We start from the raw sequence: 55,213 nt of genomic DNA, 5'->3' as shown, positions 1-55,213 counted from the left end.
GCACGGCGCGTCCACGAAGACGAGGTCGGCCTGACCGTTCAGGTCCTCCATGCCGCCGCCGTTCTGACCCAGCAGGCGCAGCTCAGCCTCGACGCCCGCGCGCTCCAGACGGGGACGGATGTTGTCCAGCCGCTTCTGCACCACATCGCCGGCGATCAGCGTCCCCTGCCCGGCCATGGCCTGAGCCAGACCCAGGGTCTTGCCACCACCCCCCGCGCAATAGTCCACTACGGTCATGCCGGGCTCAGCCCCGGCCAGGGCGCAGACGAGCTGACTGCCCTCGTCCTGGATCTCGATGCGGCCGGCCTTGAAGGCCTCGGTGGCCTGGATGTTGGGCGGCGGTTCGGACGGCAGGCGCAAGCCCACGGGCGAGAGCGGCGTCGGCTCGGCCTGGAGCCCCGCCTCGGCCAGTTCCGCGCGCACCGCCTCGCGGTCGGCCTTCCGCGTGTTGACGCGCAGGTCGATGGGCGCGCGCGGCGCCATCAGGCCTTCGGCCTCCTCGGCCCAGCGGTCGCCGAAGGTGGTCTTGAAGTCCTCGACCACGAAGTCCGGCAGACCCGCCGCCACCCAGGCGGGCGGCGCGCCGGTCTCGGCCATCAGCCGGGCCCGTTCGCGGTTAGACAGCGGACCGGGTCCGTAACCCTCGCCCGAATGCAGCGCCTCGATCTCGGCCAGCGGCATACCGTCGATCAGGCTGAGCGACCCGATCACCAGGGCGCGGCCGTCCTGGCGTCCGCCCATGGCCCAGCTCAGCCGGGCGCGGGCCCGCAGCACCTTGTAGACGCGGTCGGCGATGGCGCGCCGGTCCTTGGAACCGGCGTAGCGGTTCTGCTGACCCCAGGCCTTGAGCACGGCCTCCGCCGGTTGGCGTCCCTGGGCGATGGAATCCAGGATCTGGGCGGCGGCGGAGAGACGGGCCTGGGGGGTCACGGGGTCCTTGCGTTTCCTAGATAAGCGCCAGCAGGACCATCATCAGGCCCGCAAAGCCGACGGCCCAGACCAGGGTGCGGATGACCGGCACGCCCAGCGCGTAAAGCGGCACATAGATCAGCCGGGCCCAGAAGTAGAGCTGGACGCCCAGCGCCGTGCGCTCATCGGCGGCGCCCATCATCTGAACCACCAGCACGCCGCCGATGAAGATGGGCAGGGTCTCGAACAGGTTGGCCTGGGCCCGTTCCAGGCGCGAGGTCAGCCTGGTGGGCTCGCGCGGCTCGTCGCGGGCCGACATGTTCCACTTGAGCCCGAAGACGCTGGTCTTGACCGCCGCCGTCAGGAAGATCTGGACCACCGCCAGAAGCAGCGTCCAGACCAGATAGGTGATCTCGATCGACATTACGCCCGCCCTCCCCTTTTAGCCCTGCCGGTAGTTGGGCGCCTCGCGCGTGATCATCACGTCGTGGACGTGGCTTTCGCGCAGGCCCGCATTGGTGATGCGCACGAAGCGCGCGCGCTGCTGGAAGGTCTCGATGTCGGCGGCGCCCACATAGCCCATGGCGGCGCGAAGCCCTCCGACAAGCTGGTGGATGACCGGCCCGATCGGACCCTTGTAGGGCGTCTGGCCCTCGATCCCCTCGGGCACCAGCTTCATGGCGTCCGATACCTCCTTCTGGAAGTAGCGGTCGGCCGAGCCGCGCGCCATGGCGCCCACCGAGCCCATGCCCCGGTACGATTTGTAGCTGCGGCCCTGATAGAGGAAGACCTCGCCGGGGCTCTCATCCGTGCCGGCGAACATGGAGCCCATCATGGCCGCCGAGGCGCCCGCCGCGATGGCCTTGGCCAGGTCGCCGGAATACTTGATGCCGCCGTCGGCGATGACCGGCGCGCCAGAGTCTCCCGCAGCCCGGACCGCGTCCATGATGGCCGTCAGCTGGGGCACGCCCACACCCGCCACGATGCGCGTGGTGCAGATGCTGCCCGGCCCGATACCCACCTTCACCGCGTCGGCGCCGGCGTCGATCAGGGCGCGCGCCCCGTCATAGGTGGCCACGTTGCCGGCGATGATCTGGGTGCGGTTGCTCTCGCGCTTCATGCGCCGAACAGCTTCGGCCACCTGGCTGGAGTGGCCGTGGGCGGTGTCGATCACCACCACGTCCGCGCCCGCTTCCGCGAGAGCCATCGAGCGCTCATAGCCCGCATCGCCCACGGTCGAGGCCGCGCCCACCAGCAGGCGGCCCTGCTCGTCCTTGGCCGCGTTCGGGAAGGCCTGGGCCTTCTCGATGTCCTTCATGGTGATCAGGCCGACGGCACGGTTGTCGCCGTCCACCACGATGACCCGCTCGATCTTGTGCGAGCGCAGCAGACCCATGGCCTCGTCGCGGCCCGCGCCCTCACGCACCGTGATCAGACCCTCGCTGGTCATCAGTTCGGCTGCCTTGCGCGAGCCGTCGGTCTCGAAACGCATGTCGCGATTGGTCAGCATGCCGACCAGGCGGCCCGTCTTCGGGTCCACCACCGGGAAGCCCGAGATGCGGCGGCGCTCGACGATCTGGCGGACCTCGCCCAAGGTCGTCTCGGGATTGATGGTCACCGGGTTGATGACCATGCCGCTTTCGTAACGCTTCACCTCGCGGACCTGATCGGCCTGCTCCTCCACCGACAGGTTGCGGTGGATGACGCCAAGACCCCCGTTCTGGGCCATGGCGATGGCCAGCCGGCTTTCGGTCACGGTGTCCATGGCCGAGGACAACAGCGGAATGTTGAGGCGAATGTCGCGCGTCAGCCGCGTGGCCGTGCCCACCTGGGTCGGCATGACCTCGGACGGGCCCGGCTCCAGCAAAACATCGTCGAAGGTAAGCCCTTCGCGAATCTCCATGAGACTCTCCGTTTTGCGGGCGCGCTATGCCCTAGCGGGCGGCGAAGGGCAAGGCTCAGACGGCCCACGCGATGAAAGTTCCGTGCGGGTGGCCGCGCGCCAACAGGCGGCGCCCGGCTCCCGGCCAAGTGGTGAGGGTGAGTTCGGCCCAGCGCTTGCCCTCCGCGTCGGGCGCCGCGGCGGCCTCATAGGCCAGCCAGGCCAGGGGCGCGGCCTCGGTCGCCTGCGCGCCGACCTGTTCAAGATGAGCGGCGACGCGAGCCCGGCCCTCGGGCGGGAAGTACTGTAGGGCGATGGTGTGCATGACCACGCGGCAGAGGCCGGGTTCGGGCTCGACCTTCAGGACCCTCTCCAGCCAGTCGGCCCCGTCGGCGCGCTCGACCTCTGGGGGATGAGCGCGGGCGACGCCAAGCGCCGCCTCCAGCCGCTCGACACGCTCTCTCTGATCGGCCCAGACATAGGCCAGCAGGCGCTCGGCCGTGGCGGGATCGGTGGGGTCAAGCGGCGACAGATCTACGCCGCGCCGGGCGACCACCCTCACCTCCGCCTCCGCCAGCGGCGGGCCTGACCAGTCAGGGCTCAGACGCACGGATGAGGCCGGGTCGCCCGCCCGCACACCGCCCAGATCGAAGGCGTAGCGGTCGAGGTTCAGGTTTAGCCCGGCGCTCGAGCCCAGCTCATAGAGGCTGAACGGCAAGCCGAACCGCTCGGCCAGGACCAACAGTCCGGCCATCAGCGGGCCGGACCGGCCGACCTCATTGGTCTGGGGCGGGCCGTCCAGCCAGCGCGCGACGGCCTCGCCCTGCTCTTCCAGCGCCGCCGTGATCGCCGCCCACAGCATCTCGTCGTCAGGCGTCGGCGCGGGCGGCCAGGCCGCCCGCACGGCGTCCACGATCCCTGCCCGGGCCAGGGCGTGCAGCGCCCCACAAAACCGCAGCGGCAAGGCGTCAGCATGCGCGTCCGGAACGCCCGGCCAGTCCAGCATCCGCCGACCCACCGCCGTCGAACGGCCCAGCCGCTCGGCGACCAGCGCGCAGACCTGGGCCGTGAAGGGCGATCCCAGCGATCCGCACACCCGCGCCTGATCAGCGAAGGCCGAGCGGACCTGAGCCTCGCTCACTTGCGGCGCACCGCCGCGAGGAAGACCTCGGCGGAATCCTTGCGGCTGGCCTTCGGTTTGATGAAGCGCACCTCTTCAAAGCCCGCCTTCAGCCGGTCCATGATCGGACCCAGGTCGGCGCCCTGAAAGGCCTTGGTGACGAAGGATCCGCCGGGCTTCAACGTGCGCAGGGCGAAATCCGCCGCGATCTCGATCAGGGCGATGATCTTCAGGTGGTCGGTCTGGCGATGGCCGACCGTGTTGTGGGCCATGTCCGACAGCACGAGGTCCGGCTGACCGCCCAGCAGGTCGATCAGCTGCTGGTCGACGCCCGGATCGGTGAAGTCCGCCTGGATCAGCTCCGCGCCCGGGATCGGCTCGATCATCAGCAGGTCCACGCCCGCCACCCTGGCCGCGCCGCGGGCCAAGGCCACCTGCACCCAGCCGCCGGGCGCCGCGCCCAGGTCGATAACGCGCGAGCCGGGCTTGATGAGGCCCAGCCGGTCGTCGATCTCGGTCAGCTTGAAGGCCGCGCGGCTCCTCCAACCCTCGGCCCGGGCGCGCTCGGAAAAGGGATCGGCCAGCTGGCGCTTGATCCACTGCTGGCTGGACATGGACTTGTCGTCGGCCGTCTTCATCTTCTGGCCCATACCGCGCCCGGCGGCGTCGCCGCGCGTGGGCGGGCGCACCATGCGGCGGCGGGGCGGCGTTTCCGGTTCGTCGGCCATGGCCGTTCTTTAGCCGCCCTGAAGCCAAAGGCGAAGATCGCAAAACCCTGCCTGGACGATCTTCAGCTCGGGCTCGCCCCGTCAGATGCGCGGGTTGCGCCGGTCGGCGGCGCGGCTGTTCGGGAATGGGTGAATGGCGGAGACGGAGGGATTCGAACCCTCGGTACCCCTTACAGGGTACGACGATTTAGCAAACCGTTGCCTTCAGCCACTCGGCCACGTCTCCGGGAGGGCTCCAGCTATCGAAAAGGCGGGGACTGCGCAAGCGGGGCGCGCCAAAGCCGCCCGTTAACGTGAAATGCACGGCGCGCGGAGCAGTCTGCAGGGGTCATGACCGCCTTGGCCCCGGCCGATCCCAAGCCTGACGCCCGCCCGCGATCCGCGGCCGGGTTGGAGACGTTGGCGCGCCATGCTGAAGCGCTGGCGGCCCAGAGGGCGGGCGAGCGGCGGGGCCCGTTCCGTCCGGCCCGCCTGACCTCGGCGCGCGACCGGCAGACCCTGCGCCTGTCCTCCCACTATTTCCGTCTCTACGACTGGATGGGCTTAGCGGCCGTGACGCTGATCGGAGCGCACCTGGCGCTGAACCGCGACCTGATGGGCGCGGCGGTGGCCGAGTTGCTGCCGTTTCTGCTGGCGGCGGGCCTTGCGCTGGCCCTGCTGAGGACGCTGGGCCTCTACGCCTTTCGGGCCCACGAGGGCCTGCCCGAACACCTGATGAAGACGACCGGGGCCATGGCGCTGGCGGGCCTCGCCGGCATCGCCCTGGCCGCGCCATTCGGCTTTGCCGGATCATTGGGAGGATGGACGGCGGCGGCGCTGCTGGTCACGGCCGGGCTGCATGCCCTGTGGTGGAGCCAGGTGCGAAGCTGGCGCCGCTCCGGCGCGCTGACCCCCAACATCGTCATCGTCGGCGCGACCCGCCGGGCGCAGACTCTGATCGAAGCCGCCCTGGCCCGGCGCGACCTGAACGTGCTGGGCGTTTTCGATGACCGCCTCTCTCGGGCGCCGCGCGATGTGGCCGGCGTGCCGGTGCTGGGGAATGTCGAAGACCTGCTGGGCCATCGTATGATGCCGGCCGTCGATCATATCGTCCTGGCCGTCGATCCCGGCGCGCGATCCCGCACGCGGCAGATCTATGAGCGTCTGTCGTCGGCGCCCCAGGCCGTATCGATGGTCGTTGACGATCCAGCGCGCGGCGGCGCCGGCCAGGCCGAAGCCCTGCGCCGCCTGGCCGAGGCCCCCCTGGCGCGCCTTGAGCAGATGAACGAGGAGCGCCGCGCCTTCGCCAAGCGCCTGCAGGATCTTCTGCTGGGCGCGCTGATCCTGATCGCCGCCCTGCCCGTCATGGCCGTGACCGCCGTGCTGGTGAAGCTGGACAGCCCCGGCCCCGCCTTCTTCCGCCAGCGCCGCCACGGCTTCAACAACGAGGAGATCGTGGTGTGGAAGTTCCGCACCATGCGCGTGGAGAGCGCCGACGCCCGCGCCGAGCGCCAGGTCACGGCCGATGACGACCGCGTCACGCGACTGGGCCGCTTCCTGCGCAAGACCAGCCTGGACGAGCTGCCTCAACTGTTGAACGTGATTTCGGGCGAGATGTCCCTGGTGGGCCCGCGACCTCACGCCATCGGGATGAAGACGGGGCATGAGGAGTCCGCGCGGCTGGTCGCCGACTACGCCCATCGCCACCGGATCAAGCCGGGCATGACCGGCTGGGCCGCCGTGAACGGCTCGCGCGGCCCTCTGCACACGGCGGCCGATGTGGCGCGGCGCGTCCGACTGGATATCGAATACGTCGAGCGTCAGTCCTTCTGGCTGGACCTGTGGATCATGGCGATCACCGCCCCTGTCCTCCTGGGCGACCGCCACGCGGTGCGCTGATGTTCTGGCGCGGAGTCTGGGGCTACCTGCCCGCCAATATCGTGCAGGGCGTGGTCGGCCTGCTGACGATTCTTATCTTCACCCGCCTGCTGTCCGCTGAGGACTTCGGCCGATACGCACTGGCTTTCTCGGTCATGTCGCTGGCTCACGTGGCGGCCTTCACCTGGCTGGAAGCGGCAATGGCGCGCTTCTGGGCCGCCCAGAAGCCGGACGAGATGTCCAGCCACTTCGCCTCGGTCTGGCGCACGCTGGCGATCATTATCTTGGCGTTCGCGCCCATCGCGGCTTTGGCGTTGTGGATGTGGCCGGTGGAAGCGCCGCTGAAGCTGGCGGTGGCGGCGGGTCTGGCCGGCGTGCCCGTCCGCTGCGCCGCCAAGATTGCCCAGGAACGTTTCCGCGCCGCCGGAGAGGTCGGACCTGCGGCCCGCCTGGATATCTGGACCACGGCGGGAGGTTTCGCCATCGGCGTCGCCTTCGCGCTGGCGGGGGCCGGCGGGGCCGCGCCCCTGCTGGGACTGGCCCTCGCCCCGCTGGCTGCCCTGCCCTTCATTCTGCCGGGCGAGATCAAACAGACGCGGGACGGCCAGGTGGAGCCGGGGCGCCTGCGCAGCTACGCCGCCTATGGCTTTCCGCTCTCGGCGTCGCTGGCCCTGGCCCTGGCCCTGGCTTCCACCGACCGCTTCCTGCTGGCCGCCTTCCTCGATGAGGCGACGGTCGGCGCCTACCACGCCGCCTATAGTCTGGCGAACCGGACGCTGGACGTGATCTTCATCTGGCTGGGCGCCGCCGGAGGTCCCGCCCTCATCATGGCGCTGGAACGCGGGGGCCAGGGCGCCCTCAGGGCCGCGGCGCGCGAGCAGGCCTCGGTCTTTGTGCTGATCGCCCTGCCCGCCGCGGTGGGCCTGGCGCTTGTGGCCCAGCCGATGGCCGAGGTGATGATCGGCGAAGACCTGCGGACAGCGGCCGCATCGGTGACGCCCTGGATCGCCGCGGGGGCCTTCCTGGCCGGCATGACGACCTATTATTTCCACCAGGCCTTTACGCTGGGGCGCCGCACCGGCTGGCTTCTCGCGGCCATGGCGATTCCGGCGCTGGCGAACCTGATCCTGTGCTTGATCCTGATCCCCATCATGGGACTGACAGGGGCGGCGGCGGCCACGGCGCTGAGTTTTGGTGTGGCGGTGTTCGCCTCCATCGCCCTGGGGGGGCGGGTGCAGCCCCTGCCCTTCCCGGCTGAGGCGTTGCTGCGCTGCGGAGCGGCCGCGCTGCTTATGGCCGCCGTGGTTTCGGTTCTGCCTGATCTGGGCGGGCTAGCCGAACTGATCCTCAAGGCCGGGGCAGGCGCAGCGACCTACGCCGTCGCCACCCTGATGCTGAATGCCGCCGGTGTGCGCGACCATGGCGCAAGGCTCCTGAGGCACCCTCGCCTGTCCTTCCTGAGGGCGGCGCCATGACGCTGCAGGTCCACGACAACGCCAGCTGGAGCGGCGCCCAGCCGCGGCTATCCGTGCTGATCCCCTTCTTCCGGGACGATCCGACGCGCCTGATCCATGCCCTGGACGCCCAAGGGGCCAGGGAAGTCGAGCTGGTCCTGCTGGACGACGGCGGGGAAGATGCGAGCCTCACCCAGCGCGTGCGGCAAGCGCTCGAGGCGGCCACGCTCCCCATCCGGCTGGTCGTGCTGCATGAAAACGCGGGGCGCGCGCGCGGCCGCAATCTGCTGGCCGAACAGGCGCGAGCCGAAGCCCTGCTGTTCCTGGACAGCGACATGCTGCCGGACCGGCCGGACTTTCTTCACCGTTGGCTGACCTTGGCCAAGGCGCCGTCCATCGGCGTGGCCTTCGGCGGCTTCTCACTGCTCCAGGCGCCGCGCGACCCCCGCTTCGCCGTGCACCGGGCGATGGCGCTGCGGTCGGACTGTCTGCCCGCCGCCGAACGGATGAAGACGCCGGAGAAGTACGTCTACACCTCGAACCTGCTGGTGCGCCGCGAGGTCTTCGACCGTATCTCCTTCGCAGCCGACTTCACGGGCTGGGGCTGGGAGGATGTGGAGTGGGCCATGCGCGCCGCCGACATCAGCCCCATCGTTCATGTCGACATTCCCGCAACCCACATGGGCCTCGATCCGGTCGAGGCCCTGATCGGCAAGTACGAACAGTCGGCCCCGAACTTCGCCAGGGTCGTCGAGCGGCATCCCGAGGTCATCGCGGCCTATCCGGTGCACCGCGCCGCCCGCCTGATCCGGCGCATTCCTGGCCGGAGCCTCGTGCGCGCCTTGTGCAAGGCCGTGGCGCGCCTACCCGTGGCGCCCGCCGGCGCGCGCGCCTTTTCCCTGCGCCTGTATCGCGCCGCCCTCTACGCCGAGGTGGTGTGATGCAGGCCTACGCCGCCGACCGTTCGCTGAAGGGCAAACTGCGCCGCCGCCTGGCCAGGCTTCAGGCGCGCCGCCCGCTCGACGCGGAAATCCCGGGGCCCATCGTCTCCTTCAGCTTTGACGACATTCCCGAGAGCGCGGCGTCAGTCGGGGCGCCGGTGCTCGAGAACCTAGGTGTGCGCGGCAGCTTCTATGTCTGCGCCGGCCTCGACGGCCGGGCCGGGCCGATGGGCCCCCACGCCACGCGTGCGCAGATTGCCGAACTGGCCGCGCGGGGCCATGAGATCGGCTGTCACACCTTTGAGCACCTTGACTGCGGCAAGGCCGGCCGTGAGGCCATCGACGCCTCCGTCGCCGCGAACAGCCAGGCCCTTAACGGAATGGATGTGCGAACCTTCGCCTACCCCTACGGCGAGGTCTCCGTCACCGCCAAGCTGGCGCTGGCCGACCATTTCCAGGCCGTGCGCGCCCTTCACCCCGGCCTGATCCGTCGAGGCGCCGACCTCAATCAGCTGCCCTGCGTGGGGATTGAGGGCGACGCCGGCGAGGCGCGCGCCGCGGCCTGGATTGACCGCGCCGCTAGCGGGCGCGCCTGGCTGATCCTTTACAGCCACGATGTCTCTGCTCGGCCCAGCCGGTGGGGCTGCACGCCCGAGGCTCTCGCCCGCCTAGTTCACCGGGCCAAGGACGCGGGGGCCGAGGTTCTGCCCGTCGCCGACGCGCTGGCCCGCATCCGGAGCGCCCGGTGAGCGTCGCCGTGATCATCCCCACCTTTCGCAGGCCTGACAGCCTCAGGCGGGCGCTTGCGTCCGTGTGGGCGCAGGAGGGGCTCGGCGACCAGCTGACCCAGATCATCATTGTCGACAACGATCCGGACGGCTCCGGCCGAGCCGTCATCGCCGAAAGGCAGGCCGACGCCAGGCTGACCTATATTCATGAACCGCGCCCCGGCGTCTCAAACGCCCGAAACGCCGGCGTAGCCGCCGTAAAGGCCGATCTCGTGGCCTTTCTGGATGATGACGAGGCCGCCTCAAGCGGCTGGTTGGCCGCCCTGCTTGACGCTCAAGCGAAACTTCAGGCCGACGTCCTGTTCGGCCCGATCCGCGGGCGGGCGGATGACGCCGAGCCGTGGCTGAGACCCTATCTCTCGCGCTTCTTCGGCCGCGAAGGTCCTACTGGCGATCAGCGCATTGAGCACGCCTACGGCTGCGGCAACAGCTTGCTGGTGCGGGCCACGGCGCTGAGCGAGACGGCTCCCTTCGACCCGCGCATGAACGAGACGGGCGGCGAGGACGACGCCCTGTTCTCGCGCCTTGCGGCGCGCGGCCTGGTCTTCGGTTGGGCCGCGCAGGCCTGGGTGGACGAGTTCGCGCCGCCGGAGCGCGCCACCCTCGCCTACGCCCTGAAGCGCGCCTTCGCCTATGGCCAAGGCCCATCGCAAACGGCAGCGCGGGACCGAAGGCCGATCGCGGTCCTGCGCTGGATGGCGATCGGCGCCGCTCAGGCAACGGTGTTTGGGGCACTGGCCGGCCTGGCCTGGCTCGTGCGCTCGCCCCGTCGGGCGGATCTTTCGGACAGGGCGGTCCGGGGCCTCGGCAAGCTTCTTTGGATGCCGCTGTTCGAGCCGCGCCTCTACGGCCAGATCGGCCGCGGCGGCCCAACGCGGCGCGGCAAGGCGGCCATCGCCACGGGCTGAGCCGCCTCGCCCAGCGCGAGCTTGGCGGCGAAGGCCACGAACAGCACCCAGCGCACATCATGCCAGCTGAGGGTGATGCTCTCTGTGAGCATGGTCAGGCTGTAGCCGAGCACAGAGGGCACGGCCAACCAGCCCGCATCACCCCGGTAAATTGAAATGATCGACCGCCCCCAGACCTCGGCCAGCCAGAGACCGAACAGGATGACGGCGCCCCAGCCCAGGTTCAGCCAGAGCTCCATCCATCCGTTGTGGGCGTGGCCGGCGCGGAAGCCCGCCACCTGGGTGATGCGGGCGAGCGGCGCGTAGGGATTGGTGTCGTCCCAGATGGCGCCATAACCGTAACCGGTCCAGGGGCGCTGCCGCGCCACCTCGGAGATGCCCGCCCAGATGTTGGTGCGGCCGGTCAGGGTGGCGTCCTTGCCCAGAGCCTCGAACACCAGGTCCGCCGCGTAAACGCCGACCGCCGCCGTCAGGGCCAGGCCGATGACGGCCGTCCAGGTCAGGGTGACGCCCCAGACGGGACCTCGCCGCACGACGGCGATGACGGCAAGCGCAGCCATGGTCAGGATAAGCACCACCAGCGAGGTCTTCGAGGTCGAGAGCAGCACCATGACCACGCAAAGCACCGCGAATGCGATCCACAGGCGACGACGCTGGGGGTTGAGAATGGCCGCCGCCGCGCACAGGCCGAAACCCACGACCATGTTGGAGCCGAGGTTGTTCTTCTCGAGCCAAAGGCCGCGCCAGGCCCCTGGGAAGAGCTGCTCCATCCGCCCCCATTGCGGCATGAGCAAAGCCGCCAGAAGCGACAGCACAGCCATGATGGCGAAGGCCGTTGCGCAGACCTCGGCAAGTCGCGGCCAGCGGAACCGCGCCGCAAGGCTGAGCGCGCCAAGGGTGGTGAAGGCTACGGCGACGAAGCGCCGGATTGTCGCCGATGGATCCACCGACCAGACCCAGGACATGGCCGCCAGCAGCAGCAGGGCCCCCAGCAACGGCGTCACCAGCACGGCGCGCCCGGTCTGCAGGGGGGCCGATGCGGCCAGGAAGAGGGCGCACAGGTAGGCCGGAGGATAGGCCGCGCGGATCAGGGCGCCATCGGCCGCGCCCGACCCATATCCAGACAGGATCGCCAGATGCGGCTGGGCATAGATGAAGACCATCAGCGTCCCGGCCCAGAAGGCCCAGAGCGAGCGGTCCTCAAGCTCGGGCGCGCGGCCCATGGCCGGATCAGGCCGCGCCCAGCCGCCGCAGCAGCCGGGGCGCCTCTGGCGCGCGATTGAAGACGAGGCCGGCCATCCGGGCGCCGGCCGCTTCCAGTTCCGCGCGCAGCAGGGCGTGATCGTTGGCTTCGGAGGCATCCGCCGAGACGATCTGCACCACCTGGTCGGCCGTGCCCGCCAGCGTCAGGGCCAGGTCGGAACGGTCGGCGGCTGGGCAGTCGACCACGACGGTGTCGGCGTGGCCCCGCATGAGATTCCAATAGCCCGGCGCGCTGACCGCCTCGAGCCGATGGGACGGGGAGAGCCGATCGGTGCGCACCCTCGCCACCCACAGGCGTCCCCCAAGGCAAGGGCGCGCCGTCAGCAGCCGGCCAGGCGGCAAGGGCTTGCCCTCGCGATCCTTCAGGCGCGGATGGATGGCGAAGAAGGCGCTGCCGTCGGGCGAGGCCGAAGCCTCCCTGCCCAAGGCCCCGAAACGGTCTGGCTCCGCGGCGACCTCGGCCTGCTGCCGCGGCTCGCGGACGTCGCCGTCGACCAGCCAGACAGGCTTGCGCGCCCGCACGGCGGCCAAACGCGCAAACTCCCGCGCCACGGTGGAGGTCCCCTCGCCGGATCGCGCGGCCACGAACAGCAGCACCCGGCCGCGCCCTGCCCGGGCCGGTCCCAGCGCGCCCCAAAGCGCCGCCATTTCCGTGGTGAGATCTACCATCCGAATCGCTGCGCGCACCGAACACTGAACTGTAACACGCCGCCGGCCCGGCGCTTGCGCCGCCTCATCGTTTGTCCGGGGCCACGGCCAGCACAGGCATGGCCAGCGTCCGACCCGCCGAGCCCGCCGTCTGGAAGTTGCGCCGCATCAGGACACGCCCAAGCCCCACGCAAAGGGCGGTGAAGGCGGCGAAGAGGAAGGCCAGGGCCAGGGCGGGCCTTTTCAGGCTGGTCCCGCGAGAGGGGGGCGCCGCGCGCTCGATGACCACCACATTGCTGTCGCCGGCCCGGGCCAGATCAGCCGAAGCGCGGGTCTGGGCCTCGCGGGCGGCGAACTCGCGGATGTTTGACTGAAGCACGTCTCGCTCAGCGGCCAGGGAAACGTTGCGGGATTCCAGGTCCGTAAGCTCGGCCAGGCGCGCATTCAGCTGAGCCAGCTGCGCGTCAAGCGCGGCGCGGCGGCGAACCAGAGCGTCACGCTCAGCCTCCTCGCGGATGCGCGCGCCCTCCAGATCCTGCCAGACGGGATTGGGGCCGAGCCGCATGTCGCGAGTCCCGACCGAGGTTCCGCCCTGGACGTACTGGTCCAGCTGGGCGATGCGGGCCTCAATGTCGCGCACGGGCTGGGACGTGGGAAGGTAGCGCGACAGCAGCTGCTCGCGCTCCGTGCGCAGCTGCAGCAGCTGGTCCGAGGCGCTGAGGTTCAAGTCCTGCTGCAAGGTGATCTGAGGCGGGACGCCGGCCAGCTGGGCCCGCAGGGTGTTGAGTCGCCCCTCGCTCTGCTCCAGGAGGCTCTGAACCGAGGCCCGCTCGCCGAAGACGGTCTGGTAGGTGCTGGTCGCCGCCGCCTTGGCCGCCGCGAAATCGCCGATGCCGTTGGTCTGCAGGAAGCGCGCGTAGGCGTCGTCGGCGTTGCGCAGACGGTCCTCGATGGCCGTGCGCTGAACACTGTAGCGCCGCCCGTCGTCAGCGAAGACCTCGAGCCGGTAGGCCAGGTAGGTCTCGATCAGCTTGTTCAGGATCAGGGCCGCCGAATCCGGCCGCTCGTGCTTGAAGGCCAGATGCATGGTGCCCGACTCCGGGGCCGTCGAGACCTCAAGCCCCTGGCGCATCATGCGCAGCGCCTGGTCCTCGGCGAGGGCGCGAGCAGCGTCGCCGCCCTGGGCGCGCGTCTCCAGCTCAGGATCAAAGGCGGCCAGGCCCAGGGTGCGGATCACGCGCAGATGCAGATCGCGGCTGTTCAGGATCGCGACCTCGGACTGGACCACGTCGTCGATCGCGGGGATGGCGCCCCGCGCGGCGTCGCCGGCGCGCGGCTCATAGACGTATTCCTGCCCAAGGCGGACAAACAGGCTGGCGCCCGCGGTGTAGGTCTTGGGCAGCATCAGGGCCGCGCCCGCGCCCAAAACGAACAGCGCCAGGAAGACCACAATCATCAGCGGCAGCTGGCGCAGCGTCAGGCCGATCAGGTCGCCGATTCCATAGCGGGGCCGGGACCACACCGGGCCCGCCCGCGAATAGCCGCCTTCGCCTGGATAAACGGCGCTGGACCGCATGGGATTCCTGACCCGAAGCAACTGACGACGCACCCTCGGATGGTTCGCGTTAACCTTGAGTTACCCATTCCGGCAGAAGGCTCGGCGTCATGCTTCTTGGACGGCGACAGCTTGTGCTCCTGCTCGCGGCGGCTCCCCTGGCCGCCTGCGCCAGCGGCGGCTCTCGCATGCCCCTGCCGGCGGGCCATCGCCGCCCAGGACTGCTGCCCGATTTCGGAGCCGAAGAGCGCGACCGCTCGCAGGGCTTCGTCGACATCCCGTTCGCGGACTGGAGCGAGGCTGAGCCGGAATATCGTCTCTACCCCGGCGACCAGATCGACGTGCGTCTGCCCACGGCCACCGAGCTGAACCAACAGCCGCGCGTGGGGCCGGACGGCCGCATCGCCATGCCCCTTATCGGCCAGGTCATGGCCGCTGACCGCACCCTGGCGGAGCTTCAGGCCGATCTGTCGGACGCCTACGCCACGCAGCTGGTGCGGCCCATCGTGGAGGTGTCCCTGCGCGAGGCCGGGCCGCTGAAGGTGTTCGTCGGCGGCGAGGTCGGCCAGCCGGGCGTCTACGACATGCCCGGCGACATCGACGCGCTGCAGGCTGTCATCATGGCGGGCGGCTTTCGCCCCTCGGCCAACCGCGGAGAGGTGGCCCTGATCCGGCGCGGCGTCGGCGACCGTCGCATGCTGAGGAAGGTGGACCTGTCGGGACGCACGCCCGAGAACGTGGCGCTGCGCCGCTTCGACATTCTTTATGTCAGCCGCTCGGGGCTGGGCGAGCTGGCGGCTTTCATGAGCCAGATCCGCGACGCCCTGCCCATCGGATTCAGCTATTCGCTGAACGATCCGTACAGATAATCAGGCGACCAGCCGGGCCGAGCCGGCGTCCAGCCAGCGGCGGGCGGCGCGCTGCGCCTCAGCCACGTCTTCACGCTCCATCTCGCGCGACAGCTCATGGCGATAGACCTTGGCTTCGACCGAGCCCTTCATGGCGGCCAGGTTGAAGATCATGTGAGCCGAGACCAGGTCCATGGGCGCGCCGCCCTGGCCGGTCGAATACATCATGCCCAGCTTGAACAGCTCGTCCCCGCTCATCTCGGGGGTCGGCAGGGGCAGGCCTTCAGCCTGGTCCTCGTGCGCTTGCATCGTCGGTCCTCCACGCCGCTTCTGCGGCCCTCTTGTGGAGGATGAAACGCCCCGCCAGTGAAGGCAGGGTTAATCGGCGCGTTTACAGCCAATGTTTTTCGTAAAGCAAAAGTGAAGCGAATTTATACTGTTAAGGGCCGCGAAAGAGTTCGGAAATCAACGGTTCACCTTTGCGCTCGCTGACCGAACAGCATCCGCCGCGCCGCCTCGGCCTCCGTCCCTGAAGCCGCAAGATCACGCCGCAGCTCCTTGCCCACCGCACGGCCCTTCTGCACGGCGGGGCGGGCGCCGACCCGTTCGTGCCAGGCCTTCATGTGAGGAAAGTCCTCCAGGCTTTGCCCTTGGGCCTTGGGCAGGATCCAAGGCCAGATCGCCATATCCGCGATGGAGTAGTCGCCCGCGATGAACTCGCGGCTCTCCAGCCGGCGGTCCAGAACGCCATAAAGACGGTTCACCTCGTTCGTATAGCGCCGCACGCCATAGGCCAGGTGCCGCTGGTCATCCGTCATGGCGCGGGCGTAGCTGCGGAAATGATGCGCCTGACCGGCCATCGGCCCAAGTCCGCCCATCTGCCAGAACAGCCACTGCTCGACCTCAGCGCGGGCGCGCGTCTCCTGCGGATAGAACCGGCCCGAGATCCGCCCCAGATGCTGCAGAATGGCTCCGCTCTCGAAAATCGACAGCGGCCCGCCCTCTGCGGTCGGGTCGACCAGGGCAGGCATGCGGCCGTTCGGGCTGACAGCCTGGAACGCCGCACTGAACTGGTCCCCGCGTCCGATGTTCACCGGCGCGACCTCGTACGGGAGCTCCATTTCCTCGAGAGCGATGGTGATCTTCCAGCCATTCGGCGTCGGCCAGTACCAGAGCTGCATCGGCTGGGTCATCGGCGCATCTCCTCATGTGCGCGCCTGATGTCGGAAGCCGGGCGCGGCTCCGCAACCTGAATTCGCCGTTCAGGCGAGGTTCAGGCTCTGAAGCCTGAGCTAGGGTTAATGGCCGCCCGCGGCCGTTGAGTGTTCTTAGGAGGCCAAGATGAAGAAGCTGACCAAGGCGGCCATAGTCGGTCTGGTTCTGGCGACGACGGCCGTGCCGATGATGGCGGAGGCCCAGTCACGGGACGATCGCCGCGACCGGCGCGAGGATCGCCGTGATCGCCGCGAGGACCGTTGGGACCGTCGTGAGGACCGCTGGGACCGCCGGGAAGACCGGCGCGACGCCCGGCACGACGGGGGCCGCTGGGACCGCCGTGAGGACCGCTGGGATCGCCGTGAAGATCGGTGGGACCGTCGGGAAGACCGCTGGGATCGTCGCGAAGACCGTTGGGACCGCAACAACCGCGAATGGTGGCGCGGCCGCTCGGAGTTCCGCCACTACAACGGCCGGCGCAGCGGCTACTGGTATGCGCCCGGCTACGGTTATCATCGGGTGGAGCCGCGCTATTACGGCTATCGGTGGCGCCGCGGAGCCGTTGTGCCCTACGCCTACCGCAGCTATTATGTGCGTGATCCCTACTTCTATGGTCTGCGGCCGGCGCCCCGCGGCTATCGCTGGGTGCATGTCGACAACGACATCGTGCTGATCGCCCTGGCGACCGGCGTCATCGCGGACATCCTGTTCGACGTGTACTGACGGCGCGATCAAACCAGGAGGGCCCGGCGGCTGCGGTCGCCGGGCCTTTTTCGTGGCCGTTCAGCCTGCCCGTTAACGTTCAGCTTCGGTTCATGGCGCGCGGCTCACCTTTCGTTTCAAGGTCGCCGCATTGAGGGGGACCGTTGGAGTAGACGAAATGAAGAAGGTTCTGCTTACGGCCGTGTCGCTCGCCGTCATGACCGCCCCCATGGTGGAGGCCGCCGCCCAGGATCGGGGCGAGCGTCGTGGCGAACGCCGCGAGGGCCGGCGCCAGGAAAATCCGAGCCCGCCCCCCTCAGCCGAGGCGGATCAGCCGCCCCCGCCCCCGCAGCCCCGCCAGGAACGGCGTGAAAACCGCCAAGAGCGTCGCGACGAGCGTCGTGGGGAGCGCCCCGACAGGCCCGCCAATCCAGGCCAGCCCGACCGTCCCGGCGACCGGCGCGATCGCGGGGAGCGCCCTGGCGACAGGGATCGTGACGGACGCGGCGACCGCGATGGCCGCGGAGATCGCCCCGGCGACAGGGATCGTGACGGACGCGGCGACCGCGATGGCCGCAGAGATCGCCCCGGCGGCTGGGATCGTGACGGACGCGGCGACCGCGATGGTGGCGGAGATCGCCCCGGCGGCTGGGATCGTGACGGACGCGGGGACCGCGATGGTCGCGACGGACGCCCCGGCGGCTGGGATCGTGACGGACGCGGCGACCGCGATGGTCGCGGAGATCGCCCCGGCGGCTGGGATCGTGACGGACGCGGCGACCGCGATGGTCGCTGGGATCGTGACCGCGACGGGCGCGGTGATCGCTGGGAGCAGCGGCGCCGTAATCGGGACGAGCTGCATCGGCGCTGGAACCGTGACCACTGGCGGCGCGACTGGGAGCGGCGACACAGCCGCGACTGGTGGCGGAGGCATTCGGCCTGGCGCGGCTTCACCGGTCTTCGGCTGAACTTCTATTTCGCGCCGGGGTACGGCTACTACAACGTGCCGCGCGCCTACTGGGGCATGCGGTTCCGCGAGGGCGACTACGTCCCCAGCTACTTCTGGCAGTACCAGGTACGGGATCTGGGCCTGTTCGGCCTGCCCTACCCGCCGCCGGGAACCATGTGGATCTTCGTCAACAATGACATTCTGCTCGTCGACCGCTTCGACGGCTATGTCATCGACGTGATCCCCCAGGTCTGGATCTGGTAGTCCGTTTTTCCTCCCCGGAATGACGAAGGCCCCGGCGGCGACGCCGGGGCCTTTTTCTGGAGCCTGATCGGTTGAGGTGGAATCGCTTCGCGATTCCGCCGATGCCGTGCATCAGGCTCTCACTAAGTTCTGGACCGAAATCTGAGCCTCGTTGGAGCAGGTCCAACTCAATCGATTTCGGTCCGTGGTGGGCGGAGAGGGGATCGAACCCCCGACCCTCTCGGTGTAAACGAGACGCTCTACCGCTGAGCTATCCGCCCAAAAGCGAAGGGCGCGGACGTAACCGTCCGCGCCCCGCCTGTCCAGAAGGACTGGTCTGACTTAGCGGCCGTTCAGCGCGCTCTTCAGGCCCTCGCCGACCCGGAAACGCGCCGTCTTGGAAGCCGGACGGTTCACGGTCTCGCCCGTGCGCGGGTTGCGCGCGGTGCCCGCCTTGCGGGTCACGGCGGCGAAGGTGCCGAAGCCGACCAGACGCACGTCCTGACCATTCTTCAGAGAGTCGACCACGCTGTCGGTGAAGGCGTCGACGGCCTTTTTGGCCTGATCGCGGCTGATGCCGGCCTTGTCCGCCACAGAGGCGATGAGTTCCGCTTTCGTCATCTTGTTCTCCCAGCCCTGATTATCGGCGCCCGGCCGTCCCCCGACGACTCGGCTACGCCTTCGCTGTGCAGGCATAAGAGACGGCTTTTTCCCTCGCGTCAAAAGGGAAAGAGGCCGCAAGCGGCCTCTTTCTTAGGAATTTCCACAAGCGATGCGCTGCTTAGTGGCTGATCGCGGCTTCCGGACCGCCCAGGGGCGGCGTCGCGGGCGGCAGGGGCTCGGCCGCTTCGTCCCATTCCACCGGCGCCAGGGTGCCGGTCAGAGCCCACTTCAACGCCTCGTCGGCGGTCGAGATCGGCACGATCTCAAGCGCGTCCTTCACGTTCTGTGGCACGTCGGCCAGATCCTTTTCGTTCTCTTCCGGGATCAGCACCGTCTTCACCCCGGCGCGGAGGGCCGCGAGAAGCTTTTCCTTCAGGCCGCCGATGGCGGTCACCCGTCCACGCAGGGTGATCTCGCCGGTCATGGCGATATCCTTGCGGATAGGCACCCCTGTCAGGACCGAGACCATGGCCACGGTCATGGCCACGCCGGCGGAGGGGCCGTCCTTGGGCGTCGCGCCGTCCGGCACGTGCACGTGAATGTCGGTCTTCTCGAACACCGGCGGCTTCACGCCGAAGCTGAGCGCGCGGGCGCGCACATAGGACGCGGCCGCAGAGATCGACTCCTTCATGACCTCCTTCAGGTTGCCGGTCACAGTCATTCGGCCGCGGCCCGGCATCTTGATGGCTTCGATGGTCAGAATGTCTCCACCGAACTCGGTCCAGGCCAGGCCCGTTACGATGCCCACCTGATCCTCGGCGTCCGTCTCGCCGTAGCGGTACTTCTTGACGCCCGCGTACTTGGCCAGACGCTCGTCGTCGATGGTGATCGAAGTGAGCTTTTCGCGCGCCAGATCACGGACCGCCTTGCGCGCCAGAGCGCCCAGCTCGCGCTCGAGCGAGCGTACGCCGGCCTCCCGCGTGTAGTAGCGGATCAGGTCGCGGATCGCCTTCTCCGGAACGATCCACTCCGCGTCGGTCAGGCCGTGATCCTTGGCCAGCTTGGGCAGGATGTGGCGCTTGGCGATCTCGACCTTCTCATCCTCGGTATAACCGGCGATGCGGATGATCTCCATGCGGTCCAGCAGGGGCTGGGGCATGTTCAGGCTGTTGGCGGTGGTGACGAACATCGTCTGGGACAGATCGTAGTCCACCTCCAGATAATGGTCGGCGAAGGTGGAGTTCTGGGCCGGGTCCAGCACCTCGAGCAGCGCCGAGGCCGGATCGCCACGATAGTCGGCGCCCATCTTGTCGATTTCGTCCAGCAGGAAGAACGGATCGACGGCCTTGGCCTTCTTCATTGACTGGATCACGCGGCCAGGCATCGAGCCGATATAGGTGCGGCGGTGACCGCGGATCTCGGCCTCGTCGCGCACCCCGCCCAGCGACAGGCGCACGAACTCGCGGCCCGTGGCCTTGGCGATCGAGCGGCCCAGCGAGGTCTTGCCGACGCCAGGCGGACCGACCAGGCACAGGATCGGGCCCTTCAGGCTGTTGGTGCGCGCCTGCACGGCCAGATACTCAAGGATGCGCTCCTTGACCTTCTCTAGCCCGTAATGGTCCTCGTCGAGGATCTCCTCGGCCTTGGCCAGGTCGATCTTCTTCGGCTTGGCCTTGCCCCACGGAATCGACAGCAGCCAGTCGAGATAGTTCCGCACGACCGTCGACTCCGCCGACATGGGGCTCATGTTGCGCAGCTTCTTGACCTCGGCCTCGGCCTTGGCGCGCGCCTCCTTGGACAGCTTGGTCTTGCGGATGCGCTTTTCCAGCTCGAGGATTTCGTCGCGCTGGTCGTCGGTCTCGCCCAGCTCGCGCTGGATCGCCTTCATCTGCTCGTTCAGATAGTATTCGCGCTGGGTGCGCTCCATCTGGCGCTTCACGCGGCTGCGAATCTTCTTCTCGACCTGAAGGACGCTGATCTCACCCTCGATGAGGCCATAAATGCGCTCAAGCCGGCGCGGAGCTGAGGGCTCCTCCAGCAGCGCCTGCTTGTCGGCGATCTTCACCGACAGGTGCGCCGCGATAGAATCGGCCAGCTTGGCCGGATCGGTGATCTGGGGCGTGGCCTGAAGGGCCTCAGGCGGGACCTTCTTGTTCAGCTTCACGTAGTTCTCGAACTGCTCGATCACAGCGCGAGACAGGGCTTCGGCCTCTTCCGGCGCGCCCGGGTCTTCCTCAAGGTCGCGGACCTCGGCTTCGAAGAACTCGTCCCGTTCGGTGAAGCCGACCACCTGAGCGCGGCGGCGGCCTTCGACCAGCACCTTGACCGTGCCGTCCGGCAGCTTCAGCAGCTGGAGCACCGTCGCCAGCACGCCTACGCCATAAATGGCCTTGGGATCAGGCTCATCGTCCGCGGAGTTCATCTGCGTGGCCAGCAGGATCTGCTTGTCGCCGCGCATTACGGCGTCCAGGGCGCGCACCGACTTCTCGCGGCCTACGAACAGCGGCACGACCATATGCGGGAAGACGACGATGTCCCGGAGCGGCAGGACCGGCAGGATTTGGGACTCAGACATAGGCTCTCATTCTCCGTCGGCAGGCTAACGCCCGCCCCGCAGCCTGGTTCTGACGCGACACGCTCCAGCCTGGGCTCAGGCGTCGCCAAACGGGCGACTCTCTTGAAGAGTATGTGGAGGCCATCGCCCCCGGTTCAAGCTCGACCGCCCGGCATGCCGCGATCCATCCACGGACTTCGCGCCCGGAACGACTACGGCCGGGCTGTTTAGCAGGCTTGTTAGCAAGATTGCGCGAGACCCCGGCCCCGGGTCGGACCGGACTCGCAGAGCGGCGCCTGCGTCCATGGGCCCCATCAATAGTGGCGCTCTGGCCGGAACCACCTTCGCCGAGTCGGGGTTACGCCCCTCGAACACACCCCTCAGGGAGCTTCGAGATGGCCGAAGGGCAAACGAATCAACGATCTGGAGTGTCGCGTCGAGGCTTCGCCTCGATGGATCCGGAACGGCAGCGCGAGATCGCCCGCAAGGGCGGCGCCAGCGTCCCCAGCGAGAAGCGCAGCTTCTCTCAGGATCGCAACCTGGCGGCCGCCGCCGGGCGCAAGGGCGGAGAGGCGTCGACCGGCACGCGACGCCGGGGCGCGCGCGAAGACGGGCGCAACGGCGGCCAGTAAGGCCGCTCCCTCTCAGGCGCGCAGCAGGGCGAGCGCGAACCAGTCCTTCGGGTCGGTCCAGACCCGCTCGACCGACCAGCCGCCCTGGTGCGCCAGCCGTTCGAGATCAACGCGCTCGAACTTGTGGGAGCTTTCGCTGTGAAGGCTCTCGCCTCTGGCGAAACGGAAGCTGCGCCCCGCGACGCTGACAGTCTGATCCGTCAGGCTGACCAGATGCATCTCGATGCGTTTGAGGTCGGCGTTCCACACGGCCCGATGCTTGAAGCGGGCGAGGTCGAAGTCGGCCCCCGTCTCCCGATTGGCCCGCTCCAGCAGGTTCATGTTGAAGGCCGCAGTGACGCCCCGGGCATCGTCGTAGGCGGCTTCCAGGACGCTCACGTCCTTGACCAGGTCGACCCCCAGCACCATCCACGCCCCCTCGCCGGCCGCCTTGCGGGCGCGCGTCAATAAGGCTGCGGCCTCGTCAGGCTGGAAGTTGCCGATCGTCGAGCCCGGGAAGAAAACCAACCGGTCACTCGCCGCATTTACGCGCGGCACGTCGCGCGTGAAGTCCGCCTCCACCGGCGCCACCTCCAGATCGGGATAGTCGCGGCGAAGGGCTTCGGCGGCCGCCTCCAGCGCCGAGGGGCTAATGTCGATGGGGATGTAGCGGCTGACCTGCGGCGCGGCGTCGAGCAGCAGACGCGTCTTCTCGCTGGCCCCGCTGCCCAGTTCGATGAGCGTCGCCCCCGACCCCAGCCGGGCGGCGATCTCGGGCGCGATACGCCGGAGCAGCGCCGTCTCGGTGCGCGTCGGATAATACTCGGCCAGATCCGTGATCTGCTCGAACAGCTCTGAGCCGCGGGCGTCGTACAGCCACTTGGGCGACAGGGTCTTTGGCGAGGCCGACAGGCCCTCGATCAGGGCCGCGGTGAAGTCGTCCGGCTGGGGCCGGCGGGCCGGTCGCTGCCGATCGGCGGCCAGCCGCAGTCCCAGGAACTGCCAGCGCTGATGCGGATAGAAGAAGGTTCGATAAGTGGCGCGCGTATGCCCGGGCGACGTGGCGAAGGAGCCGCCCCGCGCCACCATCTGATTGCACATGAACTTGCCGTTGTACTCGGCGACTACGCCGGGCTCGGGCTGGAACCCCGGATAGGGCGTATAAGCCGAGGCGGTCCACTGCCAGACGCCGTCGTAAACCTGGCACAGCCCGGCCTTCGACGCCGCCACTTCCCACTCGAACTCTGTCGGCAGGCGCTTGCCGGCCCACCGCGCGAAGGCGTCCGCCTCGTAGAAGCTGATGTGCGAAACCGGCAGCGACGGATCGATGGGCGCCCGACCCTGCAGAGTGAACTGGCTCCAGTCCCCGTCGTCCCGACGCCAGTAGCCCGGCGCGCGCCAGTTTTCCGACTGGACCGCCGCCCACCCGTCCGACAGCCAGAGCTCGGGCCGCCGATAGCCCCCGTCCTCCATGAAGGCCAGCCACTCGCCGTTGGTCACCAGCCGGTCGCTGATCTCGAAATCTCGGACCAGAGCGTCGTGTCTCGGCTGCTCGTTGTCGTAGGCGAAGCCGACGTGATCGGCTCCCACCGGGTACACGCCGCCCTCGATCGCGAGGAACCGCCCCTCGCCTGTCGCGGCTTGCAGCCTGGGCGCCGGCCCATAGGCCGGCTCAAGGGGAGAGCAGGAAAACAGGTGCAGCACGTCTGTCAGGATCAACTCCTGGTGCTGCTGCTCGTGTTGGAGGCCCAGCTGCACCAGCCCATCCAGCTCACCTGCAGGAGCCGGCCGGCTGAGCAAGTCGGCCATAGCCTCGTCGACTCGCGCCCGATACGCCATGACCTCGGCTCGGGAGGGGCGGGTCAGCAGGCCTCGAGAGGGGCGCGCCACGCGCTCGCCCACGGCCTCGTAGTACGAGTTGAAGAGGCGGTCATGGATGGGATCGACGGCGCGCCCGGTCTTGGCCAGGACCACCCGCTCGAAGAACCAGGTGGTGTGCGCCAGATGCCATTTGACCGGGCTCGCATCCGGCATCGATTGGGCGACGCAGTCCTCGTCGGACAGCGGCCTCGCCAAGGCTTCGGTACATGCACGCACGCGCCGATACTCATCAAGGCTGACGGTCCAGCCTGGACACAGGGAGGTGAGAGGCGCGTTCAAAATCCGCGCGCCCTGTTCAGTGCTCTCATTGCCTTCCCCTCTGCTCCACCGGCGCCTGAACGCGCAAGCTTAGCGATTGTTCCCGTTTTGATCTAGTCGCCTCGGCGGAACGGGGCCGACGCCATGGCGTTCGGAAAGAGGAGTGCAGCGTAAGGCGTCGAATGCCCCCTTCCCTTCAAACCATTGAAACCGAGCGTCGCTATTCCGCGCCCACTACGCGGCGTCGGCTCGATCGGGAGCAGTGGCGGCGCGACTTCGAGGCGCAACTGCCCTCGCTGCGCGCCTTTGCATGGACCCTGGCGCGCTCCGGGGCGGATGCGGACGATCTCGTTCAGGACACCATGGTCAAGGCGTGGAGCGCCCGCGACCGCTTCGAGCCAGGCACGAACCTTCGCGCCTGGCTTTTCACCATCCTGCGCAACACCTGGTACTCGACCGTGGCTAAGCGCCGGCGCGAAGTAGCCGATGAGGACGGCGAGCATGCGGCCGGGCTGACCACCGAGGCCAATCAGGACTGGGGCGTCTCCGTCACCGAGCTGCGCGTGGCGCTGCAGCGTCTGCCGCCCGAGCATCGCGAGGCGATCATTCTCGTGGGCGCCGCGGGCCTCTCGTACGAAGAGGCCGCCGAGATTTCAGGCTGCGCCGTGGGCACCATCAAGAGCCGTGTTCACAGGGCGCGCCGGCGGCTCGTGGATCTGATGGGCGATCCAACGGAAGACAGCCGCGTCGGCCAGCAGGCCGAGGCGTAAGGCTTGCTCAGCCCTTAAGCAGCGGCGCCAGCCGCTGGGCCAGCATCATGTCGCCCTGGATCTTCATCTTGCCCTGCATGAAGGCCATCATCGGGTCCAGCCGCCCCTCGGACAGGGCGATGAAATCGTCCCAGGCCATAGAGATGGTGGCGTCAGCCGGCTTGTCCTCGTTCGTCACCTGATTGGGCGTCGAGGCGCCGTCGATGTGGATGACGCCCTCGGGCCCGAAGTCCAGCTTCACGCTCTTGCCGAGGCCGGAATCCTCGCCCACGCGCTGGCGGATGTAATCGGTGGTCTGGGCCAGATCGGGCATTGGGCGCGTCTCCTTTGACGATGCACATCAGAGATAGCGGCTCGCCTTCGCGCCGCCAAGGGCGGTCTTGCCCGCCGCGCGCCGCGGGGCCATGACGGGTCCGAACCTGTTTCGCCCGAAGGAGCGGCCATGGCCGACGACGCCCCCCTGACCTTGCGACACCTGATCGGCGGCGAATGGATCGACGCCCCGGCCGAGCGCGAGGTGCGAAGCCCTTCGGATCTGAGCGAGTTGGTGGCGCTGCAACCCGACGGTGGCGTGGAGGAGGTGGAGGCCGCCGTGGCCGCCGCGCGGGCGGCGCAGCCGGCCTGGGCTGACGCCTCGCCGGAACTGCGCTCCGACGTGCTGGACCGGGCCGGGACGCTGCTGTTGGAACGGAAGGACAGGATCGGTCGCCTGCTGGCGCGGGAGGAAGGCAAAACCCTGGCCGAGGCCGTCGGCGAAACGGCGCGCGCGGGCCGGGTGCTGAAGTATTTCGCGGGCGAGGCCCTGCGCCGCCACGGTCAGAACCTGGAGTCCGTGCGGCCCGCCGTCGAAGTGCAGACCTATCGCCAGGCCGTGGGCGTCTTCGGCCTGATCACGCCCTGGAACTTCCCAATCGCCATTCCGGCCTGGAAGGCGGCGCCGGCCCTCGCCTTCGGCAACGCCGTGGTCATGAAGCCGGCCGGCACGACCCCGGCCACCGCCGCCGCCCTGGCGGAGGTGCTGGTCGAGGCGGGCCTGCCCAAGGGCGTATTCGGCCTGGTGATAGGCCCTGGCCGCGTCGGCGCCGCCATCGCCGCGCACAGGGACATCGACGGCGTCTCCTTCACCGGCTCCCAGGGCGTGGGCGCCCAGGTGGCCGCCGCCTGCATGGCGCGCCAGGCGCGGGTACAGCTGGAAATGGGCGGCAAGAACCCGCTGGTGGTGCTGGATGACGCTGATCTGGACCGCGCCGTGAGCGTGGCTCTGGACGGCGCCTTCTTCGCCACGGGTCAGCGCTGCACTGCCTCCAGCCGGCTGATCGTTCAGGAGGGCGTTCACGACCGCTTTGTCGAGGCGCTGGCCGAGCGGGCGCGGGCGCTGAAGGTCGGCCACGCCCTCGACCCCGAAACCCAGATGGGGCCGGTGGCCAACGCCAGCCAACTGGAGCAGAACCTGGACTATGTCCGCATCGCCCAGGCCGAGGGCGGCCGGCTGGTCTGTGGCGGTGAGCGCACCCAGGGACGCACCGACGGCCTCTACATGACGCCGGCCATCCTCAGCGAGACCACGCCGGACATGCGCATTAACCGCGAGGAGGTGTTCGGCCCCGTCGCCTCCATCATCCGGGTGAGGACCTACGAGGAGGCGCTGGAAGCGGCCAACGCATCCGTATTCGGCCTGTCCTCGGGCATCTGCACGACCTCGCTGAAGCACGCACGGCATTTTCAACGGTACAGCCGCGCGGGGATGGTGATGGTCAATCTGCCGACAGCGGGCGTCGACTATCACGTGCCCTTCGGCGGCACGAAGGGCTCCAGCTATGGTCCGCGCGAGCAGGGTTTCGCCGCCGTCGAGTTCTACACGCAGACCAAGACCGCCTACTCCTTCGCCGGATAAGCGGTTGCGGTCACGCGAAAATCCGTCCACGTTCAACAGCTTGAGCGTTTAGTTGTCGGAGTTCGTCATGCTTGCTCTCGCCGTCGCGATCGTTGCCTTGGGCGGATCAGCCGCTCCTACGACGGAAGCGCCTCGGTTCTCCTGCGCCGCGGATGCCGACATCGTCGCCTGCACGCGCGCCTGGCGCCAGCGGGTGGACCAGCGCGCGCTGGACTTCCAGCCCGAGTTGGCGGCGCTTGAGTCTGAGCTCGACGGCGTCGCCGAGGCCGCCCGGGGATCCGAGCGGCGGTGGGTCGAGCACGCGCGCGCCTGGCTGCGTTTCCGACAGGGCCGCTATGGCGATGCGGCGGAAATTCTGGAGGGGTTGACGGGTCCGGGCCACCACACGCTGGCGATCGATCCCATCTTCCATGCGGATCTGGGCGACGCCTATGCCGAGCTGGGACGGACGGCCGCCGCTCAGGGTCAATGGAGGCTGGCGCTTGCCGCCGCCGACGAGGCGCAGGCGTCTGGCTGGCGAGCCGAGGACACCGAGGCGGCGCTGCAGCGATCGATCTCCGCAAACGGCGCCGTGCGTCAGGTTCCGGACGCCGGGACCTGGACCGGCGTGAAGCTCGTGGACCTGTCCACCATCCGGCGCGAGGGCGATGAAGCCACCTACGCGTCTATCTTCTTTGAGCCGCGGGACCGGCAGGACGGTTCCGCCTACTGGACCATGCGGCATACGGTGAACTGCGCCGACGGACTTTCGCGTCTGGACGAGGCGCACTACTTCAACGCTGCGGGCGAGCCCACCACCAATGGAACGGGCACGCGATGGACGCCGCCGTCCAACGCCCTCGCCCGACACGTCCTGAAGATGGTTTGCACGACCCCCCTAGGCGGCGGCGCGTGGACCCCTCCCGTCGAGCCGCAGGCCTTCCTGGCCGCCTATCGCCAGCAGCGGGATCTGCCCATCGCCCGAAGCCCTGGCGAAGAAACGCTGCCCAAGGCCGTCTACTGCCTCGGCGCCATGGAGCTGATGATCGAGGAGTCGGCCGCGACGGGCCATGTCGCCGGGCCCAGCTGGTTCATTCGTGACTGGTGGAGCGAGCGGGCGCAGCTCAGCGACGATGGCGCTCAACGCGCCCTGACCGCCGTGCGCGCCGCCAAGGCGCGAGACGCCGGGGCCCATGACACGGCCCTGGGCGCCTGCGTCGATGAAGCCATTGCGGCCGGCGCGGTTCCGGGAATGTAGCCGCCTACCAGGCCCCGAGTTCGCGCAACTCGCGCACCAGATCATCAGGCAGGTCGGTGGCTTCGGCGCGAGACAAGTCCACCGGCGCGTCCTTGGCCTCCAGATAGCGCCAGCCCTGGAAGGGCCGCCGGCCCAGCGGCGCGGTGCGGATGACCACGGGCTCCAGCCGGATTTCGCAGCGCGAGGCCTTGCCCTCGCCCCTGGTGTCGATCGACGCGATGGGCTGGCGACAGGCCACCTGACCCTTGATCACCCAGTAGAGGGAGCCGCCTTCCTCGACCTCGGCGGCGCGCTTGGGCGTCATGCGCGTATGCACGATCAGCTCGCCGCCCCGCCGGGCTCGGCTCTCCAGCCAGGCGACGTCAGAGACGCCCACGCACAGCTTGATCAGATGGAGCGGCATGGCCGCGCCTTAACACGGAATCGGCTCACGTCACGGCGGACGAAACGCCGCTGAGGCGCTAGTCTGTGGGCATGCAGAGCAACCGCCGCGAAACGCTGGCCGCTGGGCTGGGCCTGGCCCTGTGCGGCCTTGCCCCCACGTCCCTCGGAGAGACGAGCATGTACGGACTCATCGGCAGGATGCGCGCACAGCCCGGGCGGCGCGACGAATTGGCCGCAATTCTTCTCGAGGGCACCGGCGGCATGCCGGGCTGCCTCAGCTATATCGTCGCGCGCGACCCGGCCGACGCGGACGCCCTCTGGGTCACTGAGGTATGGGACTCCGCCGACAGCCATCGCGCTTCGCTGGAGCTGCCCCAAGTGCGGGACGCGATCGCGCGGGGCCGGCCGTTGATCGCCGGCTTCGACACTCACATCGAGACCGAACCCTTGGGCGGCCAAGGCCTGAGTTAAGCGTCAGGCTCGCGTTCCACCACCGCCAGCACCGCGCCGTCGGTCACCTGATCGCCCACCGAGGCGGAGACCTCGGCCACCACCCCGGCGAAGGGGGCGGTCAGGGCGTGCTCCATCTTCATGGCTTCAAGCACGATCACCGGCGCGCCCTTGCCCACCTTATCGCCGGGCTTGGCCGGAACGGCGACGATCTTGCCCGGCATGGGCGCGCGGAGAGAGCCGTCCGAGGCGGCGGCGGCGGCCGCAGCCCTTGGACGGGCGTCGATGCGCCAGGCGCGGCCCTCGCGGAACAGGACAACGGCCTGCTCCTCAGGCATCCAGGCATAGCTGACGGGCGGCTGGTCGGGCGCGAGCGTCACTGAGGGCCGGAACCAGTCCTCCTGGGCGCTGTCGCCGGGGAAGAAGGACAGGGTCTGCGACTCCCCCTCGACATTCACCCGCCATCCGCCGTCGGCCGCCGCGTCCACTCGAACCGTATGCGTGAAACCTTCGGCCCGGACGGGGATGCTGAAGCCCGGCCGGGCGTTCAGACGGAATCCGCTCGCAGCCGAGGCGCCGTGCCATGGATCGTCCGGATCCGCGAACGCCTCTAGCCCCTGTCGCAGCAGGGCTCCAGCCGCTGCGGCGGCCCCCGCCTCGTCCAGAGTCCAAGGCGCCAGAAGCGTCTCGCCCTCAGCGCCGATGAAGGCCGTGTCCACATCGCCGGCCACAAAGCGCGGATGATCCAGGCACCGCGCCAGAAAAGCGGCGTTGGTGCGGATCGGCCAGACCTCCACCTCGCGGCAGGCGTCCGCCAGATGTGTGGCGGCGCCCTCGCGCGTCTCGGCGTGGACGATCAGCTTGGCGATCATGGGGTCATAGAACTGGCTGACCTCTCCGCCCTCCTCCACGCCGGCGTCGACGCGCAGCGTCGCCTTCTCGTCCCCCTCGAGATCGAGGGGATCATCAGCGGGCGGCAGAACGAAATGGTTCAGGGCGCCGATGGAGGGCAGGAAGCCGTTCTCAGGGTCCTCGGCGTAGAGGCGGGCCTCCATGGCCCAGCCGTTCAGGGTGATCTCGTCCTGCTTCAGCGGCAGAGGCTCGCCGGCGGCAACGCGAAACTGCCATTCGACCAGATCGACGCCGGTGACGGCTTCGGTGACCGGATGCTCCACCTGGAGCCGGGTGTTCATCTCCATGAACCAGACCCGGTCCGGCTTCAGGCCCTCCGACGCGTCGGCGATGAACTCCACCGTGCCGGCGCCCACATAGTTCACGGCCTTGGCGGCGCGGACGGCGGCGGAGGTGACGGCCTCGCGCGTCTTGGCGTCCATGCCCGGCGCCGGGGCCTCCTCGATGACCTTCTGGTGGCGGCGCTGCAGCGAGCAGTCGCGCTCGAACAGGTGGACCACATTGCCCTGCCCGTCCCCGAACACCTGCACCTCGATATGGCGCGGGCGGGTGATGTAGGTCTCCAGCAGCACCCGGTCGTCGCCGAAGGCCGCCTTGGCCTCACGCTGGGCGCTGGTGAGGCCGGCGAGGAAGTCCTCGGCCCGGTCCACGCGCTTCATGCCCTTGCCGCCGCCCCCGGCCACGGCCTTGATCAGCACCGGATAGCCGATGCGCGCGGCCTCGGCGGCCAGGGTCTTTTCCGACTGGTCGGCGCCCAGATAGCCCGGCGTCACGGGCACGCCAGCCTTGTCCATCAGGTCTTTGGCGGCGTCCTTCAGGCCCATGGCGCGGATGGCTGAGGGCGGCGGGCCGATCCAGACCAGCCCGGCCTTGGTCACCGCTTCGGCGAACTCCGCGTTCTCGGACAGGAAGCCGTAGCCCGGGTGGATGGCCTCCGCGCCGGTCTGCTTCGCGGCGGCCAGAATCTTCTCAGGGACCAGATAGGATTCGCGGGCCGCGGCCGGGCCGATCAGGACGGCCTCATCGGCCTCGCGCACGTGCAGGGCGTCGGCGTCAGCCTCGGAATAGACGGCGACCGTGCGAATGCCCATGGCGCGGGCGGTGCGAAAGACGCGGCAGGCGATCTCGCCGCGATTGGCGACCAGGACGGAGGTGAACATGGGCGCCTCTTAACCCGCCACGCCCAGCGCGACTACGCCTGCGATGAACAGACCGAACACCGTGGCGGTCATGATGGCCAGGAACAGGCCCCTCAGCACCGCTCCGGGCCACGAGATGGGATAGGCGTCCTTCAGGTGGCGGACCGCGTGGACCATGAGGAAGATCATCGCCGGCCAGAACAGCCAGCCCGACACCGGCGAGGGCAGCAGCACCAGAAGGATGATGACCAGCACCGCGAAGGCCAGGCCGTACAGCGACACTACCCCGTGCCGATAGGCGGTCACCTCCCGCTTGAAGAGCATCAGCAGGGCCAAGACGCCCATGGACAGGGGCACCAGCAGAAAGGACAGCTTATAGGCAAGAGTTTCAATCTTATAGCCGTAATAGTGCGGATCAGATGTGAGCTTGCTCACGCCTTTCACCACGGCCCGCACCAGCCAGGGCGCCTCAGCGATCTCGGCTTCGGTCGGCATGCGGTTTTCAGCGACGACCGGCTGTCCCTGCCCCTCCTCGCCGGTGTCGAGCCTGAAGGTGAGCCCGCCCTGATCCACGCCTTCTGTGCGCTCGATCCGCGAGGCCTCTCCGAAGTCGATCAGGCGCTGACCCGTGACCGTCGGGATCAGGAACAACAGAAAGACCGCGAACAGAAACAGGTGCAGCGGCGCCACGTAACGCGTCCGCTTTCCGGCGATCCAGTCGCGCGACAGTCCGCCGGGGTCGATCGCCAGCCGCGGCAAGGTCTTCCAGATGCGGCCGTCGAAATGGGCGATGCCTTCGATCAGTTCTTCGAAAAGGTGGCTGAGGCGGTCATGCAGGTGCGCCTTCTGCCCGCAGCCATGGCAGTAGGCGCCGACCAGCTCGGTCCCGCAGTTGGCGCAAGCAGGCCCCTTAGGCTTGGCCGCCCGCCGCGTCCGTTTCGGCTTCGGTGCGGCCGCACCCCCCTCCGCGGCCATGGATCAGACGAACCAGCTAGGCTTGCGGCGCTCCAGAAAGGCGCGCACGCCTTCCTGCCCCTCGTCCGAGACGCGGGCGCGCGCGATGCAGCGGGCGGTCTCGTGCATGAGATCGTGATCCAGCGGCTTGCCGGCGATGTCGTTGACCAGGCGCTTGGCGTCGCCCACCGCGCCCGGCGCGCAGGCGCTGGTCAGGGACGACAGCTGATCCACGAAGCCCTGGATCGACGAGGCTTCAGGCAACACCGCATCCACCAGCCCGAAGTCACGCGCAGCCTCGGCATCAAAGACATTGGCCGAGGTGAACAGGCGACGTGCGGTGCGAGGGCCCACCGCCTCGATCACATAGGGCGCGATGGTGGCTGGGATCAGGCCCAGCCGCACCTCGGAAAAGGCGAACTTGGCCCCGTCCACCGCCACGGCCATGTCGCAGGCGGCCACCAGGCCCGCGCCCCCGCCCATGGCCGCGCCCTCCACGATGGCGCAGGTCAGGGCCGGCACGTCGCGCAGCGCCTTCAGCATCAGCGCCAGCTCCATGGCGTCGGTGCGGTTGTCGCTCTCTGACCACTCGACCGCGTCGCGCATCCATTCCAGGTCGGCGCCCGCGCAGAAGGTCCCGCCCGCGCCGCGCAGGAAGACCACCCGCACGTGGTCCGCGCCGTGCAGGGTCTCGAACGCCTCCCGCAGGGCGTTGATGGTCTCGGCGTTGAAGGCGTTCTTCTTGGCGGGGCGGTTGATGGTGACGAAGGCTACGCCCGACGGGCTGGCGTCCAGCAGCACCGGGCCGCCCGATTCCAGGTCCACGCCCGGCGTGGGGTTCTCAACCAGCGGATCAACGATAGGATTGGTCATGGGCCTTATCTACTCCGCCCAGGCCGCTGATGAGAAGGTCAGGCATGTCACGGATCGGCGTCATCACGGCTCTGTCGACCACACTGACCCTAGCGGGCTGCCAGCCCGCGCAGCCGGACGGCGCCGGCGACCCGGCGCCCACGCCCGCCGAGGACGTGACCCAGCCCCTCCCCGCCCTCAGCGCGCCGGCCTGGTTCATCTGCGACGCGATCAACCAGCCGGTCGTTCTGATCGCCGAGCAGCCGGTGGGCGATCAGGTGCGCATCCGGCGCATCGACAAGACCGCACCCGATCGGGTCACGGCCCAGGCCTATGAGCTGGGAGCTGAGGAAGGCGCCGCGGGCAGCGTCTTCCGCTCGCTGACGCTGGACGGCGCCGAGGCCGGCCATATCCGCAGGCTCAGTGTCGGCGTGCTGGCCGATCCGAACAGCGCCACCACCCCGCCCGTCACCAGCGTTCGGCTGGCGGATCAGGAGCTGGAATGCCGCTGGCTGGCCAATACGCGGCTGATGGCCGTGACCGGCCACCGCACCGTTCTGATCACCGACGAGGCGGGCTCAGGCCTAGTTTTCCGCAGCTTCAATTTCGCCGACGCCGATACTGCCCAGCCGGTCAGGCCGGACGGCGGCCAGCGCAGCTCGACCCCTTCGCTGGAGCTGCGTGGCGGCGAGGTGATGGGAACGGGCGCGGCCGACAGCTACCTCTTCCCGAGGGGCCGCTTCACCTATGTGATCAACGCCGCCCGCGACGGCACGGGAACGGTCGAGATTCGACGCGGCGCCGAGGTGGAAGGCACCGACCCGATCCTGGCGCTCGAACTGGGCGCGGGGCGCTAGCCATGGCGGTCAGCGCCGCCGAACGCCTGAAGAAGATGAGCGTGGCGTCCGTCTACAGGCATTACATCGCCAAGGCCGAGAAGAAGGGGCGCGGCAAGTCCGAGGTGGACGAGGTCACGCGCTGGCTGACCGGCTATTCGCAGAGCAAGCTGGAGGCCCTGCTGGCCGACGGGACGACGTTCGAGGCCTTCTTTGATCAGGCGCCGGCCATGAACCCGAACCGCTTCCTGATCACCGGCGTGATCTGCGGCCATCGGGTCGAGGAGATCGAGGACCCCTTCATGCGCGAGGTCCGCCACCTGGACAAACTGGTGGACGAGGTGGCCAAGGGGAGGGCGATAGAGAAGGTGTTGCGGAGCGATTGCTCGGCCCGGGCGACGAGAGGTTAGGCCAAGCGCTGAGTTGGAAGATCAACGGAACAGGGTGCCCGCATGAGCCTCGGCCCGGAGCCGCGACTTCTGTTCTGGCAGAAGCTCCATCTCCGCCTCGACCTCCAATCCGAATAGGCCAAGATCAATGGTCGTGTTTCGACGTGTGGAGAAATCGTCCCCCAGAAGCCAAGGATTCTTCCTGACGATTGGGCGCAACAAGAACAATGGCAGCGGTAGGTGCAGACGCACTTGTTCCTCCTGACCCTTTGAACCGCCGTCACGACGATCTCGCGCTTAACGCAGGCCCACTTTACATCCTGAACACGCCGAACTGGGTCTCGGGGATCGGGGCGTTGAGCGAGGCCGAGATGGCCAGGCCCAGCACGTCCCGTGTCTGGACCGGGTCGATGACGCCGTCGTCCCACAGGCGCGCGGTGGCGTAGTAGGGGCTGCCCTCGTCCTCATAGCGCTGGCGGATGGGGGCCTTGAACTCGGCCTCGGCCTCCGCGCTCCAGGTCTCGCCCTTGGCCTCCATGGCGTCGCGTTTGACGGTGGCCAGAACGCTAGCGGCCTGCTCGCCGCCCATCACCGAAATCCGGCTATTGGGCCAGGTGAAGAGGAACCGGGGCGAATAGGCCCGGCCGCACATGCCGTAGTTGCCGGCGCCGAAGCTGCCGCCGATCAGCACGGTGAACTTGGGCACCTCGGCGGAGGCGACGGCGGTGACCATCTTGGCGCCGTGCTTGGCGATGCCCTCGGCCTCGTACTTGCCGCCCACCATGAAGCCCGAGATGTTCTGCAGGAAGACCAGCGGAATGCGCCGCTTGCAGGCCAGTTCGATGAAGTGGGCGCCCTTCTGCGCGCTTTCCGAGAACAGCACCCCGTTGTTGGCCAGGATGGCCACCGGCATGCCCCAGATGCGGGCGAAGCCGCAGACCAGGGTCGTGCCGTATAGCGCCTTGAACTCCTGGAACTCAGAGCCGTCGACGATGCGGGCGATGACCTCGCGCACATCATAGGGGGCGCGCACGTCGTCGGGGATGATCCCGTACAGCCCTTCCGGATCGAGGGCGGGCGGGACCGGTTCGGTCACGTCCAGCTCCACCGCCTTGACCGTGTTCAGTCCGGCGACGATGTCGCGCACGATCTGAAGCGCGTGCTCGTCGTTTTCGGCAACGTGGTCGACCACGCCGGACTTGCGCCCGTGGGTCTCGGCCCCGCCCAGCTCCTCGGCCGAGATGACCTCGCCCGTGGCCGCCTTCACCAGGGGCGGGCCGGCCAGGAAGATGGTGCCCTGGTTCCTGACGATGACCGTCTCGTCCGACATGGCGGGCACATAGGCCCCGCCGGCGGTGCAGCTGCCCATGACGCAGGCGATCTGAGGGATCTCCTGGGCGCTCATGCGCGCCTGGTTGAAGAAGATGCGGCCGAAATGGTCGCGGTCAGGGAAGACCTCGGCCTGGTGCGGCAGGTTCGCCCCGCCTGAATCCACCAGATAAACGCAGGGCAGCCGGTTCTGTTCGGCGATCTCCTGGGCGCGCAGGTGCTTCTTGACCGTCAGGGGGAAGTAGGCCCCGCCCTTCACCGTCGGATCGTTGGCGACGATCATCACCTCGCGGCCCGAGACGCGGCCGATACCGCAGATCATGCCGGCGCCAGGCGCCTCGTCCGCGCCTGATTTGTCTCTGTAGACACCGTTCGCCGCCAGCTGACCGATCTCGAGAAAGGGCGAGCCCGGATCGAGCAGGCGCTCCACCCGGTCGCGCGGCAACAGCTTGCCCCGCTTGACGTGACGTTCGCGGCTGGCCTCCGGCCCACCAAGGGCGGCCTTGACGACCCTCTCGCGTAGGTCGTCGGCAAGGGCGCGGTTGTGAGCGTCCAGAGCCTTGAAGGCGGCGCTGTTCGGATCGGCGGCGGTGGTCAGCTTGGGCATGGCGCTGGCTTAGCCCGCCCGGCCCCTCACGAAAAGAGAGCGCCGAATCCAGATCGGCGCCATGATCCCGTTCCGTGAAGAAGCGGGGTCAGGACAACAACCTTGAGGCGGCGCTGTCGCGCCTGTTCGCCGTGGCCGGAGATCGCGCCGCGCCGGGCGGTCAGGCGTCGTGGTTCTCGCTGACCGGGGGCGAGCGCCTGTTCTCCGCCGGGGACGCCGCCGAGACCCTGTTCCTGCTCAAGGCGGGGCGTCTGGGCGTCTTCAGGAGGGAAGAGGGTCGTCCGTCTCAGTTCCTCGGCGTGGTGCGCCCGGGCGAGCCTGTAGGCGAAATGTCCCTGCTGGCCGGCACGCCGCACAGCTCGACCGTCGTGGCCCTGCGCGACAGTGAACTTCTAGCCCTGCCCCGCGACGCCTTCTTCGAAGCCGCCCGACGAGAGCCTGAGGTCATGACCGAGATGGCGCGGCTGATGATCCGTCGGGCCCGCGACCAGGGCTCGGGCGTCGCAGAACCCAGCGTGTTCGGCTTCATCGGCCTGCGCGAGCCGCTGGTCCGGCCCATCGTCGACCGCATCGCCGCAGAGATGGAGGCGCTGGGCTTTACGGCCCGGGTGATCGGCTCGGACGCCATGCCTTCGGTGGCGGAGTGGTTCTCATCGATCGAGGACGACTACGACGTCATCCTCTACGTGGCCGAGACCGAGGAGAGCGCCTGGGCCCACTTCATCCGGCGTCAGGTGGACCGGCTGTTCCTCATGGCGGACATGGCTGACCGGCCGACGGCCAGCAAGGCGGCGGCGAGGCCCCTGCCCGGCGACGAGCGGTTGACCGACCTGATCCTGATCCGCCGGGGACCTCAGCCGCCCAAGGGCACGCCCGCCTGGCTCGACGCCATCCAGCCGGCGCGCTGGCTGCACATGATCGAGGGCGAAGCCGCCGACGAGGCGCGGCTGGCGCGCCTGTTGACCGGCACGGCGGTGGGGCTGGTGCTGTCGGGCGGAGGCGCTCGCGCCTATGCCCATGTCGGCGCCGCCAAGGCCCTCAGCGAGGCGGGAGTCGATTGCGACGTCTTCGCCGGGGTCTCGATGGGGGCCATCGTGTCGGCGGGCCTTGCGCTGGGCTGGACGCAGGCCGAGCTTGAGACGCGGATCCGCGAGGCGTTCGTCGAGGCTAGCCCGCTGTCCGACATAGCCCTGCCGATCCTGGCCATGACTCAGGGGCGCAAAGTCGAGCAGCTGCTGAAGACGCATTTCGGCGATATCGAGATCAGCGACATGCCCCTGCCCTGGCTGTGCGTCTCGACCGACCTGACCAACGGCGGCTTCGTCGTCCACAGGCGCGGCAAACTGCGCGAGGCGCTGCGGGCCACCATCTCCCTGCCCGGCGTGATGCCGCCGGTCATCCAGGGCGGTGCGGTGCTGGTGGACGGCGCGGTGGTGAAGAACTTTCCGGCCGACGTGCTGCGCGCCGAACACGCGGGGCCCATCGTCGGCGTCGACGTCACCCGCGCCCGCGGCGTCCAGCCCGAGGCGGTCGACGGCCTGACCTCCGCGTGGCGTTGGGTCCGCTCGGGCCGGTGGCGCCAGGGGCCGCCCATCGTCTCGATCCTCATGCGCTCAGCCACTCTGTCCAGCGAGGGCGATGTGAAGGCGGCGCGCCAAGCCGTCGACGTCCTGGTTTCACCCAACCTGGATGGGGTCGAGATCCGTGACTGGAAGGCCTTTGAGCCGGCCGTGGCGGCGGGGCGTGCGGCCACTGAGGCGGCGCTGGCCCTGCTGGATGGCCCCCTCACCCACCTGCGCGTGAGGAAAAGGCTGGTCGCGCAGCCCCCCGAGGCGCCTCTGGAGCCGCCGCCGGAGCCCTGGCCACTGCGCGCGCGGCCGTCCCGATGGGGTCGCAAGAAGCGTGGCGATTAGGTCGCGGCGCCGCGGCATCTTGGCCAACGACTCCCCAGGCCGTTGTCGATGCACGGAATCGATCCCATCTTGGTCGTCCTGTTCAACAGCTGAAAGGAGGTGATCCAGTGTCTCATTCTCGTATGCCCGAGACGGCGACCTGGACCTCCGGCGAGGTCCGCGCGTAAGCGTCAGCCGGTTTTCCGTTTCGGCGGAGAATGGAAGGGCCGTCGGGCGACCGGCGGCCCTTCGTCTTATCCGGTCCCGATCAATTGGGTTCCATAGTTCCAGGCGTGCAGGAACGCCGCCTTGATCACGCTCCAGGCCAGGACCAGCGCGCCGAAGCTGGCTGCGGCCGCCAGCCAGCCCAGCAGGATGGCGACGCCGTCCCGCTGCATCAGGCCCAGGGCGAACAGGGACATGGTCGCCGCCGGCAGCAGATTGCCGCCCGGCACCGGCAGGACCAGCACGCAGGACAGCACAAAGCTGACCAGACCGATCAGCACCTTGGCCCCGGCGTTCGACAGAAAGCCCCAACGGGGACGCGTGAGCCGCTCGGCGAAGCGGATGGCCGGCAGGAACCGGCTGAGGCCCTTGCGATAGCCCTCACGGGATAGGCCTACCTGGAGGATGCCCCGGGGCAGCCACACGCCCTGACGAGCGACCACCAGCTGCAGGCTGATCAACAGCAGCGGAAAGCCCACGAAGGTTGTGCCGCCTGGAGGCCATGGGAACAGGTTGATCAGGGCGATCAGCAGCATGACCGCACCCAGGCCGCGGTGGCCGAAGGCCTGAACCATGTCGGCCACGTGCAGCGTCGGTCCGCCGGCGGTCCCCAGCTCCTCCAGCACGGTCGAGAAGGCGCGCGGCTGGCGGACGTCAGCGGGGCTCATGGGGGGCGGTCTTCCTTTCGCGACGCGGAAGGTAAGCGCGGCTGTGCCTCCGCGCCAGTGGTCGGCGACTCAGCGGGCGTCTGAGGCGTGCTCGGGCTTGCCCTTGCGCTTGGTCGAGGCGAACTCGTCCAGCTCCTTCTTCGACATGCTCTCGTACATGGACTTGGACGCGCCCTTCAGCTCCGACTTGGGCGTATCGCCACGCTTGGCGGACAGGGCGGCGCCGGCGGCCTTCTGCTGAGCTTTGGATTTGGCAGGCATGGGGATGCTCCTTTCGCTGGAGCAACCCCGCACCCGCGCGGCGGTTCCGTTAGAAGCCGAGCGATCCCGGCCCCGTGCACGTCGCCGACCCGACCGGATAGGCGATGGTCTCGCCACGCGCCTCAGCCGCCATGCAGCCGATCAGGGGATCAATCCAGTAACGGTAGAACCATTTGCGTTTCCACGCGTCGCCCTGAGCAAAGGCCTCGGCCTGGCGGGCCAACGGCCGGCGGGCGCGGATGTCCTCCAGGGAGACGCCGGCCCGCGCCAGGGGCGTCACGAAGGCGTTCAACTCATCCATGTCGGCCATCATGGCGCGGACGTAGGTGTGATCGCGCTGCATCTCACCATGGCCGGGGACCAGTACCGCGTAGTCCATGGCGTCGATCTGGCCCAGCACCCGGCGCCAGCTCGTTGGGAAGGCTGCGATGCCATAGGGGAACGGCCCCACTACCGTATCGCCAGTGAAAAGCACCCTCTGGCGCGACAGCCAGGCGAGCGCTTCGCCCGAGGTGTTGCCGTTCCCCAGATGGATGACCTCGATAGGCGCGACCGCATCATCCAGGACCAGCCGGTCGGTGAAGGTTTCAGTGGGCAGAACCAGGCGAGCGCCTTCGGAGTCCCGGCCGGTCATCATCGAAAGCGCGATCAGATCCTCATAGCCCTGCCCCAGCTCCGGCCCGGCGGCGGCCTGGGCGGCCCGGATGGGGGCGAGGCCCGCGAGGATAGCCCCGAATGTGTCCGGCTCTCCGGCCAGATCGGCCTGGGCGGGAAGGCCCGTTCCCAGCTCCGTCAGGTTCCTCAGGGTCTGCTCGTGGGCGATGATGCGCACGCTCGGCCAGCGGTCAACGATCTCGCCAAGGCCGCCGAAATGGTCGCTATGCCAGTGGCTTATAATGACCGCCTTGACCGGCTTTTCGCTGAAAGTGGCGATCATACGCAGGGCCCGGCGCGTGGCCGCCGGATCGCCCCCAGCATCGAACAGCACCAGCCCGTCCGACTGTTCGATCACCCCGATATTTCCCAGGACGCTGACCTGAAAAGGTTCGATCTGGCGGATCATGTGAACCCGCTCAGCGACAGGCTCGATCATCTGATAATGCCCGCGCAGTCGGGCGCCGACCGCCTCGGGCGAGGCGGGATCAGGCGGCGGGGTCTGATGCGCGGCGCCGGGGGCAGCGATAGCCGCGAGCAGGGACGTTACGACGATCAGGCGCGTCATGGCGGCCTCCCCTAACTTCGGAGATCAGACTGCGCTTCGAGGGCCGCCGTGGCTTCTCAAGAGGCGATCAGGAAATCCTTCCGCAGGATCAGGCGCCCAGCAACTCCCGCCCGATCAGGAAGCGGCGGATTTCGTTGGTGCCGGCGCCGATGTCGTAGAGCTTGGCGTCGCGGACCAGCCGCTCCGCCGGCCACTCCTTGGTGTAGCCGGCGCCGCCCAGGGCCTGAACGGCCTCGAGGCTGACCTTCACCGCATTCTCCGAGGCCATCAGGATCGCGCCCGCCGCGTCGAAACGTGTCGTCTTGCCCGCGTCGCACGCCTTGGCCACGGCGTAGACGTAGGCCCGCGACGAGTTCAGGGCCACGTACATGTCGGCGATCTTGCCCTGCATCAGCTGGAAGGAGCCGATCGGCTTTCCGAACTGCTTGCGCTCGCGCACATAGGGCAGGACCACGTCCAGCGCGGCCTGCATGATGCCCAGCGGGCCGGCGGCCAGCACGGCGCGCTCATAGTCCAGGCCCGACATCAGGACGGCGGCGCCGCGCCCCTCCCCGCCCATGACGTTCTCTTCGGGGACCTCACAGTCCTCGAACACCAGCTCGGCGGTGTCCGAGCCGCGCATGCCCATCTTGTCCAGCTTCTTGGAGACGCTGAAGCCCTTGAAGCCCTTCTCGATCAGGAACGCGGTGACGCCGCCGTTGCCCTCGCCGGTGCGCGCGTAGACCACCAGCGTGTCGGCCGAGGGCGCGTTGGTGATCCAGAACTTCGTGCCGTTCAGCACATAGCGGTCGCCCTTCTTCTCGGCCCGCGTGCGCATGGACATGACGTCGGAGCCCGAGCCGGCCTCCGACATGGCCAGCGACCCCACGTGCTCGCCCGAGATAAGCCTGGGCAGGTAGCGGGCTTTTTGCTCCTCCGTGCCCCAGCGACGGATCTGGTTGACGCACAGGTTGGAGTGGGCGCCGTAGGACAAGCCGATCGAAGCCGAGGCGCGGCTCACCTCCTCCATCGCCACCACGTGCTCGAGATAGCCGAGGCCGAGGCCGCCGTATTCTTCCTCCACCGTGATCCCGTGCAGTCCCAGCTCGCCCATTTCGGGCCAGAGCTCGCGGCGGAACTGGTTCTTCTCGTCGATCTCGGCGGCCAGCGGCGCGAGCCGGTCGGCGGCCCAGCGGGCGGTCGTTTCGCGGATGGCGTCGGCGGTGTCGCCGAGGGCGAAGTCCATGAAGGGCGCTTGGGTCATGGCCGCGCCTTAGCACCCGTCGGGGCGGCGGTGAAGCGGCGCCGATAGCGTCGACGACGGCCGTATGTCCGCGAGGCCGGTCGCGCTCGTGTGGCGCCGATGCTGCGCTGTCATGGCGGGACGAGACTCTTCCGGCCAAGCCGTTGACACCCCCATGGCCGCGCCCTATGCGAATGCGAACGCTTCGCATTATCTTTCTCGAGTGTCCTCATGAACCCCGCCTACCCGCTCTTCGCCGCCCTGCTCGCGCCCGTCACCTATGCCGATCAGGGAGTTGCAGAGGCTGAAGGACCGTCCACGCCCGTCGCCGAGGTGACGGTCTATGGCCGCGCGCGGGCCGAGGGCTATGGGGTGGAAAGCACGGCGACCGCCACCCGCACGGACACGGCGCTGGAGGACACGCCCCAGTCCGTGGCCATCGTGACCCGCGCCGCCATTGAAGATCAGGCCATGGACAGCATGGCGGATGTGGTTCGCTACGTTCCTGGCGTCACCATGGGCCAGGGCGAAGGTCACCGCGACGCCCCCACCATCCGCGGCCAGGCGACCACAGCGGACTTCTTCACCGATGGGGTCCGGGACGACGTTCAGTACTATCGCGACGTGTACAACTTGGAGCGGGTCGAGGTTCTGCGCGGCCCCAACGCCATGATCTTTGGGCGCGGCGGCGGCGGCGGCGTCATCAACCGCGTCACCAAGACCCCCTTCTCGTCCGTCGAGCGCGGCCTTTCGGTCGAGCTGGGCTCCTTCGATCATCGCCGCGCCACCCTGGACCTGAACCAGCCCCTGGGCGCCATGGCCTCGGGCCGTCTCAATCTGGTCATCGAGGATTCCGGCAGCTACCGCGACCACGTCGGGGTCGAGCGATGGGGTATCAATCCCACCGTCGCCTTCACCCCCAGCGAGCAGCTCTCCTTCGTGCTGTCCTACGAACACTTCGAGGACGAACGCACCGTTGATCGTGGCGTCCCGTCCTACCTGGGCCGCCCCCTTGAGACGGATGTTTCAACCTTCTTCGGCGACCCGGATCTCAGCTACTCCACGGCCGACGTGGATTGGCTGAGCGGCGCGGTGCAGTGGGTCGGCTCCAACGGCCTCATCATCCGCAACCGCACGGTCCTGGCCGCCTACGACAAATTCTATCAGAACGTGTACCCCGGCGCGGTCGGCGGCGGTGGATCGACCGTGTCCATCTCGGCCTACAACAACCTGACCAGCCGCGAGAATCTGTTCACCCAGACCGACTTCATCCTCGAGACGCAGACGGGCTCGATCGGACACCGCCTGCTGGCCGGCGTAGAGCTGGGCCGCCAGGACACCCGGAACTTCCGCGAGACCGGCTATTTCGGCGGCACGGCCACCTCGATCACCGTGCCGGTCGCCTCGCCCACCCTATCGGGCATGGTGGTGGACTTTCGCCAGAGCGCCAGTGACGCCGACAACGACGGTGAGGCCTCGATCCTCGGCCTCTATGTTCAGGATCAGATTCAGCTGAATCCGCAGTGGCAGGTGGTGGCGGGACTGCGCTTTGATTCCTTCGGCCTGGACCTGACCAACAACCGCACGGGCGACCGCTTCGAGCGCACGGACGAGATGGTCTCGCCGCGCCTGGGCGTCATCTATCAGCCTACTGAGGCGCTCAGCTTCTACGGCAGCTATGCGCGCTCCTTCCTGCCGGCCTCGGGTGATCAGTTCGCTTCGCTTTCGGCGTCGAACCTTTCGCTGGAGCCCGAGGAATTCATCAATCACGAGCTTGGGGCGCGCTGGGAGCCTGTCGAGGGCCTCATGCTGTCGGCGGCCCTCTACCGCCTCGAGCGCAGCAACACGACGGCTCGCGATCCGCTCGACCCCGCCCTGATCGTCCAGACCGGCGAGCAGCGGACCGAGGGACTGGAGCTCGGCCTCAGCGGGCAGATCACCGAGCGTTGGGAGATCATGGGCGGCTACGCCTGGCAGGACGCCAAGATCACCAGCGACACCACCGCCGCGCCGGCGGGCCGCACCGTGCCGCTCGTCCCTGAGCACAGCGCTTCGCTGTGGAACCGCTATCAGTTCGACCCGCGTTGGGCCGCCGGCCTGGGGATCATCCACCAGGGCCAAGTCTTCGCCGGCATCGACAACGCCGTCGTGCTGCCCAGCTTCACCCGTGTCGATGCCGCGGTCTTCTACGATGTGAGCCGGCGCATCCGCGTCCAGGCCAACGTCGAGAACCTGTTCGACGAGCGCTACTGGTCCACGGCGCACAGCAACAACAATATCACGCCGGGTTCACCCCGCGCGCTGAGGGTTTCGCTGACGGCCCGGTTCTAAGCCTCGGGCACCGGACTCGATCGATCGGCGTTAGGCGGTCATGCGCTCGTTGTGCCTGACCGCCCTCGCCTTCATCTGCGCCTGTTCCGCCCCGGCGGAGGCGCCTGCGCCGGATACGATTGACGCGGCGGCCGCGAGCGTCCCCATCGCGCCTGTCGCGGACGACGGCTCCTACCTCAGCCAGATCGACCCCTTGGGCGGGCAGTGGCGGCTTGAGCGGATCGGGGATGAGGATTTTGCTCGCTATCAGGCCTGGGTGAACTTCAGCGAAGGCGGCTTTCTCAATCACGGCGCTGGATGCAGCGGCGGCTTCCCGGCCTTCTACCGGCTGGAAGGCCAGCGGATCAGCGTCACCCGCCTCGAGGCGGTAAGGACCGGTCTGTGCGCCGCCGCTCCCGCCGGCCGCAGACCTGCCGCGGTCGCAAGCGAGCGACGCCTCGCCGCCTTTATCGACCAGATCAGCGGCTGGAGCCGCCCGGACCCCCGGACGCTGATTCTAGCCGGGGCGAATGGCGAGCGGGCGGTTCTGACGCGGCCCACTGAGCCTAACCCCGATATCGCCGGCCGCTGGCTGATCGAGAGGATTGGCGGCGAGCCTCTGGTGACGGAGCAACGGCCCGCCACCCTCTCCATCGGCATGGGCAACATCGGCGCCTACGCTGACTGCAACAGCATGGGCAGCCCCTTCACGACGCCCGCCCCGGGACGCCTTCAGGTGGAAGGACCGGTCATGTCCACCGCCATCGGCTGCGCGCCAGAGGATCAGGCCGAAGACGAGCTGATGGCGCGAGCCATCACCTCCGCCACCGCCTATCGGGTGGAAGGCGACCGCCTGTTCCTGACCGGCGGCCCAGGCCTGGCGGCGCGTCGGCCGCCGCCGCCGGACCGTCGTCTCGTGGGCGAGTATGAGGCCTGCGGGAACACGATGCTGGGGGCCTATCACGAGGGGCCGATCACCCTGGGCATCGACCTCAGACGGATGCGCGACAACGCCGGATGCGCGGCCGAATACAGCGCCGACGGGCCGCACCTCAGTCTGCGACTGGAAACGAGCGCGGCCTGCGCCGACCGCGCCGCACCCTTCATCCCTGGAGAGCCCGTCGGGATCGGCGGCGAGATTTCCCTCCTGGCGGTGGCCCCGCCCGACGCCTTCGGCTTCAACGAACAGGGCCAGCTGATCCTGCGAACCCCTCGCGGGCTGCTGACCATGTGCCGCAAGGGCTCGCCGCCCCTTTTCGGGGACTGAGCCAGTCCTCGCCGCTGAGCGCTTCGCGGCGCCGGTGGGGGATGACTTTAAGTCCTCAGGCACGCCAAGTCAGGGAGCCTGACGCTCAAAGCGCGCTCCGTTCAACGAGATCGCAACGACCGCTCCATCGTCTCCGCGCTCGAATTCAGCCCGCCCGAGGCCGCGAGACTCCAGGAAGACGTCGCCACCCTGCGGGATCAGCTCCAGACGGCGACGTCCAAGTTGCAGCGACAGGGTGTCCCCTGACGGCGACATCTCCACCTCGAGACGCCGGGGAGCGACGCCATAGGCCCCCGCGAGCTGCGCCAGCGTCTCTGACGGTGTGGCGACGAAAGGAATCGCCCGAGGCGGATAGTGCGGCCAGCCATACTCCTGGGCGACCGCCTGTACGATCGGGCCCATCACCTCGGCGCCTGCCTCCCCGTTCATCATGACGACGACTCCCTGGCGGCGCTCCGGGAAGGCCACCACCACTGATCGGAAGCCTTCATTCGAGCCTGTGTGGCGGAACTCCAGACCGTCGCCCTCGCCGCGAACCTGAACGCCCAGGCCCCATTCGCCCAGACCGGCCGTGGTCATGGCGCGCGCTGTACCGGCCTCCAGCACACGATCATCTCGCCCTGCGCGAGCCTCGCTCACCCCAATTAGCCAGCGGGCCAGGTCGGACGGCGTGGTCCACAGGCCCGCGGCGGCCAGTTCGGGGTAGGCGTGGCTGCCGCCTTCCACCGGCCGGCCCTGGGCGTCGTGCGCGGATGCCGCGCGAAGCCTCAGTTCGCCGTCCAGGGGTTGACGATAGGAGCTGGAGCTCATGCCCCAGGGCTCGAAGACCAGGCGCCGCGCCAAGGCGTCGAAATCTTCGCCGGCGGCCTCCGCTGCGAGCACCTGGGCAATGACATAGCCGCCGCCCGAGTACCGCCAAGCCACCCCTGGCGGGGTGTCGACGAGGATAGGATCGGTATTGGCGGGAGGCTCGCCGGCCAGGATTTGCAGCGCCGTCGGAATCGGCTCGCCCGACGCGTACCCCGGAAAGCCGTGAACGGTGACGCCGGCCGTGTGATTCAGCAACATGCGCAAGGTGGGCGGCGTGCGGTCCGTGAACTCGCTTTGGGGCAGTCTCCATCCCGTCATCTGATCGTTCACGGGCGCATCGAGGGATAGAGCTCCGGCTTCCACGAGATCAAGCATGGCGGTTGCGGCGACGGCCTTGCTGACGGACGCCGCCTGAAACAGGGTCTCCGGCGTCGCTGCGGCTCCCGTTTCGGCATCCGCCTGGCCGTAGGCTACGGCGCGCACGATGCGGCCGTCGTCGACGAAAGCGATGCTGACCGCCGGTACATTATTCTGCGCCATGACTTCGCTTAGGCTCTGGGGCTCATACTGACGACCCTGGACCTGGTATAGCGGCGTGAGCGACCGCTCGATGCGCGCCCAACGGGCCTCGTGATCCTCGCTCGTGCGGGCTTGGGCGGCGCCCGCCTGAAGGGCCAGGGCCGCCATCAGGGCAAGCACTCCCCATCGACCGGTTTTCAACGTCATGGTTCGTCTCCATTGAGAAAAGCAGGGCCGGAAAGCGGCCGGGGATTCAAAGGCGGCGAGATCGTGAAGCCGCGGCCACCAGCGCCGCCAGCGCCAGGCCCAGCCACGCGGCAAGGGCGGCCAGCCAGCGCTCAGCGTCGGGTAGGCGGCGCCAGGCCACACCCGTCTCGCCCGTGGGCAATCGAACGAGCATCTCGATGTCTTCCCGGCCGCCAGTGAGAACGTGATCAAAGCCAAGCGGTCCGAGCATGAGGCGTTCGATGACGCTCTCCATGAACCCGTTCGGAGCGACGATCGCGAGGATGAGCGTGGCGATCAATCCTCCGGCCAGCCACCTTATGGGGTAACGCAAGCTCAGCAGGGCGGCCGACGCGAACAGATAGGTCACCAAGGGAGCGGCGAAGACGGTCAGCCACTGCCAGACCTCGGGCGTCCATGAGATCCGCTGCAGGGCGCCGCCTGACGTCACGAGATACCGCACCTCGTGCGTGGGGAATCCCCCGCCGGAAATGATCGCCAGCCCCGCGTACCAGATGAAGATGGACTGGCAGATGACGACCAGCCACAAGCCCCCCGCCATGGTCCTCGCCAGGGCGGCTGTCCGCCGGTGGATCGGCAACAGCCATAGGGGGCTCACGTCAAAGGGGCGTTCTCCCCTCCAGACGGCCCAGGGAAACATCAGCCCCAGCACCGCGAACAGCAGACCGATGTCCAGCGACACCACGATGACGCCGCCATCGAGCATCACGTCGAAGATGGCCCCTACCGTCATGACGACCAGCAGAAACACCAGGAGGAAGGCCTCTCGACGCAGAGTCAGGCTCGTGGATCTCACCTGCGCGTCCAGCACTGCCCAGAAGCCGGGGGGGGATTTGAGAGAGTGCTCGGTCACCGCAGTTCCTTCGTGCGCATGAGCGCCGTCACGGCTTGATCCAGTCCGAGCGGCGTCGCCGACCGGACTACGCCCCCAGAGGCCTCGATGGCCTGTTCAACGGTTCGCTTGTCGCCCCAGACGGTCCACTGGATTTCCCGGCCGCTGCGGGCGCGTGCGATCACTTGCGCGTCGAGATGGGCGGGGCCAGCCCACCCCTCCGGCCCATCGGCGCGGTAGATGAGGAGCTGGCTCTGCAGGACTTCGCGGGGCGTCTGGAGAATGAGCCTGCCCGCCCGCATGATGCCCACGTGATCGGCGAGACCCTCGACCTCGTAGGCATGGTGCGTCGCCAGCAGCACCGTCCCGCCGGTATCCGCCAGGTGCTCTGACAGCAGGCCGAGAGCCTCGTCGCGCATCTCCGGGTCGAGGCCGTCGGTGGGCTCATCGAGGATCAGCACGGGGGGCCGATGCGACAGGGCGCATACCAGCTGAAAGCGGCGCGTCTGCCCCTTAGAAAGGCCGCGAATGCGCGCGTTCAGGTCAAGATCGAGTCGCTCCGTTAGGTGGCCGACGTAGCTGGCGTCCCAACCGGGATAGTAGCCCCCGAGAAGCGACAGGAACTGCCCAATGCGCAGCCAGGGGAACGCCGCCGTCACGCTTCCGGGCATGTAGCCGATCTGCGCCCTCGCCATGGCGCCTTGCCGATGCGTGTCGAGTCCGAGCACCTCCGCACGGCCCTCATCGGGCCGAACCAGATCAAGAAGCGCGGTGAGCAGCGTCGTCTTGCCGGCGCCGTTAGCGCCCGCAAGGACGTAAACGGCGCCCTCGGGCACCTGCAGGCTTACCGCGTCCAGGGCGAGCGCGGCGCCAAAGCGCTTGGTCAGGGCATGCGTCGATACGGCGAAAGGCCCCTGCAAGCCCGTCGGCAACACGTATTCGGCGGTGGGAGTAATGGGCGTCATCGGTTCTGGGCCTTGACGGGAAAAGTATCGGAGGCGCTGAGACGTTGGATCGCCTCGACCAGCTCATGAACGTCGACGCCGTGGCGGTACGCATCCACCAGGGCCCTTTCGGCCACTTCCACCGAGCATTTCGCGGCGGATGCGAGGGGGGCGTCCCCGGCGGAGATGAAGGTGCCCTGCCCGCGGCGGACATAGACCAGGCCAGCGCGCTCCAACTCTCGATAGGCCTGAGCGACTGTATTCGGGTTTAGCCGGAGCTCGGCGGCCAGTTGCCGAACGGACGGCAACGGATCGTCCGGGCGAAGCGTACCGACCGCCAAGCCGCGGCGGACCTCATCCATTATCTGGACGTAGATCGGTCTGGGATCCGCAGGGTTGATCTGAACAAACATTGCATGGCGATATGGTGTACTATGCCACTAGTACACCGTCAGCGGGGCGGGTCAATCCCGGAACCACGATGCGGAAGGATGGACCAGGCGTGGCGGCTTCACCCGTGTGAAGCCCCACAGCCGTTCGGCGCGGTTTAATGCGCCGACTTCCTTGGCGCCTACTCTTCGCCGGCCACGCGCTTGAAGAGGTTATAGGCCGACAGGCCGACGCAGACCGAGCCGATCAGAGCCAGAACGCCAGAGATGGCCGTGGTCTCGTCCACGAGCCCCGTGGAGGCCGGACGGTCCAGGTTGAAGCCCGCGATGGCGGCGCTCCAGGAGGCCAGGCCCACCCCGCCCATGGCGATGAAGGCGGCCGTGTCGCCCAGGCTGAAGCCTCGACGGCCGGGTTCCCCCTCGTCCGCAAGGGGTTCCTCTTCAGTCGTGGTGACCAGGGGGCCGAGATCGACGGGGTTCGTTTCGGCTTCGAACAATACCGGGTGCTCGTCGTAGGCCGCCGGCTGGGGCGGCGCCAGGACCGGCTCGGGTTCGATCTCGGGCTGTTCCGGCTCGGGGCCCTCGTCATTGTCCGGGGTCAGGACGAAGGGCTCGGGCGCGCGGGGCGCCTCCACCTCGGGCTGGAAGTTCGCGGCGGGCGGCGGGCGGAAGCCGACCAGCGGCGCGGCGCCGATGAAGGTCTGGGACAGATAGGCGCGCTGGACGGGCGCCGAGGCCGGGATCACGGTCGGAGCCGGCGCAGCCTGAGGCTCCAGCTCGGGCTCCGGCGCCAGTTCAGGCTCAGGCTCAGGCTCAGGCTCAGGCTTCGGTTCCGGGTCTGACTTGTGTGTAGCGTCCGGCTGCGGAAACACAGGCGTCTGAACCACGGCCACAGCTTCCGCACCCATGGGGATCACCGCCCCGGCAGGAATGTTCAGCGGCAGGCCCTCGCGGGCGCGGGCGTCCTCAATGGGCGCCAGAAGGGCGCTGGGCGACAGGGCCGCGCCCGGGTCGGACAGGTACAGCGCTCGCTCGGCGGCGCGGCGGCGCACCAGGGCGTCCAGCACCACCGGACGACCATCCACCAGGACCTGGCGCCAGGCCTCCATGGCCATGGCGGCCTCAGCGTGGCGCCCCTCGGCGGCCAGGCGGAGCGTCTCGCTCCCTCCGAAGGCCTCGAGACCGATGTTGAAGGCGAAACAGGTCAGGGCGTCAAAGCGGGGTTGATTGGCGAAGTCGCGGGCCAAGTCGTTGATCCGCGCCACGACGGGGATCAGGTCCCACAGCAGGAGCGCCTCGGCGTCCGCCTCGGTGACGACGGCGCCCTCGCGCGCCGAGGCGATGTGGCCGTAGCCCACCGTCCAGCGCCCGTCGGCCAGCCGCGCGGCCTGGGGCCGGAAGCCCTCGAAGCCCTTCAGCAGCTCCAGTCCGGTACGGGAAAGCTTGAAACCCATCGCCCTTGAAACGGCCTTGTCTGACATTGACCCGATCTGGGACGCTTTCGCCCCTCGGGACATCAGGTCAGCAAGAGACGCGCCGTTCCCTAGAGCAGGATCAGGCCGGCCAGCGCAAGGAAGCTGAAGAAGCCGATGGTGTCGGTGGCCCATGTCACGAAGACGGGAGACGAGACCGCCGGGTCGCGTCCCATCCGATCCAGCAACAGCGGCGCCAGCGTTCCGGCCAGGGCGGCCGCCATCAGGTTGATGATCACCGCCAGGCCGATGGTGAGGGACAGGGCGGGCTCGCGGAACCACAGCCAGGTGGCGCCGCCCAGGAGCAAAGCCACGCCCACGCCGTTCAGAAGGCCCACCATGAGCTCACGCGAGACGACGCGTAGGGTGTTCGAGGCGTTCAGTTCGCGGTTGGACAGGGCGCGCACCGCCACCGCCAGCGCCTGGGTGCCAGCATTGCCGCCGATGGACGCCACGATGGGCATCAGCACCGCCAACGCCACAAGCTGCTCGATCTCGGCGCGATAGAGCGCGATCACGGTAGAGGCGATGAGGGCCGTGCCAAGGTTTACCGCCAGCCAGGGGAAGCGTGAGCGCACCACGTCCATGACGCCGGCGTCTCGGCCAGCATCGGACACGCCGGCCAGGGCCAGGATGTCCTCCTGGTTTTCTTCCTGGATGATGTTGACGATGTCGTCGACGGTGATCTGGCCCACCAGCCGTCCCGACTGGTCCACCACCGGCGCAGAGATCAGGTGGTACTTCTCGAAGACGTAGGCGACCTCTTCCTGGTCGAGGTCGACGGCCACCTCATTGATGGGCTCCATCAACTCCGACAGGGCGACCTCGCGCCGGGCGCGCAGCAGGTGGCTGACCGGTACGCCCCCCACCGGCTTGAAGCCCGGGTCGACCACGTAGATGTCGAAGAACAGCTCAGGCAGGTCATCGCCCTGGGCGCGCATGTGGTCGATGGTCTGACCGACGGTCCAGAATTGCGGCGCGGCCATGACCTCGCGCTGCATCAGGCGGCCGGCGGTGTCCTCGCCATAGGCCAGCGAGCTTTCGATCACCGCCCGTTCACTCTCGGGCATGGCGGCCAGCACCTCGCGGCGACGCTCGGCGTCCAGGTCTTCGACCAGGGCCGCGGCGTCATCCGAATCGAGTTCCTGCAGGGCCTCGGCCAGAGCGCCCGGAGTCACTTCCTCGAGGATGTCCTCCCGAATGCCGTCGTCCAGCTCGGGCAGGGTCTCAGCCAGCAGCGCCGGCGGCACCCAAGGCAGCACCTCCGAACGATGCGCCTGGGACAGGAATCCCATCAGGTCGGCCACGTCCGCGGGGTGCAGGGCGGACAACAGATCGCGCAGACGCATGCCGTCGCCGCGGTCCGCGGCGTCGACGACCATCTCCACATATTCGGACGTGAGGGCGTAGTCCTCGCCCAGCGCGATGTCCTCGAGGTCGTCCCCGGGCGTCGCGGCGTTGGCCTGGAGAAGGTCTTGGCTCATCGCTTAACCCTCCTCCGACTCGTGTTCAGGCTAGATCAAAGCCTAGTCCGGCGATGGTGCGGTCGAGAAGACTCGAACTTCCACGGGTTGCCCCACAGCGACCTCAACGCTGCGCGTCTACCAATTCCGCCACGACCGCACGCGCCGGGAGCGCGGGCATAGCGCAGCGCCTCTTGATTGTGAAGGGCGTCTAGGCCTGGCCCGCCATGAAGTCGTAGACGTCGGCCGGCCCGGTCACCTGGATGGCGATGCGATCCTCGCTGATCAGTATCTCCCCGCGCGCGACGGGGTGATTATTGGCCAGAATCCACACTTGGTCGTCCTGCTTGGCGTCCAGGCTAATGACGGCGCCGCGCCCCATGCGCAGCAGTTGCTGCATGGGAATCGCCGCCCGGCCTACGACCACCGAGATTTCGACGTTGACGGCTTCAACCTGGGACACGCTGCGAACAACCTTTGGCCTTGTGGCGCGCTTGCGCCGCGCGCCGTTCAGGCACATTGAGCCGTCATGCTTGATGAGCGGTTAAGCGGAGCCTTGGCCAAGCTGAGGCGCGCGGATGGGCGCCAGGTGGAGTGGGCCGTGTCGACGGGCCTGGTCCCCTATCCTGACGCCGTGGCCGCCATGGAGGCGCGGGCCGCGGATATCGTCGAGGGCCGGGCGAACGAGCGGATCTGGCTGCTGGAGCATCCCCCCCTCTACACGGCGGGCGTTTCGGCCAAGTCCGACGACCTCCTGACGCCGGAGCGATTCCCCGTGTTCGAAAGCGGCCGCGGCGGCCAGTTCACCTATCATGGGCCTGGCCAGCGGGTGGCCTATGTCATGCTCGACCTGCGAGCGCGGGGCCGCGACGTGCGCGCCTTCGTCCAGGGGCTGGAGGCTTGGCTGATCGGGGCGCTGGCCCGATTCAACGTCGAGGGCGGCGTGCGGGAGGGCCGCGTAGGCGTGTGGGTCGACAGGATGGGCGCCGGCTGGTCGCGCGAGGACAAGATCGCCGCCATCGGCGTGCGCGTGCGCCGCTGGATCAGCTTTCACGGCGTGGCGTTGAATGTGGAGCCGGACCTCAGCCACTTTGACGGGATCGTCCCCTGCGGCATCCGCGAGCACGGCGTCACCAGCCTGGTGGACCTCGGACTGCCGGTGACCATGGACGAGGCCGACGCGGCGCTGAGAGCCGCATTCGAAGACGTATTCGGTCCGGCTCAGACGGTCGCCGGCGGCCCGTAGCGGTTGAAGGCCTTCTCGCCCGGCAGGCTGGCCAGGGACAAGGCCGCGACCACCACGATCAGGGCCGCCAGATGGTCCAGCCAGCCGTCGGGCCAGGGCCAGGCCCAGATGAAGAGCAGAAGCAGCGGCGCCGACCACCATCCGCTACGCCCTACATCGTGCAGGCGCTTGGCCAGCACGCAGACCGCCGACACAAAAAGGGCGGTATAGACGAGCCACGCCGTCAGCAGGCGCGGCCAGCCGCTGAACAGCCCCTGATAGAGCGCCAGCGCCACGATCAGCGTCGCCGCGCCCACGAGGAAGGCCCGGCGGCCCATGCGGCCCGTGGATGAGAAGAACAGCTCCCCCCAGTCGCGGGGCATGTCAGGCGAACTCGATCAGCACGTCGTCGGCCGCGACGCCGTCACCCGGCTTGACGTTGACCGCCTTGATGGTCCCGTCGCGCTCGGCCTTGATGACGTTCTGCATCTTCATGGCTTCGATGACGCAGAGGGTCTCGCCCGACTTCACTTCCTGACAGGGGGCGACGTCCACGGTGATCATCAAGCCGGGCATGGGCGAGACGACGAGGCGCGAGGTGTCCACCGGCGCCTTTTCCGGCAGGCGGGCGTAGAGCGCCGCCACATCGGGCGAAAGCACCCGCACGCGCGCCTGGGCGGCGCGGTGGCGGATGTCATACCCGTCAGCCGCGCGCCTTACCGAAAGTGCGAAAGGACGGCCGTCGACGACGCCCGACAACAGCCTGTCGCCGGGCTTCCAGTCCAGCTCGGCCGCCTGAATCTGGCGATCACCCTCCTCCGGCAGGGCGACAGTCATCCCAGCCGCATGGCGCGTGACCCGAACCTGGCGGACCTCCTTGCCGATCATCACCGACCACGCGTCGCGTCTGGGGCCGCGGACGCCTTGCATCCAAAGGGCGGCGACGGTCATCAGATCCGCCTGGTCGGGCCGCAGCGGCAGGCCGTGGAAGCCCTCGGGGAACTCGTCGCCGATGTAGCTGGTGGCCAGTTTGCCGGAGCGGAAGCGGTCCTGGTCCATGACGGCGGCCAGGAAGGGCGCGTTGTGGCCGACGCCCTCCACGTCCAGCCGCTCCAGCCCCTCGGCCATGGCGTCGATGGCGGCCTCGCGGTTCGGACCCCAGGCGCACAGCTTGGCGATCATGGGATCGTAGAACATCGAAATTTCGTCGCCCTCGCGCACGCCGGTGTCGTTGCGCAGGCGCCCCGCGCCCGAGACGGTCGGGCCCTCTTCCGGCGGCCGGTAACGGGACAGCCGCCCGATCGAGGGCAGGAAGTTGCGGTAAGGGTCCTCGGCGTAGAGGCGGCTCTCCATGGCCCAGCCGTCGATCTTCAGGTCTTTCTGGGCGAAGGCCAGCTTCTCCCCCGCGGCCACGCGCAGCATCTGCTCGATCAGGTCGACGCCCGTGATCAGTTCGGTGACCGGATGCTCCACCTGGATGCGGGTGTTCATCTCGAGGAAATAGAAGGACTTGTCCTGACCGGCCACAAACTCGACCGTCCCGGCGCTGTCGTAGTTGACGGCCTTGGCCAGGGCGACGGCTTGGGCGCCCATGGCCATGCGGGTCTTCTCGTCCAGCAGGGGCGACGGCGCCTCCTCGATGACCTTCTGGTTGCGGCGCTGGATAGAGCATTCCCGCTCGAACAGGTGGACCACATGGCCGTGCTTGTCGCCCAGTACCTGGATCTCGATGTGTCGCGGGCTCTCGATGAATTTCTCAAGGAAGATGCGGTCGTCGCCGAAGGCGCCCATGGCCTCGGCCTTCACGGCGCGGAACCCCTCGGCCATTTCATCCCGGGACCAGGCCACGCGGATGCCCTTGCCGCCGCCGCCGGCCGAGGCTTTGATCATGACCGGATAACCGATCTCCTCGGCGATTTTCACCGCATGGTCGGCGTCCTCGATCAGGCCCATGTGGCCCGGCACGGTCGAGACGCCCGCCTCGGCGGCGAACTTCTTGGAGGTGATCTTGTCCCCCATGGCCTCAATGGCCTCGGGGTTAGGGCCGATGAAGACGATTCCCTCGTCCCGCAGACGCCGCGCGAAGGCGGCGTTCTCCGACAGGAAGCCGAAGCCCGGATGCACTGCTTCGGCGCCGGTCTGGCGCACCGCGTCGACGATCTTGTCGGCCAGCAGGTAGGACTGGGCCGCGGGCGGCGGGCCGATCAGCACGGCCTCGTCGGCCATTTCGACCGCCAGGCTGTCGGCGTCGGCCTCGGAATAGACCTGCACGGTCTTCACCCCTAACCGGCGGCAGGTCTTGATGATCCGCACCGCGATTTCGCCACGGTTGGCGATCAGTATCTTGGAGAACACGGCCGGACCCCAACTTGCTCAAAGCGACGAGTGGGGGTGCTTAGACGCCGCCCGCGGGCTTGGCAAATGACCAGCGGGACGGTTTAACGGCGCCTTCGGTCGCCATTCCATGACGTGACGGAGCTTAAGCTTGATGCGAACCGCCATCGCCACCCTGACCGCCGCCTTCGCCCTCGCGGGCGCCGCGCAGGCCCAGCAAACCGATTGGAGGGCCGCGGCTC

52 protein-coding genes and 3 tRNA genes (2 of these 55 cut by a window edge) are annotated in these 55,213 nt (G+C 68.5%); 20 read left to right on the top strand and 35 right to left on the bottom strand.

Features of this window, described 5'->3' with window-relative positions:
* From Q0812_RS12995 to Q0812_RS12970, 6 genes are all read right to left on the bottom strand, one after another.
* Positions 1-930: the 5' portion of an RsmB/NOP family class I SAM-dependent RNA methyltransferase gene (locus Q0812_RS12995; RefSeq protein ID WP_302110777.1), read on the bottom strand. It extends 324 nt beyond the left edge of the window; 930 of the gene's 1,254 nt are visible here — the first part of the coding sequence; its start codon is at positions 928-930; its stop codon lies off the left edge, out of view.
* A 16-nt stretch (positions 931-946) separates the two neighbouring features.
* On the bottom strand, positions 947-1,333 hold the full coding sequence (locus Q0812_RS12990; protein WP_302110776.1) for an MAPEG family protein: 387 nt from the start codon (positions 1,331-1,333) through the stop codon (positions 947-949).
* Positions 1,334-1,351: 18 nt separating this feature from the next.
* The gene (gene guaB / locus Q0812_RS12985; protein WP_302110775.1) at positions 1,352-2,812 is read right to left on the bottom strand and encodes an IMP dehydrogenase; all 1,461 of its coding nucleotides are present in this window, start codon (positions 2,810-2,812) and stop codon (positions 1,352-1,354) included.
* 55 nt (positions 2,813-2,867) lie between these two features.
* Entirely contained in the window at positions 2,868-3,932 is a 1,065-nt protein-coding gene (locus tag Q0812_RS12980; protein WP_302110774.1) for a DUF2332 domain-containing protein, read from the bottom strand.
* Complete coding sequence (locus tag Q0812_RS12975) at positions 3,929-4,639, bottom strand: RlmE family RNA methyltransferase (protein ID WP_302110773.1); 711 nt, start codon at positions 4,637-4,639, stop codon at positions 3,929-3,931. Before Q0812_RS12975 ends, Q0812_RS12980 begins: the two co-directional genes overlap by 4 nt.
* A gap of 134 nt (positions 4,640-4,773) precedes the next feature.
* Positions 4,774-4,865 (bottom strand) — tRNA-Ser (locus Q0812_RS12970).
* A gap of 104 nt (positions 4,866-4,969) precedes the next feature.
* On the opposite strand from Q0812_RS12970, the gene Q0812_RS12965 reads away from it, so the two are divergent.
* Genes Q0812_RS12965 through Q0812_RS12945 form a run of 5 tightly spaced genes read left to right on the top strand, consistent with a single transcriptional unit; the run spans position 4,970 to position 10,587 of the window.
* Positions 4,970-6,517 carry an exopolysaccharide biosynthesis polyprenyl glycosylphosphotransferase gene (locus tag Q0812_RS12965; protein ID WP_302110772.1) on the top strand — a complete coding sequence of 516 codons (1,548 nt, stop codon included), beginning with the start codon at positions 4,970-4,972 and terminating at the stop codon, positions 6,515-6,517.
* Positions 6,517-7,971, top strand: a complete 1,455-nt coding sequence (locus Q0812_RS12960; RefSeq protein WP_302110771.1) for a lipopolysaccharide biosynthesis protein — start codon at positions 6,517-6,519, stop codon at positions 7,969-7,971. Before Q0812_RS12965 ends, Q0812_RS12960 begins: the two co-directional genes overlap by 1 nt.
* The gene (locus Q0812_RS12955; protein WP_302110770.1) at positions 7,968-8,891 is read left to right on the top strand and encodes a glycosyltransferase family 2 protein; all 924 of its coding nucleotides are present in this window, start codon (positions 7,968-7,970) and stop codon (positions 8,889-8,891) included. Before Q0812_RS12960 ends, Q0812_RS12955 begins: the two co-directional genes overlap by 4 nt.
* The gene (locus tag Q0812_RS12950) at positions 8,891-9,640 is read left to right on the top strand and encodes a polysaccharide deacetylase family protein (RefSeq protein ID WP_302110769.1); all 750 of its coding nucleotides are present in this window, start codon (positions 8,891-8,893) and stop codon (positions 9,638-9,640) included. Before Q0812_RS12955 ends, Q0812_RS12950 begins: the two co-directional genes overlap by 1 nt.
* Entirely contained in the window at positions 9,637-10,587 is a 951-nt protein-coding gene (locus Q0812_RS12945; protein WP_302110768.1) for a glycosyltransferase family 2 protein, read from the top strand. The genes Q0812_RS12950 and Q0812_RS12945 overlap by 4 nt, the downstream gene beginning before the upstream one ends.
* On the opposite strand, the gene Q0812_RS12940 is transcribed toward Q0812_RS12945, so the two are convergent.
* The 3 genes from Q0812_RS12940 to Q0812_RS12930 form a co-directional block, all read right to left on the bottom strand.
* Positions 10,524-11,810: an O-antigen ligase family protein gene (locus Q0812_RS12940; protein ID WP_302110767.1), complete on the bottom strand. Its 1,287-nt coding sequence runs from the start codon at positions 11,808-11,810 to the stop codon at positions 10,524-10,526. The two genes, Q0812_RS12945 and Q0812_RS12940, sit on opposite strands and share 64 nt — an antisense overlap.
* A gap of 7 nt (positions 11,811-11,817) precedes the next feature.
* Positions 11,818-12,519, bottom strand: a complete 702-nt coding sequence (locus tag Q0812_RS12935) for a P-loop NTPase family protein (RefSeq protein WP_302110766.1) — start codon at positions 12,517-12,519, stop codon at positions 11,818-11,820.
* Between the two features lie 64 nt (positions 12,520-12,583).
* A complete protein-coding gene (locus tag Q0812_RS12930) occupies positions 12,584-14,074 on the bottom strand; it encodes a GumC family protein (RefSeq protein ID WP_302110765.1) in 1,491 nt (496 codons plus the stop codon).
* 89 nt (positions 14,075-14,163) lie between these two features.
* Here Q0812_RS12930 and Q0812_RS12925 point away from each other — a divergent pair, with 89 nt between their 5' ends.
* Positions 14,164-14,922, top strand: a complete 759-nt coding sequence (locus Q0812_RS12925; RefSeq protein WP_302110764.1) for a polysaccharide biosynthesis/export family protein — start codon at positions 14,164-14,166, stop codon at positions 14,920-14,922.
* On the opposite strand, the gene Q0812_RS12920 is transcribed toward Q0812_RS12925, so the two are convergent.
* Positions 14,923-15,210, bottom strand: a complete 288-nt coding sequence (locus tag Q0812_RS12920; RefSeq protein ID WP_302110763.1) for a sel1 repeat family protein — start codon at positions 15,208-15,210, stop codon at positions 14,923-14,925. It lies immediately after the preceding gene.
* A gap of 164 nt (positions 15,211-15,374) precedes the next feature.
* Positions 15,375-16,094 carry a glutathione S-transferase N-terminal domain-containing protein gene (locus Q0812_RS12915; protein WP_302110762.1) on the bottom strand — a complete coding sequence of 240 codons (720 nt, stop codon included), beginning with the start codon at positions 16,092-16,094 and terminating at the stop codon, positions 15,375-15,377.
* A gap of 148 nt (positions 16,095-16,242) precedes the next feature.
* Between Q0812_RS12915 and Q0812_RS12910 the strand changes: the two genes are divergently transcribed.
* Together Q0812_RS12910 and Q0812_RS12905 are read left to right on the top strand one after the other, a co-directional pair.
* The gene (locus tag Q0812_RS12910; RefSeq protein ID WP_302110761.1) at positions 16,243-16,839 is read left to right on the top strand and encodes an RcnB family protein; all 597 of its coding nucleotides are present in this window, start codon (positions 16,243-16,245) and stop codon (positions 16,837-16,839) included.
* Positions 16,840-16,996: 157 nt separating this feature from the next.
* Positions 16,997-18,031 carry an RcnB family protein gene (locus Q0812_RS12905; protein WP_302110760.1) on the top strand — a complete coding sequence of 345 codons (1,035 nt, stop codon included), beginning with the start codon at positions 16,997-16,999 and terminating at the stop codon, positions 18,029-18,031.
* Between the two features lie 185 nt (positions 18,032-18,216).
* On the opposite strand, the gene Q0812_RS12900 is transcribed toward Q0812_RS12905, so the two are convergent.
* The 3 genes from Q0812_RS12900 to lon form a co-directional block, all read right to left on the bottom strand.
* Positions 18,217-18,291 (bottom strand) — tRNA-Val (locus Q0812_RS12900).
* Positions 18,292-18,352: 61 nt separating this feature from the next.
* Positions 18,353-18,631: an HU family DNA-binding protein gene (locus tag Q0812_RS12895; RefSeq protein WP_302110759.1), complete on the bottom strand. Its 279-nt coding sequence runs from the start codon at positions 18,629-18,631 to the stop codon at positions 18,353-18,355.
* A 160-nt stretch (positions 18,632-18,791) separates the two neighbouring features.
* Positions 18,792-21,188 (bottom strand): endopeptidase La, encoded by a 2,397-nt coding sequence (gene lon / locus Q0812_RS12890; RefSeq protein WP_302110758.1) that lies wholly within the window; start codon positions 21,186-21,188, stop codon positions 18,792-18,794.
* Positions 21,189-21,562: 374 nt separating this feature from the next.
* Here lon and Q0812_RS12885 point away from each other — a divergent pair, with 374 nt between their 5' ends.
* On the top strand, positions 21,563-21,799 hold the full coding sequence (locus tag Q0812_RS12885) for a con-10 family general stress protein (RefSeq protein WP_302110757.1): 237 nt from the start codon (positions 21,563-21,565) through the stop codon (positions 21,797-21,799).
* A gap of 12 nt (positions 21,800-21,811) precedes the next feature.
* Here Q0812_RS12885 and egtB read toward each other — a convergent pair whose 3' ends face one another.
* Positions 21,812-23,938: an ergothioneine biosynthesis protein EgtB gene (egtB, locus tag Q0812_RS12880; protein WP_302110756.1), complete on the bottom strand. Its 2,127-nt coding sequence runs from the start codon at positions 23,936-23,938 to the stop codon at positions 21,812-21,814.
* 161 nt (positions 23,939-24,099) lie between these two features.
* On the opposite strand from egtB, the gene Q0812_RS12875 reads away from it, so the two are divergent.
* Positions 24,100-24,687 (top strand): sigma-70 family RNA polymerase sigma factor, encoded by a 588-nt coding sequence (locus Q0812_RS12875; RefSeq protein ID WP_302110755.1) that lies wholly within the window; start codon positions 24,100-24,102, stop codon positions 24,685-24,687.
* 7 nt (positions 24,688-24,694) lie between these two features.
* On the opposite strand, the gene Q0812_RS12870 is transcribed toward Q0812_RS12875, so the two are convergent.
* The gene (locus Q0812_RS12870) at positions 24,695-25,000 is read right to left on the bottom strand and encodes an SCP2 sterol-binding domain-containing protein (protein ID WP_302110754.1); all 306 of its coding nucleotides are present in this window, start codon (positions 24,998-25,000) and stop codon (positions 24,695-24,697) included.
* A gap of 129 nt (positions 25,001-25,129) precedes the next feature.
* Between Q0812_RS12870 and Q0812_RS12865 the strand changes: the two genes are divergently transcribed.
* Together Q0812_RS12865 and Q0812_RS12860 are read left to right on the top strand one after the other, a co-directional pair.
* Entirely contained in the window at positions 25,130-26,581 is a 1,452-nt protein-coding gene (locus tag Q0812_RS12865) for an aldehyde dehydrogenase family protein (RefSeq protein ID WP_302110753.1), read from the top strand.
* A 67-nt stretch (positions 26,582-26,648) separates the two neighbouring features.
* On the top strand, positions 26,649-27,818 hold the full coding sequence (locus Q0812_RS12860; RefSeq protein ID WP_302110752.1) for a hypothetical protein: 1,170 nt from the start codon (positions 26,649-26,651) through the stop codon (positions 27,816-27,818).
* A gap of 4 nt (positions 27,819-27,822) precedes the next feature.
* Here Q0812_RS12860 and Q0812_RS12855 read toward each other — a convergent pair whose 3' ends face one another.
* On the bottom strand, positions 27,823-28,221 hold the full coding sequence (locus tag Q0812_RS12855; RefSeq protein WP_302110751.1) for a DUF1489 family protein: 399 nt from the start codon (positions 28,219-28,221) through the stop codon (positions 27,823-27,825).
* Between the two features lie 71 nt (positions 28,222-28,292).
* On the opposite strand from Q0812_RS12855, the gene Q0812_RS12850 reads away from it, so the two are divergent.
* Positions 28,293-28,673, top strand: coding sequence for a putative quinol monooxygenase (locus Q0812_RS12850; RefSeq protein WP_302110750.1), 381 nt, complete (start codon positions 28,293-28,295; stop codon positions 28,671-28,673).
* Here the strand turns inward: Q0812_RS12850 and Q0812_RS12845 are convergent.
* The 3 genes from Q0812_RS12845 to Q0812_RS12835 are packed head-to-tail and all read right to left on the bottom strand — an operon-like array spanning position 28,670 to position 32,530.
* Positions 28,670-30,724 (bottom strand): ATP-binding protein, encoded by a 2,055-nt coding sequence (locus Q0812_RS12845; RefSeq protein WP_302110749.1) that lies wholly within the window; start codon positions 30,722-30,724, stop codon positions 28,670-28,672. The genes Q0812_RS12850 and Q0812_RS12845 overlap by 4 nt on opposite strands.
* Before the next feature lie 9 nt (positions 30,725-30,733).
* Positions 30,734-31,678 (bottom strand): DUF3667 domain-containing protein, encoded by a 945-nt coding sequence (locus tag Q0812_RS12840; protein ID WP_302110748.1) that lies wholly within the window; start codon positions 31,676-31,678, stop codon positions 30,734-30,736.
* Between the two features lie 3 nt (positions 31,679-31,681).
* On the bottom strand, positions 31,682-32,530 hold the full coding sequence (locus Q0812_RS12835; RefSeq protein ID WP_302110747.1) for an enoyl-CoA hydratase-related protein: 849 nt from the start codon (positions 32,528-32,530) through the stop codon (positions 31,682-31,684).
* 44 nt (positions 32,531-32,574) lie between these two features.
* Here Q0812_RS12835 and Q0812_RS12830 point away from each other — a divergent pair, with 44 nt between their 5' ends.
* Together Q0812_RS12830 and Q0812_RS12825 are read left to right on the top strand one after the other, a co-directional pair.
* Positions 32,575-33,366: a hypothetical protein gene (locus tag Q0812_RS12830; protein ID WP_302110746.1), complete on the top strand. Its 792-nt coding sequence runs from the start codon at positions 32,575-32,577 to the stop codon at positions 33,364-33,366.
* Positions 33,367-33,368: 2 nt separating this feature from the next.
* Positions 33,369-33,755, top strand: coding sequence for a DUF2200 domain-containing protein (locus Q0812_RS12825; RefSeq protein ID WP_302110745.1), 387 nt, complete (start codon positions 33,369-33,371; stop codon positions 33,753-33,755).
* Between the two features lie 292 nt (positions 33,756-34,047).
* On the opposite strand, the gene Q0812_RS12820 is transcribed toward Q0812_RS12825, so the two are convergent.
* Positions 34,048-35,670, bottom strand: coding sequence for a carboxyl transferase domain-containing protein (locus Q0812_RS12820; protein WP_302110744.1), 1,623 nt, complete (start codon positions 35,668-35,670; stop codon positions 34,048-34,050).
* Between the two features lie 74 nt (positions 35,671-35,744).
* Here Q0812_RS12820 and Q0812_RS12815 point away from each other — a divergent pair, with 74 nt between their 5' ends.
* Complete coding sequence (locus tag Q0812_RS12815; protein ID WP_302110743.1) at positions 35,745-37,583, top strand: patatin-like phospholipase family protein; 1,839 nt, start codon at positions 35,745-35,747, stop codon at positions 37,581-37,583.
* Between the two features lie 233 nt (positions 37,584-37,816).
* Here the strand turns inward: Q0812_RS12815 and Q0812_RS12810 are convergent, their stop codons facing one another.
* The 4 genes from Q0812_RS12810 to Q0812_RS12795 form a co-directional block, all read right to left on the bottom strand.
* A complete protein-coding gene (locus Q0812_RS12810; protein WP_302110742.1) occupies positions 37,817-38,455 on the bottom strand; it encodes an exopolysaccharide biosynthesis protein in 639 nt (212 codons plus the stop codon).
* 69 nt (positions 38,456-38,524) lie between these two features.
* Positions 38,525-38,716 (bottom strand): DUF3008 family protein, encoded by a 192-nt coding sequence (locus tag Q0812_RS12805; protein ID WP_302110741.1) that lies wholly within the window; start codon positions 38,714-38,716, stop codon positions 38,525-38,527.
* 49 nt (positions 38,717-38,765) lie between these two features.
* Positions 38,766-39,938 carry an MBL fold metallo-hydrolase gene (locus Q0812_RS12800; RefSeq protein WP_302110740.1) on the bottom strand — a complete coding sequence of 391 codons (1,173 nt, stop codon included), beginning with the start codon at positions 39,936-39,938 and terminating at the stop codon, positions 38,766-38,768.
* An 88-nt stretch (positions 39,939-40,026) separates the two neighbouring features.
* The gene (locus Q0812_RS12795) at positions 40,027-41,181 is read right to left on the bottom strand and encodes an isovaleryl-CoA dehydrogenase (protein WP_302110739.1); all 1,155 of its coding nucleotides are present in this window, start codon (positions 41,179-41,181) and stop codon (positions 40,027-40,029) included.
* Between the two features lie 210 nt (positions 41,182-41,391).
* On the opposite strand from Q0812_RS12795, the gene Q0812_RS12790 reads away from it, so the two are divergent.
* Both Q0812_RS12790 and Q0812_RS12785 read left to right on the top strand, forming a co-directional pair.
* On the top strand, positions 41,392-43,491 hold the full coding sequence (locus Q0812_RS12790; RefSeq protein ID WP_302110738.1) for a TonB-dependent receptor: 2,100 nt from the start codon (positions 41,392-41,394) through the stop codon (positions 43,489-43,491).
* 40 nt (positions 43,492-43,531) lie between these two features.
* Positions 43,532-44,737 carry an META domain-containing protein gene (locus Q0812_RS12785; RefSeq protein WP_302110737.1) on the top strand — a complete coding sequence of 402 codons (1,206 nt, stop codon included), beginning with the start codon at positions 43,532-43,534 and terminating at the stop codon, positions 44,735-44,737.
* 69 nt (positions 44,738-44,806) lie between these two features.
* On the opposite strand, the gene Q0812_RS12780 is transcribed toward Q0812_RS12785, so the two are convergent.
* From Q0812_RS12780 to Q0812_RS12745, 8 genes are all read right to left on the bottom strand, one after another.
* Positions 44,807-46,273, bottom strand: a complete 1,467-nt coding sequence (locus Q0812_RS12780; protein ID WP_302110736.1) for a serine hydrolase domain-containing protein — start codon at positions 46,271-46,273, stop codon at positions 44,807-44,809.
* A gap of 46 nt (positions 46,274-46,319) precedes the next feature.
* Positions 46,320-47,108, bottom strand: coding sequence for a hypothetical protein (locus tag Q0812_RS12775; RefSeq protein ID WP_302110735.1), 789 nt, complete (start codon positions 47,106-47,108; stop codon positions 46,320-46,322).
* A 53-nt stretch (positions 47,109-47,161) separates the two neighbouring features.
* Positions 47,162-48,109 carry an ABC transporter ATP-binding protein gene (locus Q0812_RS12770; RefSeq protein WP_302110734.1) on the bottom strand — a complete coding sequence of 316 codons (948 nt, stop codon included), beginning with the start codon at positions 48,107-48,109 and terminating at the stop codon, positions 47,162-47,164.
* The gene (locus tag Q0812_RS12765; protein WP_302110733.1) at positions 48,106-48,501 is read right to left on the bottom strand and encodes a GntR family transcriptional regulator; all 396 of its coding nucleotides are present in this window, start codon (positions 48,499-48,501) and stop codon (positions 48,106-48,108) included. The genes Q0812_RS12770 and Q0812_RS12765 overlap by 4 nt, the downstream gene beginning before the upstream one ends.
* Before the next feature lie 158 nt (positions 48,502-48,659).
* Positions 48,660-49,931, bottom strand: coding sequence for a lysozyme (locus tag Q0812_RS12760; RefSeq protein WP_302110732.1), 1,272 nt, complete (start codon positions 49,929-49,931; stop codon positions 48,660-48,662).
* 89 nt (positions 49,932-50,020) lie between these two features.
* Positions 50,021-51,433: a magnesium transporter gene (gene mgtE, locus Q0812_RS12755; protein WP_302110731.1), complete on the bottom strand. Its 1,413-nt coding sequence runs from the start codon at positions 51,431-51,433 to the stop codon at positions 50,021-50,023.
* A 54-nt stretch (positions 51,434-51,487) separates the two neighbouring features.
* A tRNA-Leu gene (locus tag Q0812_RS12750) sits at positions 51,488-51,572 on the bottom strand.
* A gap of 51 nt (positions 51,573-51,623) precedes the next feature.
* On the bottom strand, positions 51,624-51,932 hold the full coding sequence (locus Q0812_RS12745) for a FliM/FliN family flagellar motor switch protein (RefSeq protein WP_302110730.1): 309 nt from the start codon (positions 51,930-51,932) through the stop codon (positions 51,624-51,626).
* A 9-nt stretch (positions 51,933-51,941) separates the two neighbouring features.
* Between Q0812_RS12745 and lipB the strand changes: the two genes are divergently transcribed.
* Positions 51,942-52,658: a lipoyl(octanoyl) transferase LipB gene (lipB, locus tag Q0812_RS12740; RefSeq protein ID WP_302110729.1), complete on the top strand. Its 717-nt coding sequence runs from the start codon at positions 51,942-51,944 to the stop codon at positions 52,656-52,658.
* On the opposite strand, the gene Q0812_RS12735 is transcribed toward lipB, so the two are convergent.
* Positions 52,634-53,020: a DUF805 domain-containing protein gene (locus Q0812_RS12735; RefSeq protein WP_302110728.1), complete on the bottom strand. Its 387-nt coding sequence runs from the start codon at positions 53,018-53,020 to the stop codon at positions 52,634-52,636. The two genes, lipB and Q0812_RS12735, sit on opposite strands and share 25 nt — an antisense overlap.
* A 1-nt stretch (position 53,021) precedes the next feature.
* Complete coding sequence (locus Q0812_RS12730; protein ID WP_302110727.1) at positions 53,022-54,992, bottom strand: acetyl-CoA carboxylase biotin carboxylase subunit; 1,971 nt, start codon at positions 54,990-54,992, stop codon at positions 53,022-53,024.
* A gap of 133 nt (positions 54,993-55,125) precedes the next feature.
* Between Q0812_RS12730 and Q0812_RS12725 the strand changes: the two genes are divergently transcribed.
* On the top strand, positions 55,126-55,213 hold the 5' portion of the coding sequence (locus tag Q0812_RS12725; protein ID WP_302110726.1) for a hypothetical protein. Its footprint extends 1,379 nt past the window's final position; the window shows 88 of its 1,467 coding nt (coding positions 1-88); the start codon lies at positions 55,126-55,128; the stop codon falls past the right edge of the window.

Origin of the sequence: Peiella sedimenti (assembly GCF_030504955.1) — a bacterium.
In the GTDB taxonomy this organism is placed as follows: domain Bacteria; phylum Pseudomonadota; class Alphaproteobacteria; order Caulobacterales; family Caulobacteraceae; genus Brevundimonas; species Brevundimonas sedimenti.
Note: the sequence above shows the minus strand (reverse complement) of the source record. Positions and strands in the feature narration are given on the sequence as shown.

What these genes read in the sequence shown, in the direction of transcription:
- Q0812_RS12990 (WP_302110776.1), bottom strand. Translation starts at nt 1,333, where the DNA reads ATGTCGATCGAGATCACCTATCTGGTCTGGACGCTGCTTCTGGCGGTG.
- guaB (WP_302110775.1), bottom strand. Translation starts at nt 2,812, where the DNA reads ATGGAGATTCGCGAAGGGCTTACCTTCGACGATGTTTTGCTGGAGCCG.
- Q0812_RS12975 (WP_302110773.1), bottom strand. Translation starts at nt 4,639, where the DNA reads ATGGCCGACGAACCGGAAACGCCGCCCCGCCGCCGCATGGTGCGCCCG.
- Q0812_RS12965 (WP_302110772.1), top strand. Translation starts at nt 4,970, where the DNA reads ATGACCGCCTTGGCCCCGGCCGATCCCAAGCCTGACGCCCGCCCGCGA.
- Q0812_RS12960 (WP_302110771.1), top strand. Translation starts at nt 6,517, where the DNA reads ATGTTCTGGCGCGGAGTCTGGGGCTACCTGCCCGCCAATATCGTGCAG.
- Q0812_RS12955 (WP_302110770.1), top strand. Translation starts at nt 7,968, where the DNA reads ATGACGCTGCAGGTCCACGACAACGCCAGCTGGAGCGGCGCCCAGCCG.
- Q0812_RS12950 (WP_302110769.1), top strand. Translation starts at nt 8,891, where the DNA reads ATGCAGGCCTACGCCGCCGACCGTTCGCTGAAGGGCAAACTGCGCCGC.
- Q0812_RS12940 (WP_302110767.1), bottom strand. Translation starts at nt 11,810, where the DNA reads ATGGGCCGCGCGCCCGAGCTTGAGGACCGCTCGCTCTGGGCCTTCTGG.
- Q0812_RS12935 (WP_302110766.1), bottom strand. Translation starts at nt 12,519, where the DNA reads ATGGTAGATCTCACCACGGAAATGGCGGCGCTTTGGGGCGCGCTGGGA.
- Q0812_RS12930 (WP_302110765.1), bottom strand. Translation starts at nt 14,074, where the DNA reads ATGCGGTCCAGCGCCGTTTATCCAGGCGAAGGCGGCTATTCGCGGGCG.
- Q0812_RS12925 (WP_302110764.1), top strand. Translation starts at nt 14,164, where the DNA reads ATGCTTCTTGGACGGCGACAGCTTGTGCTCCTGCTCGCGGCGGCTCCC.
- Q0812_RS12920 (WP_302110763.1), bottom strand. Translation starts at nt 15,210, where the DNA reads ATGCAAGCGCACGAGGACCAGGCTGAAGGCCTGCCCCTGCCGACCCCC.
- Q0812_RS12915 (WP_302110762.1), bottom strand. Translation starts at nt 16,094, where the DNA reads ATGACCCAGCCGATGCAGCTCTGGTACTGGCCGACGCCGAATGGCTGG.
- Q0812_RS12910 (WP_302110761.1), top strand. Translation starts at nt 16,243, where the DNA reads ATGAAGAAGCTGACCAAGGCGGCCATAGTCGGTCTGGTTCTGGCGACG.
- Q0812_RS12905 (WP_302110760.1), top strand. Translation starts at nt 16,997, where the DNA reads ATGAAGAAGGTTCTGCTTACGGCCGTGTCGCTCGCCGTCATGACCGCC.
- Q0812_RS12895 (WP_302110759.1), bottom strand. Translation starts at nt 18,631, where the DNA reads ATGACGAAAGCGGAACTCATCGCCTCTGTGGCGGACAAGGCCGGCATC.
- lon (WP_302110758.1), bottom strand. Translation starts at nt 21,188, where the DNA reads ATGTCTGAGTCCCAAATCCTGCCGGTCCTGCCGCTCCGGGACATCGTC.
- Q0812_RS12885 (WP_302110757.1), top strand. Translation starts at nt 21,563, where the DNA reads ATGGCCGAAGGGCAAACGAATCAACGATCTGGAGTGTCGCGTCGAGGC.
- Q0812_RS12875 (WP_302110755.1), top strand. Translation starts at nt 24,100, where the DNA reads ATGCCCCCTTCCCTTCAAACCATTGAAACCGAGCGTCGCTATTCCGCG.
- Q0812_RS12870 (WP_302110754.1), bottom strand. Translation starts at nt 25,000, where the DNA reads ATGCCCGATCTGGCCCAGACCACCGATTACATCCGCCAGCGCGTGGGC.
- Q0812_RS12865 (WP_302110753.1), top strand. Translation starts at nt 25,130, where the DNA reads ATGGCCGACGACGCCCCCCTGACCTTGCGACACCTGATCGGCGGCGAA.
- Q0812_RS12860 (WP_302110752.1), top strand. Translation starts at nt 26,649, where the DNA reads ATGCTTGCTCTCGCCGTCGCGATCGTTGCCTTGGGCGGATCAGCCGCT.
- Q0812_RS12855 (WP_302110751.1), bottom strand. Translation starts at nt 28,221, where the DNA reads ATGCCGCTCCATCTGATCAAGCTGTGCGTGGGCGTCTCTGACGTCGCC.
- Q0812_RS12850 (WP_302110750.1), top strand. Translation starts at nt 28,293, where the DNA reads ATGCAGAGCAACCGCCGCGAAACGCTGGCCGCTGGGCTGGGCCTGGCC.
- Q0812_RS12845 (WP_302110749.1), bottom strand. Translation starts at nt 30,724, where the DNA reads ATGTTCACCTCCGTCCTGGTCGCCAATCGCGGCGAGATCGCCTGCCGC.
- Q0812_RS12840 (WP_302110748.1), bottom strand. Translation starts at nt 31,678, where the DNA reads ATGGCCGCGGAGGGGGGTGCGGCCGCACCGAAGCCGAAACGGACGCGG.
- Q0812_RS12835 (WP_302110747.1), bottom strand. Translation starts at nt 32,530, where the DNA reads ATGACCAATCCTATCGTTGATCCGCTGGTTGAGAACCCCACGCCGGGC.
- Q0812_RS12830 (WP_302110746.1), top strand. Translation starts at nt 32,575, where the DNA reads ATGTCACGGATCGGCGTCATCACGGCTCTGTCGACCACACTGACCCTA.
- Q0812_RS12825 (WP_302110745.1), top strand. Translation starts at nt 33,369, where the DNA reads ATGGCGGTCAGCGCCGCCGAACGCCTGAAGAAGATGAGCGTGGCGTCC.
- Q0812_RS12820 (WP_302110744.1), bottom strand. Translation starts at nt 35,670, where the DNA reads ATGCCCAAGCTGACCACCGCCGCCGATCCGAACAGCGCCGCCTTCAAG.
- Q0812_RS12810 (WP_302110742.1), bottom strand. Translation starts at nt 38,455, where the DNA reads ATGAGCCCCGCTGACGTCCGCCAGCCGCGCGCCTTCTCGACCGTGCTG.
- Q0812_RS12805 (WP_302110741.1), bottom strand. Translation starts at nt 38,716, where the DNA reads ATGCCTGCCAAATCCAAAGCTCAGCAGAAGGCCGCCGGCGCCGCCCTG.
- Q0812_RS12800 (WP_302110740.1), bottom strand. Translation starts at nt 39,938, where the DNA reads ATGACGCGCCTGATCGTCGTAACGTCCCTGCTCGCGGCTATCGCTGCC.
- Q0812_RS12795 (WP_302110739.1), bottom strand. Translation starts at nt 41,181, where the DNA reads ATGACCCAAGCGCCCTTCATGGACTTCGCCCTCGGCGACACCGCCGAC.
- Q0812_RS12790 (WP_302110738.1), top strand. Translation starts at nt 41,392, where the DNA reads ATGAACCCCGCCTACCCGCTCTTCGCCGCCCTGCTCGCGCCCGTCACC.
- Q0812_RS12785 (WP_302110737.1), top strand. Translation starts at nt 43,532, where the DNA reads ATGCGCTCGTTGTGCCTGACCGCCCTCGCCTTCATCTGCGCCTGTTCC.
- Q0812_RS12780 (WP_302110736.1), bottom strand. Translation starts at nt 46,273, where the DNA reads ATGACGTTGAAAACCGGTCGATGGGGAGTGCTTGCCCTGATGGCGGCC.
- Q0812_RS12770 (WP_302110734.1), bottom strand. Translation starts at nt 48,109, where the DNA reads ATGACGCCCATTACTCCCACCGCCGAATACGTGTTGCCGACGGGCTTG.
- Q0812_RS12765 (WP_302110733.1), bottom strand. Translation starts at nt 48,501, where the DNA reads ATGTTTGTTCAGATCAACCCTGCGGATCCCAGACCGATCTACGTCCAG.
- Q0812_RS12760 (WP_302110732.1), bottom strand. Translation starts at nt 49,931, where the DNA reads ATGGGTTTCAAGCTTTCCCGTACCGGACTGGAGCTGCTGAAGGGCTTC.
- mgtE (WP_302110731.1), bottom strand. Translation starts at nt 51,433, where the DNA reads ATGAGCCAAGACCTTCTCCAGGCCAACGCCGCGACGCCCGGGGACGAC.
- Q0812_RS12745 (WP_302110730.1), bottom strand. Translation starts at nt 51,932, where the DNA reads ATGTGCCTGAACGGCGCGCGGCGCAAGCGCGCCACAAGGCCAAAGGTT.
- lipB (WP_302110729.1), top strand. Translation starts at nt 51,942, where the DNA reads ATGCTTGATGAGCGGTTAAGCGGAGCCTTGGCCAAGCTGAGGCGCGCG.
- Q0812_RS12735 (WP_302110728.1), bottom strand. Translation starts at nt 53,020, where the DNA reads ATGCCCCGCGACTGGGGGGAGCTGTTCTTCTCATCCACGGGCCGCATG.